General features: G+C 64.5%; 48 protein-coding genes (2 of these 48 only partly in view). 27 read left to right on the top strand and 21 right to left on the bottom strand.

The window, feature by feature from the left end; genetic code table 11:
• Positions 1–1193, bottom strand: the 5' portion of a protein-coding gene (locus tag KSS93_RS24115; RefSeq protein WP_217886287.1) for an ISL3 family transposase. It extends 13 nt beyond the left edge of the window; only the first 1193 of its 1206 coding nucleotides appear in the window; the start codon lies at positions 1191–1193; its stop codon lies beyond the left edge, outside the window.
• A gap of 338 nt (positions 1194–1531) precedes the next feature.
• Here KSS93_RS24115 and KSS93_RS24120 point away from each other — a divergent pair, with 338 nt between their 5' ends.
• Genes KSS93_RS24120 through KSS93_RS24130 form a run of 3 tightly spaced genes read left to right on the top strand, consistent with a single transcriptional unit; the run spans position 1532 to position 5297 of the window.
• Positions 1532–2743: a DUF6384 family protein gene (locus KSS93_RS24120; RefSeq protein ID WP_217886288.1), complete on the top strand. Its 1212-nt coding sequence runs from the start codon at positions 1532–1534 to the stop codon at positions 2741–2743.
• Positions 2744–2747: 4 nt separating this feature from the next.
• Positions 2748–4112, top strand: coding sequence for a coiled-coil domain-containing protein (locus KSS93_RS24125; RefSeq protein WP_217886289.1), 1365 nt, complete (start codon positions 2748–2750; stop codon positions 4110–4112).
• A 42-nt stretch (positions 4113–4154) separates the two neighbouring features.
• On the top strand, positions 4155–5297 hold the full coding sequence (locus KSS93_RS24130; protein WP_217886290.1) for a merozoite surface protein 3b: 1143 nt from the start codon (positions 4155–4157) through the stop codon (positions 5295–5297).
• Between the two features lie 84 nt (positions 5298–5381).
• Here KSS93_RS24130 and KSS93_RS24135 read toward each other — a convergent pair whose 3' ends face one another.
• The 5 genes from KSS93_RS24135 to zwf form a co-directional block, all read right to left on the bottom strand.
• Entirely contained in the window at positions 5382–6110 is a 729-nt protein-coding gene (locus KSS93_RS24135) for a monalysin family beta-barrel pore-forming toxin (RefSeq protein WP_217886291.1), read from the bottom strand.
• 24 nt (positions 6111–6134) lie between these two features.
• Complete coding sequence (locus KSS93_RS24140; RefSeq protein ID WP_217886292.1) at positions 6135–6812, bottom strand: monalysin family beta-barrel pore-forming toxin; 678 nt, start codon at positions 6810–6812, stop codon at positions 6135–6137.
• 139 nt (positions 6813–6951) lie between these two features.
• Positions 6952–7626 (bottom strand): bifunctional 4-hydroxy-2-oxoglutarate aldolase/2-dehydro-3-deoxy-phosphogluconate aldolase, encoded by a 675-nt coding sequence (locus tag KSS93_RS24145; RefSeq protein WP_217886293.1) that lies wholly within the window; start codon positions 7624–7626, stop codon positions 6952–6954.
• A 17-nt stretch (positions 7627–7643) separates the two neighbouring features.
• The gene (pgl, locus tag KSS93_RS24150) at positions 7644–8357 is read right to left on the bottom strand and encodes a 6-phosphogluconolactonase (RefSeq protein WP_217886294.1); all 714 of its coding nucleotides are present in this window, start codon (positions 8355–8357) and stop codon (positions 7644–7646) included.
• Positions 8344–9813 (bottom strand): glucose-6-phosphate dehydrogenase, encoded by a 1470-nt coding sequence (gene zwf / locus KSS93_RS24155; protein ID WP_217886295.1) that lies wholly within the window; start codon positions 9811–9813, stop codon positions 8344–8346. Before zwf ends, pgl begins: the two co-directional genes overlap by 14 nt.
• A gap of 238 nt (positions 9814–10051) precedes the next feature.
• Here zwf and hexR point away from each other — a divergent pair, with 238 nt between their 5' ends.
• On the top strand, positions 10052–10915 hold the full coding sequence (gene hexR, locus KSS93_RS24160) for a MurR/RpiR family transcriptional regulator (RefSeq protein WP_217843642.1): 864 nt from the start codon (positions 10052–10054) through the stop codon (positions 10913–10915).
• On the opposite strand, the gene KSS93_RS24165 is transcribed toward hexR, so the two are convergent.
• From KSS93_RS24165 to edd, 11 genes are all read right to left on the bottom strand, one after another.
• Positions 10908–11762 carry a D-hexose-6-phosphate mutarotase gene (locus KSS93_RS24165; protein ID WP_217886296.1) on the bottom strand — a complete coding sequence of 285 codons (855 nt, stop codon included), beginning with the start codon at positions 11760–11762 and terminating at the stop codon, positions 10908–10910. The genes hexR and KSS93_RS24165 overlap by 8 nt on opposite strands.
• Before the next feature lie 118 nt (positions 11763–11880).
• Positions 11881–13224, bottom strand: coding sequence for a carbohydrate porin (locus KSS93_RS24170; protein ID WP_217886297.1), 1344 nt, complete (start codon positions 13222–13224; stop codon positions 11881–11883).
• 253 nt (positions 13225–13477) lie between these two features.
• Positions 13478–14629: an ABC transporter ATP-binding protein gene (locus KSS93_RS24175; protein WP_217886298.1), complete on the bottom strand. Its 1152-nt coding sequence runs from the start codon at positions 14627–14629 to the stop codon at positions 13478–13480.
• Between the two features lie 3 nt (positions 14630–14632).
• Positions 14633–15478: a carbohydrate ABC transporter permease gene (locus KSS93_RS24180; RefSeq protein ID WP_217886299.1), complete on the bottom strand. Its 846-nt coding sequence runs from the start codon at positions 15476–15478 to the stop codon at positions 14633–14635.
• A complete protein-coding gene (locus KSS93_RS24185) occupies positions 15471–16379 on the bottom strand; it encodes a carbohydrate ABC transporter permease (protein ID WP_217886300.1) in 909 nt (302 codons plus the stop codon). The genes KSS93_RS24180 and KSS93_RS24185 overlap by 8 nt, the downstream gene beginning before the upstream one ends.
• 78 nt (positions 16380–16457) lie before the next feature.
• Entirely contained in the window at positions 16458–17744 is a 1287-nt protein-coding gene (locus tag KSS93_RS24190) for an ABC transporter substrate-binding protein (RefSeq protein WP_217886301.1), read from the bottom strand.
• A gap of 116 nt (positions 17745–17860) precedes the next feature.
• Positions 17861–19078 (bottom strand): D-mannose isomerase, encoded by a 1218-nt coding sequence (locus KSS93_RS24195; protein ID WP_217886302.1) that lies wholly within the window; start codon positions 19076–19078, stop codon positions 17861–17863.
• Between the two features lie 119 nt (positions 19079–19197).
• Entirely contained in the window at positions 19198–20652 is a 1455-nt protein-coding gene (locus tag KSS93_RS24200) for an ATP-binding protein (protein ID WP_217886303.1), read from the bottom strand.
• A complete protein-coding gene (locus KSS93_RS24205) occupies positions 20636–21358 on the bottom strand; it encodes a response regulator (RefSeq protein WP_217886304.1) in 723 nt (240 codons plus the stop codon). Before KSS93_RS24205 ends, KSS93_RS24200 begins: the two co-directional genes overlap by 17 nt.
• 99 nt (positions 21359–21457) lie before the next feature.
• Positions 21458–22417, bottom strand: a complete 960-nt coding sequence (locus tag KSS93_RS24210) for a glucokinase (RefSeq protein ID WP_217886305.1) — start codon at positions 22415–22417, stop codon at positions 21458–21460.
• Entirely contained in the window at positions 22414–24240 is a 1827-nt protein-coding gene (gene edd / locus KSS93_RS24215; protein WP_217886306.1) for a phosphogluconate dehydratase, read from the bottom strand. Before edd ends, KSS93_RS24210 begins: the two co-directional genes overlap by 4 nt.
• Positions 24241–24500: 260 nt before the next feature.
• Between edd and gap the strand changes: the two genes are divergently transcribed.
• The 7 genes from gap (at position 24501) to KSS93_RS24250 (ending at position 32575) form a co-directional block, all read left to right on the top strand.
• Positions 24501–25502 (top strand): type I glyceraldehyde-3-phosphate dehydrogenase, encoded by a 1002-nt coding sequence (gene gap / locus KSS93_RS24220; RefSeq protein WP_217886307.1) that lies wholly within the window; start codon positions 24501–24503, stop codon positions 25500–25502.
• A 175-nt stretch (positions 25503–25677) separates the two neighbouring features.
• Complete coding sequence (locus KSS93_RS24225; protein WP_217886308.1) at positions 25678–26190, top strand: RNA polymerase sigma factor; 513 nt, start codon at positions 25678–25680, stop codon at positions 26188–26190.
• A gap of 60 nt (positions 26191–26250) precedes the next feature.
• Complete coding sequence (locus tag KSS93_RS24230; protein ID WP_437182068.1) at positions 26251–27246, top strand: FecR family protein; 996 nt, start codon at positions 26251–26253, stop codon at positions 27244–27246.
• A gap of 131 nt (positions 27247–27377) precedes the next feature.
• Complete coding sequence (locus KSS93_RS24235; protein ID WP_217886310.1) at positions 27378–29963, top strand: TonB-dependent receptor; 2586 nt, start codon at positions 27378–27380, stop codon at positions 29961–29963.
• Positions 29964–30123: 160 nt separating this feature from the next.
• A complete protein-coding gene (locus tag KSS93_RS24240; RefSeq protein WP_217886311.1) occupies positions 30124–30717 on the top strand; it encodes a biliverdin-producing heme oxygenase in 594 nt (197 codons plus the stop codon).
• Positions 30718–30766: 49 nt separating this feature from the next.
• Positions 30767–31174 carry a YbaN family protein gene (locus KSS93_RS24245; RefSeq protein WP_217840110.1) on the top strand — a complete coding sequence of 136 codons (408 nt, stop codon included), beginning with the start codon at positions 30767–30769 and terminating at the stop codon, positions 31172–31174.
• 54 nt (positions 31175–31228) lie between these two features.
• Positions 31229–32575: a CoA transferase gene (locus tag KSS93_RS24250; RefSeq protein WP_217886312.1), complete on the top strand. Its 1347-nt coding sequence runs from the start codon at positions 31229–31231 to the stop codon at positions 32573–32575.
• A 299-nt stretch (positions 32576–32874) separates the two neighbouring features.
• Here the strand turns inward: KSS93_RS24250 and arcD (KSS93_RS24255) are convergent, their stop codons facing one another.
• On the bottom strand, positions 32875–34302 hold the full coding sequence (gene arcD, locus KSS93_RS24255; protein WP_217886313.1) for an arginine-ornithine antiporter: 1428 nt from the start codon (positions 34300–34302) through the stop codon (positions 32875–32877).
• 426 nt (positions 34303–34728) lie between these two features.
• Between arcD (KSS93_RS24255) and arcD (KSS93_RS24260) the strand changes: the two genes are divergently transcribed.
• From arcD (KSS93_RS24260) to KSS93_RS24325, 14 genes are all read left to right on the top strand, one after another.
• Positions 34729–36156, top strand: coding sequence for an arginine-ornithine antiporter (gene arcD / locus KSS93_RS24260; RefSeq protein ID WP_217886314.1), 1428 nt, complete (start codon positions 34729–34731; stop codon positions 36154–36156).
• Between the two features lie 32 nt (positions 36157–36188).
• Positions 36189–37442 carry an arginine deiminase gene (gene arcA / locus KSS93_RS24265; RefSeq protein WP_217840114.1) on the top strand — a complete coding sequence of 418 codons (1254 nt, stop codon included), beginning with the start codon at positions 36189–36191 and terminating at the stop codon, positions 37440–37442.
• 69 nt (positions 37443–37511) lie between these two features.
• Entirely contained in the window at positions 37512–38522 is a 1011-nt protein-coding gene (locus tag KSS93_RS24270; protein WP_217840115.1) for an ornithine carbamoyltransferase, read from the top strand.
• A gap of 167 nt (positions 38523–38689) precedes the next feature.
• Complete coding sequence (arcC, locus tag KSS93_RS24275) at positions 38690–39619, top strand: carbamate kinase (protein ID WP_217886315.1); 930 nt, start codon at positions 38690–38692, stop codon at positions 39617–39619.
• Between the two features lie 55 nt (positions 39620–39674).
• Positions 39675–40043: a DUF5064 family protein gene (locus KSS93_RS24280; protein ID WP_217840117.1), complete on the top strand. Its 369-nt coding sequence runs from the start codon at positions 39675–39677 to the stop codon at positions 40041–40043.
• 162 nt (positions 40044–40205) lie between these two features.
• Positions 40206–41717, top strand: coding sequence for a transcriptional regulator GcsR (gcsR, locus tag KSS93_RS24285; RefSeq protein WP_217886316.1), 1512 nt, complete (start codon positions 40206–40208; stop codon positions 41715–41717).
• A 344-nt stretch (positions 41718–42061) separates the two neighbouring features.
• Positions 42062–43420, top strand: a complete 1359-nt coding sequence (locus KSS93_RS24290) for an 8-oxoguanine deaminase (RefSeq protein ID WP_217886317.1) — start codon at positions 42062–42064, stop codon at positions 43418–43420.
• 97 nt (positions 43421–43517) lie between these two features.
• A complete protein-coding gene (locus KSS93_RS24295; protein ID WP_217886318.1) occupies positions 43518–45032 on the top strand; it encodes a nucleobase:cation symporter-2 family protein in 1515 nt (504 codons plus the stop codon).
• Positions 45033–45333: 301 nt separating this feature from the next.
• Positions 45334–46539 carry a sodium/glutamate symporter gene (gene gltS, locus KSS93_RS24300; RefSeq protein ID WP_217886319.1) on the top strand — a complete coding sequence of 402 codons (1206 nt, stop codon included), beginning with the start codon at positions 45334–45336 and terminating at the stop codon, positions 46537–46539.
• Positions 46540–46848: 309 nt separating this feature from the next.
• Positions 46849–47232 (top strand): glycine cleavage system protein GcvH, encoded by a 384-nt coding sequence (gene gcvH / locus KSS93_RS24305; RefSeq protein WP_217886320.1) that lies wholly within the window; start codon positions 46849–46851, stop codon positions 47230–47232.
• Positions 47233–47243: 11 nt separating this feature from the next.
• A complete protein-coding gene (gene gcvP / locus KSS93_RS24310) occupies positions 47244–50093 on the top strand; it encodes an aminomethyl-transferring glycine dehydrogenase (protein ID WP_217886321.1) in 2850 nt (949 codons plus the stop codon).
• Between the two features lie 62 nt (positions 50094–50155).
• Positions 50156–51532, top strand: a complete 1377-nt coding sequence (locus tag KSS93_RS24315) for an L-serine ammonia-lyase (RefSeq protein ID WP_217886322.1) — start codon at positions 50156–50158, stop codon at positions 51530–51532.
• A gap of 26 nt (positions 51533–51558) precedes the next feature.
• Positions 51559–52680, top strand: a complete 1122-nt coding sequence (gene gcvT / locus KSS93_RS24320; protein WP_217886323.1) for a glycine cleavage system aminomethyltransferase GcvT — start codon at positions 51559–51561, stop codon at positions 52678–52680.
• 345 nt (positions 52681–53025) lie between these two features.
• Positions 53026–53235, top strand: a complete 210-nt coding sequence (locus KSS93_RS24325) for a cold-shock protein (protein ID WP_217840126.1) — start codon at positions 53026–53028, stop codon at positions 53233–53235.
• Between the two features lie 50 nt (positions 53236–53285).
• Here KSS93_RS24325 and KSS93_RS24330 read toward each other — a convergent pair whose 3' ends face one another.
• Positions 53286–54491, bottom strand: coding sequence for an ISL3 family transposase (locus KSS93_RS24330; protein WP_217886287.1), 1206 nt, complete (start codon positions 54489–54491; stop codon positions 53286–53288).
• Positions 54492–54634: 143 nt separating this feature from the next.
• Between KSS93_RS24330 and KSS93_RS24335 the strand changes: the two genes are divergently transcribed.
• Positions 54635–55123: an RDD family protein gene (locus KSS93_RS24335; protein WP_217886324.1), complete on the top strand. Its 489-nt coding sequence runs from the start codon at positions 54635–54637 to the stop codon at positions 55121–55123.
• Between the two features lie 85 nt (positions 55124–55208).
• Here KSS93_RS24335 and lptG read toward each other — a convergent pair whose 3' ends face one another.
• Together lptG and lptF are read right to left on the bottom strand one after the other, a co-directional pair.
• Positions 55209–56270, bottom strand: a complete 1062-nt coding sequence (gene lptG / locus KSS93_RS24340) for an LPS export ABC transporter permease LptG (protein WP_217886325.1) — start codon at positions 56268–56270, stop codon at positions 55209–55211.
• Positions 56263–57378, bottom strand: coding sequence for an LPS export ABC transporter permease LptF (lptF, locus tag KSS93_RS24345; protein ID WP_217886326.1), 1116 nt, complete (start codon positions 57376–57378; stop codon positions 56263–56265). Before lptF ends, lptG begins: the two co-directional genes overlap by 8 nt.
• A 288-nt stretch (positions 57379–57666) precedes the next feature.
• On the opposite strand from lptF, the gene KSS93_RS24350 reads away from it, so the two are divergent.
• Positions 57667–57671, top strand: the beginning of a protein-coding gene (locus KSS93_RS24350; RefSeq protein ID WP_217886327.1) for a leucyl aminopeptidase. The gene runs 1489 nt beyond the window's last position; the window shows 5 of its 1494 coding nt (coding positions 1–5); the start codon lies at positions 57667–57669; the stop codon falls past the right edge of the window.

The following is a 57671-nucleotide window of genomic DNA, read 5'->3' on the forward strand; positions in this document are numbered from 1 at the left end:
GGAAAGTCATTCTTGATCTTCATGAAAAAGAACTCGCTGTCCCGGTAGCCGTAAGCCATCCGCTTGATCACCTTGATCCGGTTGTTGATACCTTCCAACTGACCCGTGTGCATCGGCCACCGCACCCTACTCAGGATGCCGCGCCAGTATCCCTTCAGGCGTTTAGCGAACTGCTTCAATGCCGGTATCGCGCTTTCATCAGCTAGGCGTAGCCACTGCTTCCAGGCTGATCGCCAGCCCCAGGCGGTGGTGGGTGACCACAGGGCTTTGAGCTCTGCCTTCATCAGATAAACCGTCATCAGCGATTGGTTAGCTGCTAGCAGATCCTGCAGATGTACCTGCTGATCTTCTCGCTTGAGATTTTCTGGATTACGCAGCAGGAGCCACCGCGCTTGCTTGATCACCTTGCGGGCGGGTTTGTCATGGCGCAAGCGGTTGGCCTCATCGACCCGCACCCGGTCAATTACCTCTCGCCCATACTTAGCGACCACATGAAACAGGTCATAGACCACGCGTGCCTGCGGGCAATGTTGGCGTACCTCCAGGTCAAATGCGGTGTTCATGTCCATTGCCACTGCTTCGATCCGTGCACAGCCCTCCGGCCCCAGCTCTTCAAAAAAGGGTCTGACAGCAGCTCGGCTACGCCCCTCGCCAATCCACAGCACCCGGCGGGTATCAGCATCCAGAACCACGCTGGCATAGCGATGCCCTTTGAACAGAGCGAACTCATCCATCACCAAGCGCCTGGGCTGGGCCTTCGGTAGATTTTCCAGTGCGTGTTGTAGCGCCCGTCGCTCCAGTAAGCGCACGCTGTCCCAATGCAAACCAAACAGCTCGGCGACGTGCAGGGTGGGCAGTCTTTGGCAAGACTGGATCACCGCCTCGGCCAAGCGCTTGGTCATCCGCGAATAGCGATCAAGCCAACGGACTGACTCCATTCGCTTGCCGCATGCCCTGCACCCGACGCGCCGCAGTTCAACATTCAACCGCACTGCACGGCCAAGAATGGGTAGGTCACGGATTGAGCGCTGGCAGTATTCGTGGATGGTGGTGCTGGACTGATGACAGCCGCTGCAAGTGGGGAATCGGGTGGGCTGCGGAATCAGGTCGATCAGCAGGTCATCGCCATCAGGCCTGATCGCAGTGACAGAAAAGCCCTCCCAGAAGGGCAGAAACGTATTAATATCGTGCACAAGAACGCCGGTTTGTAGATGTGTTTGCTCGCACGAACATCATCCATCAAACCGGCGTTCTTGTTTCTGTCTTTCCCGGGATTCCGTGAAGAACCTTTTTTATTGCCTGCACGGGCCACATCGCCGGCAAGCCGGCTCCTGCCGAGTGCACCGCCTGTAGGGGCCCGCAGCGATGGGTTGCAGGGCAACGCTTTTATTTTTGCCCAGCCCTGAGTCGAGCCATCATTTCGCCTGCAAGTCTGGATATACTGCCCCACCCCCTTCCTCACTCATGCAAGGACCCCCATGAGCCATCGCCCGGAGCGCGAGCCGCGCCGCCACACTGTGGAACTCCACCGATGAGTGTCTCGCTCAGCGAACAGATGGGGGCCATGGCCCTGGTCGACCAGCTTCGCCACCGCGACATGGAAATCCAGGAGCACCTTGACCTGCCCCGGCGCCGCGCCGAGGTGGCCGAGCGTATCCGCACCTATTACCAGAACAACGGCATCGCCTTCGACGACACAGTCATCGATGAAGGCGTACGCCAGTTCTTCTCGCGCCGGCTGGTGTTCGAAGCCCCCGCCCTGAGCCGCCGGCAACGCCTGCTGGCGCGCCTGTTCCTGGGCCGCGCCAAGTTGCTGAACTATGCCGTCGCCACCCTGATGACCCTGCTCATGGCGCTGTATGCCTACTGGCAGCTGGAAACCCGGGTGGATGAAAGAGCCGAACAGGTGGTGGTCAACAGCCAGGCCCTGCAGGGCGAAATCGCCGCGCAGCGCCAGCGCCTGGAACAGACCAAACTGCGCCTGAAGCGCCAGCCGAACGCCATGGCTGCAGACCTGCTGGCCAAGGCCGAGCGCCTGTTACCCGGCACTCAACCACCAGTTTCGCTGAACCCGGCCGCCTTCCCTGACCGCAAGGCTTTCAGGGCTCAGGTGAGCAAAGCCCAGGCCGACATCAAAGGCACGCGCCAGAACGTAAACAGCGTGCGCAAACGGCTGAACCGCATCGACCACCTGTATGCCAGCCTCGACCGCCAGCAACAGCTGCTAGCGCGCCTGAAGGGCATGCCGCTGGACGCGGCCGATCGCAAGCAACTGACCGGCTGGATCAACAATGCCGGCACGCAGATCAACGCACTGCAACTGGAAACCGCAGACAACGCCCTCGAAGGCGTGAAGGACTACCTGGACTATGCCGCCGCCCCCCTGGCCCTAAAGCTGGTCGACCGCCCAGGCATCAAGTCCGGCGTGGAACGCTGCTACGAAGCCAGCGGCTGCAGCGAGAACAGCACCCGCGGCAAAAGCTGGTACCTGATCGTCGAGGCCCTGGACGCCGCCGGCAAGCCAGCCTATGTGCCGGTCACCAGCGTGGAGGACAACCAGACCCGCTGGGCCAGGCAGTTCGGCGTGCGAGTCAGCCGGGACGAGTACCTGCGGGTGCGCCAGGACAAGCTCGAAGACGGCCATGTCAGCCAGCGTCATATCGGCGAGAAAGCCGCCAACAGCCTGAAGCTGCGCTTCACCCAGCGCACCAGTGCCGACCCCGACATGATCCTGCAATGGTAACGCCATGACCCCGACCGCCCTCGTGAACGCGCTCGAAAACAACTCGCGCCAGGCCGAACAACAGCTGCGCGAAGCCGAGCAGGCACTGTGCGTCGAGTCCGAGCAGCAAACCCGGCTCGAGCACCTGATCAGCTCGAAACTGACCGAAATCGCCAGCCTGCAGCTCAAACTCGACCCCTCCCGCCACCAGCAGGCCCAGGCATTGCTGGAGCAACGCGAACTCGCCAGGGCCCGGCTCGGCGAAGAACTTCAGGCCGCAGAGCAGCTCATCGCCGCCCGCCTGCAAAGGCGCCAGCAGCTGCACCAGGCCATCGACCGCCAGGCCGCCCAGGCGCGCGACCTGCTTGAGCAGGACCCGTCCTACCGCCAGTTGCTCGAACAGCTCGAAGCAACCCAGCAGGCCGAGCTGCAAGCCCATGCCGGTTACGATGAGATCCGCGAAGAGTGCGCCAGCAAGCTGCAAGGCTATACAGGCAACCCGCTGTACCGCTTTCTCAAGGCGCGCCGCTATGGCACCGATGAATACTGCGGCGCCCGGCTGGCGCGGGCGATGGACAGCTACCTCGCGCAATGGGTGGACTTTCGCAGCAACTACGCCAACGAGCAGATCCTGCTGGCCATGCAGGCACGCAACGAGACCCAGCGCCACGCGCTCGGCGAAGCACTGGCGCAATTGCAGGCGCAACACCAGCAGCGCCTGGACGGCGTCGGCTCAAGCGCCGAGGTGCAGGCGCTGAAAGATGAACAATCGGGCCTGGACGGCCTGCTGGCCGAGTCCAAGGCCCATGCCAGTTCGCTGAATGCGCAACTGAGCGCCTTCGCACAGCAGCGTGACCCATACCTGCAGCAGATTCGTCAGGGCATCGCCGACCAGCTCAGGGCCCGCCCGCTGGCCGAGCTGATCGTCGAGGCGGCCAAGACCCCCTCCCCCCATGACGATGTGCTGGTGAGCGACCTGCAACTGCTGCATGCGCGGCTGCGGGAGCTTCAGCAGCGCATGCAGGGCGTGCAACTCGAGGCATCAGACAAACGCCGCCTGTACGACCGCGCCAAGACCATCGAGTACGCCCTGCGAGACGCCCACTACAAAGACCCGAGCCACGAGTACGAACTGCGCCACCCCATCGAGCAGATCCTCGACGACTACATGGGCGGCGTGCTTGACCAGCAGGCCGTGCAGCGCCTGCTCGAGGAAGGCCGCCAGTTCGTGCCGCTGCACCGGCGCGGCGACCCCAGAAACCACCAGTGGGGTACCCGCTCCAGCCACTCCTCAGGTGGTTTCTCCGGCTCCGGCAGCATCGGCGGCGGTGGTTTCAGAACCTCCGGCAGTTCAGGCGGCGGGGGCTTTCGTACCACTGACAGCTTCTGACCCGCACATCCAGACCAGACAGCCACTCATGCAAGGACTCCCATGAGCCAATACCTCGAACGCGCCCTCGAAGGCCTGCGCAAACTCGGCATCTCTTTCGGCAAGCCGGCCCAACCGGCCCCGGTATTGATGCTGCTGGACAAGGTCGCCCACTACGACAACCAGCGCATCACCGGTATCGCTGCAGTGCTGCAACAGGCGACCCTGTTCAACCAGACCGTGCGTGAGCAGATCGCCGGCATGGACATCTCCGACCGCTACATGAACATCACCGACAGCTTCACCTCGATCCGCGAGGATGCTGCCGCCATGGCCACGTGGATGGACGACGGCCGCCTGGACACCCTCGAACGCCTGAAAATGGCCTGGATGCACATGATGCGCGGCTCGATCCCCAGCCGCTTCGAAGATATCCGCAAGCACTACCTCGAGGTGTGCGCCGCCGCCAGCGACCAGATCAGCCGCGAGAGCCTGATCCTGGAGTCGTACATGGACTTCCGCCTGGCGATGAAAACCGCCGAAGTGGATGCGCAGGAAGTGTTGACCCTTGCTGGCCGGGCGCTGCAGGAGCGCACCCAGGCACTGGATGCGGCCAACGCCAGCGTGGCGGCAGCCGAAAGTGAAGAACCGGCCCGCCGCGCGGCGCTGGAACTGACCCGCGACGAGGCGGTGCGTGCGCTGCAGAACGAAGACAAGAGCTACCAGATCGTCAAGGATATCGCCGACGACCTGCGGGTCGGCTACAACACCGCCGAGATGGTGTTCGCCCGCATCAGCCAGGTGCACGTGGTCAAGGAGCGCCAGTACCAGCGCATGGTGTCGTTCTTCGCCACCAACGAGGTAGTGCTCACCAGCCTGGCCGTGTCGTTCACCGCCAACCAGGGCATGGCCGAGGCTACCCACACCCTCAACGCCACCACCGACGGCATCAACAAGGGCCTCGAAGCCTTGGGCGAGCTGGGCAACCAGCAGCTCGGCGCCGCCATGAAAGCCAGCTACGGCTCGACCCTGCGGGTTGAATCGGTGCGTGCCCTGGCCCAGGCTACCCTGGACTTCCAGAGCGACATGAAAGGCCTGACCGCCACCTACCGCGCCGAGTCGACCAAGGCGGCGCAGGAGATCTCCGACGCCGTAGAGGACGCCAAGCGCGCGTTCTCCGCGCTGCTCAGCAAAGCTTCGCAGTAACCGGCAAGGGGCTGCATTGCAGCCCCTGCCTTTTCATCTTCAAGCAGGCACCGCGTCCCTTCACAGGGCCACGCCGACAGGCCTTCAATAGCGGGAACCCGGAAGGTTGTAGGCCTTCCAGTCCAATGCCCAGCGGCCACTGTTTTGGTTAACGTCATACCCTTTCATCAAAGCCGCGATCTGAATTTCATCCCACCCCAGCGGGGCGATGGAATGCTTGCCTGCGACCGCCACCGTGGATTCGGTGGCCACCGAAGTCAGGAAGTACAAGTCTTCCCGGTCCTTGACCTGCCTGTACTTGGCGTACTTGAAGAAGTCCGAATAGTTGCCAGCCGACGTCACGCAATGAGCATATACGTAATGCATCTGGTAAATATTGAATACACCCGGCCCTTCCATCTCGACCTTGCGGGTGTTGACCGTGGAGCCATGGATTCCTTCACTGGTGCTGCTGGTCAACTTGCCACCCACCGCACTCAGCAAAAAACCGGCACCTAAACCCACTTCCATCTCCAGCGTCGAGGTGAATGTCGAGCTGTAGCCTTCCGTTACTGCCACTTCCTGTATGTGTTTGACACTGCTGGGGACGCGCACGGTATTCAGGTGGGAAAGGTATGCCATTATCGGGGTAGTGTAGGTCCCCCAATCCTGCGGCCCCAGGCGCATGTCGCCATAAACAGTTTTATCGTATATCCAGCAACCCGCATTGACCGCCCCGTCACTGCCGAACAGATAGTTCTCGATTTCATAAGATCCGCGCTTGTGCGGGAAGTTACCAATATCCTTGATCATGGCCTCGTCGATAAAGCTCATCGCAACAGACTCCTGCGTTATTCGTCATTTATATCGATTGAAAGGGATAGCTGCCACAGACTGGTCAAACTCGAGTGAGCCCAGCTTTCCTGCGGCAAGTACCGCCTGCCTGACCGCTTGCCAGCCAGGTGCCTCAACGGCCTGACTCTCGTCCACGACGACCAGCCGATCCGTACTCACCGACGACACCAACAACCACTGGCCCGTCACTTCGCTGAATACGCGGCCCAACTTGGCGTTGCTTGGCTTGCCATCCACCAGGCAATGGGCATAGGCAATATTGACCTGGTAAACCAGGTACGCCTTGTCATCGTTCAGGTAAACGTCACGCGCCTGTTCGACCGGCTTGCCCCATAAAATATCGGCAGGCAAGTCGGTCACGATGCGGGACAGTGTATTGACCCGATTGATGCCCGGGCGCACCTTGAAAGGCACCCCGAGGCCTGCAAGAAAGTCCCGGTTCAAACCGCACTGATAGTGCTGCGAATGGACATAAGGCCCCGAGCTCTGTTTCTGCACCCGTGCGCAATAAGAAAGGTAGGCATAGACCGGGCGGGTAAAGCACTCCACGACAACCCCGTCTATCTTTATGTCGCCAATGACCGTTTGCCCCGCTACCCAACTTCCCGCTTGCACGCCCTGCTCACCGTACAAATAGCGCTCTATTTCATAAGAGCCTTTAAGTTCTTCATGGCTGCTCACTGGGCAACCTCCTTCTGACTGAGCGAGGCACCAACTTAAAATTCGTGCGCTCGGCAGATCAGCAGGAAGACTTTCTTGCAGGCAAAAAAAGGGGCGCCGACCAAGCGCCCCATAACCGTGTAGCACACAACGAAATTGTTCAGTCCAGCAGGGCCATCGCCTCGGCGCTGCAGGCCTCGATACGCGCCCAGTCACCGTTCTTGATCCAGCTGCTGTCGAGCATCCAGGTGCCGCCCACGCACATCACGTTGGGCAGGGCCATATAGTTGCGCACGTTGGCCGGGTTGACCCCGCCGGTGGGGCAGAAGCGGATGTCGCCGAACGGGCCGGCGAAGGCCTTGATCGCTGACACCCCGCCGCTGATCTCGGCCGGGAACAGCTTGAAGCGCCGGTAACCGAGGGCGTAGCCCATCATGATCTCCGACGGCGTGCTGATGCCTGGCAGCAGCGGGATGTCGCTGTCCACGCCGGCTTCGAGGATGTCCTGGGTGATGCCCGGGGTTACCACGAACTGCGCACCAGCAGCCTCGACCTTGGCGAACATGCTGCGGTCAAGCACCGTGCCGGCACCGACGCACAGCTGCGGGCGCTGCTCGCGCAGCACCTGGATGGCCTTCAGGCCGTGCTGCGAGCGCAGGGTGACTTCCAGAGTGCGAATGCCGCCAGCGGCCAGGGCATCGGCCAGCGGCAGGATGTCTTCCTCACGGGCGATGGTGATGACCGGCAGGATGCGCGCCTTTTTGCATATGGCGTCGATGCGGTCGGCCTTTTCGGCCATCGAGAGCAAAGGCTGTGGGCGTTCGAGGGTGGTCATGACAGTGGATCCTTGGCTCATGGGCACCAGTAGATGCTCAGGGGGTCGTGAAGAAAGGCGCGAATCGGCATTTCGGTAAGGTCGTTGCCCGCCAGCGCGGCGCGCAGGGTAGCGAGTTTGCCCGCCCCTTGCACCGACAATACGGTCAGCCCGGCAGTGGCCAGCAGTGCACGGGTCATCGACAGGCGCTGGCGCGGCACGCTCGGCGCCAGCAACGGCAGGCAGCGGCGCTTGCCGGAGGGGTTCAGGCCTTCAAGCAGGTTGGGGCTGGCCGGGAACAGCGACGCGGTATGGCCATCGTCACCCATGCCCAGTACCAGCACATCGATTGGCGGCAGCGCGGCGAGTGCTTCGTCGGCCTGTTCGGCGGCGATGCCCAGGCTTGCAGCGCTGTGGTACAGGCCGATGAAACGGGCCTTGGCCGCCTCGCCCTTGAACAGGTGGCGGGCCAGCAGGCCTGCGTTGCTGTCGGGGTGCTCCACCGGCACCCAGCGCTCGTCGGCCAGGCTCACGGTGACCTTCGACCAGTCCAGCGCCTCGCTGGCCAGCTTCTCGAGAAACGGCACCGGGCTGCGCCCGCCGGACAGCACCACGCAGGCCTGGCCCTTGCTGGCGATGGCCTGGCGCAGACGCCCGGCCACATCAGCGGCCAATGTGGCCGCAAGGGTTGGCCCGTCGGCCAGCGGGTGCACCGTCACGCTTGCCGGCAATTGCAGTTCAGATATCGCCATACCAGGCCCTCCCGTCTCGTGTAATCAGTGCAATCGAGCTCATCGGCCCCCAGGAGCCGGCGGCATAGGGCTTGGGCGCCTCGCCGCTGTTCTTCCAGCCGGCGATCAGCTGGTCGCACCAGGTCCAGGCGTACTCGATCTCGTCCTTGCGCACGAACAGGTTCTGGTTGCCACGCATCACCTCGAGCAACAGGCGTTCGTAGGCATCCGGAATCCGCGCGCTGCGCCAGGTGTCGGAAAAATTCAGCTGCAACGGGCCGCTGCGCAGTTGCATGCCCTTGTCCAGGCCCTGCTCCTTGGTCATCACCCGCAGCGAGATGCCTTCGTCCGGTTGCAGGCGAATGATCAGCTTGTTGCCGATCTGCAGGCGCTGTTCCGGGGCGAAGATGTAGTGCGGCGTCTCTTTGAAGTGGATGACGATCTGCGAAAGCTTTTGCGGCATGCGCTTGCCGGTGCGCAGGTAGAACGGCACCCCCGACCAGCGCCAGTTACGAATGTCGGCGCGCAGGGCAACGAAGGTTTCGGTGTCGCTCTGGGCGTTGGCGTTGTCTTCTTCCAGGTAGCCGGGCACCGGCTTGCCGTCGCTGTAGCCGGCGATGTACTGGCCGCGCACCACGCGGGTGCCCAGGCCCTCGCCGGTGATCGGTGCCAGTGCCTTGAGCACCTTGACCTTCTCGTCGCGGATGCTGTCGGCCGACAGGTCGCTGGGCGGGTCCATGGCGATCAGGCACAGCAGCTGCAGCAGGTGGTTCTGGATCATGTCGCGCAGCTGGCCGGCCTTGTCGAAGTAACCCCAGCGGCCCTCGATGCCGACCTTCTCGGCCACGGTGATCTCCACATGGGAGATGGAGTTCTGGTTCCACTGGGTTTCGAACAGGCTGTTGGCGAAACGCAGCGCGATCAGGTTCTGTACCGTTTCTTTGCCCAGGTAATGGTCGATGCGGTACACCCGGTTTTCGGGGAAAAACCGCGCCACCGCATCATTCACCCGGCGCGACGACTCCAGGTCGTGGCCGATGGGCTTTTCCAGCACCACCCGGGTGCGTGGCGCAAGGCCGGCCTTGTCGAGGTTTTCGCAGATGGCGCCGTACACCGCTGCGGCGGTGGCGAAATAGGCGATCAACGGCAGCCCGGCGGGGGCGTGTTCGGCCAGGGTCTGATAGCCCTCGGGCTGGACGAAGTCCAGGTGCAGGTAGTCAAGACGGGCGAAGAAGCGCCCGAGGGTGGCCGGGTCGATCTCGGCCTCGGGCACGTGGCGGCGCAGGTGCGCCTCGATGTTCTGCAGGTGCTCCTGGGCACTGCCAGGCTCCCGGGCCAGGGCCAGCAGGCGGGTGTCCGCGTGCAGCAAATTGGCGCGGTCAAGCTGGTAGAGCGCGGGGAACAGCTTGCGCAACGCCAGGTCGCCAAGGGCGCCAAACAGGGCAAAGGTGCAAGGTTCTACACTGATCGCAGCCATGATGTTGGTTCTTTTATTAAAGTTGAGCTAGGAATACCGGTTTCAACCCGGTTTTACAAGGGTCAATGTAGTAAAAACAACAACATTAGCCCCAACTGATACAGACAAGTGGTGTGACAACCTCAGCGACAGTACGATAGACAACTTTGCAAAAAGCCTGCAGCCCAGCCTGCCGTCTGTCTGCCCGGGCCGGCCCTGCAAGCCGCCCCTTCAAAACAAGGACCCCACCATGGACCGCGTGCGCAACCTCCTGGAACAGATCCAGGGCCGCCTGGACGAGCTTAACAAGGCCGAGCGCAAGGTCGCCGAGGTCATCCTGCTGAACCCGCAGCAAGCCACCCGCTTCAGCATCGCCGCCCTGGCCCAGGCGGCCAAGGTCAGCGAACCGACCGTCAACCGTTTTTGCCGCTCGTTCGGCGTAAGCGGTTACCCCGAGCTCAAGCTGCAACTGGCGCAGAGCCTGGCCAGCGGCGCCGCCTATGTAAGCCGCGCCGTGGAAGCCGATGACGATCCGGCCGCCTACACGCAAAAAATCTTCGGCAGCGCCATCGCCTCGCTGGACAGCGCCTGCCAGGCATTGGACCCGCAGCAGGTCAGCCGCGCCGTGGACATGATGATCCAGGCCCGGCAGATCCACTTCTTCGGCCTGGGCGCGTCGGCCCCGGTGGCGCTGGATGCCCAGCACAAGTTCTTCCGCTTCAACCTGGCCGTATCGGCCCATGCCGATGTGCTCATGCAGCGCATGCTGGCCTCGGTGGCCCACACCGGCGACTTGTTCGTGATCATCTCCTACACCGGGCGCACCCGCGAACTGGTCGAGGTGGCGCGCCTGGCGCGCGAGAACGGCGCCTCGGTACTGGGCCTGACCGCCGCCGGCTCGCCACTGGCCCAGGCCTGCAGCCTGAGCCTGCACATTCCGCTGCCCGAAGACACCGACATCTACATGCCGATGACCTCGCGGATCATCCAGCTCACCGTGCTCGACGTGCTGGCCACCGGCATGACCCTGCGCCGCGGCTCGGACTTTCAGCCGCACCTGCGCAAGATCAAGGAAAGCCTCAACGCCAGCCGCTACCCCATCGAAGACGACGACCTCAACTGAGCCGGTGCGCCTGCAAACGCAGGTGCGCCCGCTCGCCCGGCGCCAGGCTCAGCCCGGCGTCACTGCCGCTGGCCGCCTCCACGCAGACGAACCCCTGGCACTCGCGCCCGGTCACACCCATCAGCGGGCGGTTGCCGGGGTGCCAGACCACGGTGTCGTCGCTGTCGCCGGTGTCGATGCACAGCTCGCGCTGCCAGGCCGGGTCCTGCAACTGCACCTTCGGCGTACCCGGGTACACCTTCTGGCAGCCGCCACGCAGCTTCAGCGCACCGTCTTCGCGGCACACCTGGCGGTTGAGACGGTCGTAACCTTCGATATCCTCAAGCCCGGACAGCGCTACCTTTGACACGTCACTGATACGCCAGTAGGCCAGCAGTGCATGGCTAAGCTGGCAGGGCTCGCTGTCCTGGTGCTCGGTGGACAGGCTCAGCTCCATGCTGGCGCCCAGCCGGGCGTGCAGGTCGACCTGCCAGTCGCACAAATCCAGCCGCCACTTGAGCGTAACGCCCTCCTCGTCCTCGCTGCTTTGCACCAGCTTCCAGTCCAGCAGCCGTGCCCAGCCGTGGGCCGGCCACAGGTCTTCGCTGGGGTGGCGGCCATACCACGGCCAGCACACCGGCACACCGCCACGGATCGCGCCCACCTGCGGCCACTGCTCGGCGCACCACAGCCAGGGCTTTTCACCGGCCGGCTGAAAATGCAGCAACTGCCCGCCCTGGCGGCTGAACACGGCCTGGCAGCGCGGGTGGTCGATGACCAGGACATCGCGCTGCTGGTAACGCTCCCACTCGAACGTCGGCCGTGGCCGGTGCGTGGTGAAGAAGCGATGTAGCGGATGTTCAGGCATGGTTCCAGGCTCTTTGTTGTTCGAGATAGCGCTGTCTCGGCCGGTACCCGCTAACCACTGCAGACCAGTGGCTAGCGGAAGGCCGAAAATGGATGGCGTAAATTTACAACAATTTTTCTCAGAATGACGACTGAATCTTCAAGCCTGCGACCAGCGCGTTATCCACATCGTCCACACCACCGGGGCTCTTGATGTACTGAAGGTTCGGCCGTACGGTCAGCCAGTTGGTGACGTGGAAGCCGTAGTAGAGCTCGGCGTTGTACTCGGTGCGCTGCAGCGGCACGAAGCCCGGGTTGTCGTAGTCGTTGATGCCGCTGACCGCGTTGAGCTGCTCGGCGCGCTTTTTCACATCGTCGTTGACGTGAATGCGGGCGATGCCGAAGCCGATATCATCCTTGGGCCGCGCATCGAAGGCGCCTTTGTACACCATGCCCACCTGCTGGTAGTTGTCGACCACGTTGGTGGCCTTGTCGTGCACGGTGAAGTTGGCGAACAGGCTCAGGCCGCGGCTGGCGTCACCACTGTGAGCGGTGACCTGCTGCTGCGCCACCACCCACCAGCCGTGCTTGCTGGAGTGCGACTTGAAGCCCGTGCCGGTCAGCCCCTGGGGGTTGCCGTTGACGTCGTCGTAGATATCGTCGGCCTTGGCGGTGCTGTAGTAGTAGCCCAGGCGGTACTCGCCCGGCAGCCCGTTGACCTGCGGCGACCAGACCATCTCCACCGGCAGGATGGCGCCCTTGGTGCCGCTGCCACTGAGCTTGAAGCCGTTGCCGGTTTCAAGGTTGGACGGGTTCTGCTCAAACGCCCCCACCTGCACGAAGAACTCGGGGGTGATGTTGTACTTGACCCGCAACGCCCACTGGCTCACCGGCCAGTTGTACCAGATGCCGCCCACCCAGTTGCCCACCTGCGAGCCGCAGAACGCCAGGTTCTGGAAGTCGCAGGGGAAGCTGTTGAAGTCCTCGCCCGGGCCGTAGCGGCCGACCTTCACGTCCAGCGCGCCGTCGAAGTACTTCTGCTTGACCCACATCTGCGTCAGGCGCCAGGTCTGGCCGCGGCCCCACACCTCCTGCACCGAGCTGAACTGCCCGGCGCGCGGGTCGCTGATGCGGTCGTTGGACAGGTTGCGCCCGCTGCGCTCGGTGATCGCCAGCTTGAACTCGGCGTCATGCCAGCCAAAGATCTTCTGCAGGTCCAGGTGCGCGCCCAGGGCGAACTGGTCGCTGTAGCGGGCGGTCTTGTCGTCGTTGTAGCCGCCGTGCAGGTTGCCCGCCACTTCACCGACGTAGTCGAGGGTGAAGTCGTAGCCCTTGTCCAGCAGCTCGGTGCGGGTGCCGCCCCAGTCGCCGGTCATCCACTTGGACTGCGACGAAAAAGCCTCGGCAGCCTGTGCGCCACTGCTGCCGACGATGGCCAGCAAGGCCAGCGAGCCCAGGGCCCTGATGCGATTGCGCTGTTCCATTCCTTTGCGTCCTCTTTTCTTGTTATTTAACAGAACGATTTGACCAACATGCCTTTACAGGCGGCTTTCTGACGTTACACATGCCCTCTACAGGAACCACTGACCTGTGCTGCCTTTACTGGCCCCATCGCCGGCAAGCCGGCTCCTACAGGTACGGCACAGGCCTAAGGCTCATGCCGCCCCTGTGGGAGCGGGCTTGCCCGCGAACACCGGCGTAGCCGGTGCCATCCACCGCATCGCCTGGTGCGTTCGCTCAGCGGCCTTTGAAACGGGCCACGTTATCCTTGCTCGGTGCATTGGCAGACAGGTCCAGCCGTTCGCCGCTGGCGGCGTCGAACAGCAGCACCCGCGCCGGGTCGAACTGCAAGTCCAGGCTGTCGCCCACCCGGCACGCCACATCCGGTGCCAGGCGGCAGCAGACCTTGGTCTGGTTGAGGGTGACGAACACCAACAGGTCCGGGCCGGTGGGCTCGGTCACCTGCACCTCGGCGCGGATGCCCGGCAGGCCGTTGCCTTGGGCGCCGCCCAGGGTGATCTGCTCGGGGCGCACGCCCAGGATCAGCTCGCGGCCTTCCAGCCCCTCGCCAGCCACCCCAAGCGGCAGCTCGCAACGGGCCTGGCCGCTGTCCAGCAATGCCAGCACACGGCCGTCCTGGCGGGCCAGGCGCACCGGGATGAAGTTCATCGGCGGCGAACCGATGAAGCTGGCGACGAACAGGTTGGCCGGGTCGTTGTAGATCTGCTGCGGGGTGCCGAACTGCTGGATGATGCCGTCCTTCATCACCGCCACCTTGTCGCCCAGGGTCATGGCCTCGATCTGGTCGTGGGTGACGTACACCGTGGTGGTTTTCAGGCGCTGGTGCATCAGCTTGATCTCGGTGCGCATTTCCACCCGCAGCTTGGCGTCGAGGTTCGACAGCGGCTCGTCGAACAGGTAGATCTTCGGCCGGCGCGCCAATGCCCGGCCCATGGCCACCCGCTGCTGCTGGCCGCCCGACAGCTGGCCTGGCTTGCGCGCCAGCAAGTGCTCGATCTGCAGCAGCTTGGCCACCCGTGCCACTTCTTCGTCGATGGCGGCCTGGGGCAGCTTGCGGATTTTCAGGCCGAAGGCGATGTTGTCGCGCACGTTCATGGTCGGGTACAGCGCGTAGGACTGGAACACCATGGCGATGTCCCGGTCCTTGGGGCTCATGCCGCTGACGTCCTGCTCGTCGATCAGGATCGCCCCGCCGCTGATGCTCTCAAGGCCGGCAATGCAGTTCATCAGGGTCGATTTGCCGCAACCCGAAGGGCCGACCAGAATCAGGAACTCACCGTCCTTGATCGCCAGCTGGATATCCTTGAGCGTGTCCGGCAGCCCGGTGCCGTAGGTCTTGTGCACATTACGCAGTTCGAGTGTTGCCATGACTTACCCCTTGACCGCGCCGGCCGTCAGCCCGCGCACGAAATACTTGCCCGCAATCACGTACACCAACAGCGTCGGCAGCCCGGCGATCATCGCCGCGGCCATGTCGACGTTGTATTCCTTGGCCCCGGTGCTGGTGTTGACCAGGTTGTTCAGGGCCACGGTGATCGGTTGCGAGTCGCCGCTGGAGAACACCACCCCGAACAAGAAGTCGTTCCAGATCTGGGTGAACTGCCAGATCAGGCAGACCATGATGATCGGCGTCGACATCGGCAAAATGATTCGCCCGAAGATGGTGAAGAACCCGGCGCCGTCCAGGCGCGCAGCCTTGACCAGCGCGTCGGGGATACTCACGTAGTAGTTGCGGAAAAACAGCGTGGTGAAGGCCAGCCCGTACACCACGTGTACCAGCACCAAGCCGGTGTTGGTGCTGGCCAGGCCCAGCTTGCCGAGGGTGAACGAGGCCGGCAGCAGCACGGTCTGGAACGGCAAAAAGCAGCCGAACAGCAGCAACCCGAAGAACAGCTGCGAACCACGGAAGCGCCACATCGACAGCACGTAGCCGTTGAGCGCACCGATGGCGGTACTGATCAGCACCGCCGGCACGGTGATCAGCACCGAGTTGACGAAGTAGCCGCTGACCGTGGCCCAGGCCTTGCTCCAGCCGATGGCGGTGAACTCGGTGGGCCAGCTCAACAGGTTGCCGGTGCCGATGTCTTCCGGGCTCTTGAAGCTGGTCAGCAGCATCACCACCAGCGGCACCAGGTACAGCAGCACCGCCAGCAGCAACACCGCGTGGATGGCGATGCGGCTGAGGTTCAGCGCCGGCTTGTCATAAAGGCTAGTCATGGCGTTTGCCCCGCAGCTCGGAATACAGGTAAGGGACCAGAATCGCCAGGATTGCGCCGAGCATCAGGATCGCGCTGGCCGAGCCCATGCCCATCTGCCCGCGGCTGAAGGTGAACGAGTACATGAACATCGCTGGCAGGTCGGAGGAATACCCCGGGCCGCCTGCAGTCATCGCCGCCACCAGGTCGAAGCTCTTGATGGCGATGTGCGACAGGATCATCAGCGAGCTGAAGAACACCGGGCGCAGGCTGGGCAGCACCACGGTCCAGTAGATGCGCGGAAGGCTCGCGCCATCCAGTTGCGCGGCGCGGATGATCGACTGGTCGACCCCGCGCAGCCCGGCGAGGAACATCGCCATGATGAACCCCGAGGCCTGCCACACGGCAGCGATCACCAGGCAGTAGACGACGCGGTCGGGGTCGATCAGCCAGTCCAGGCGAAAGCCCTCCCAGCCCCAGTCACGCAGCAGCTTGTCCAGGCCCATGCCCGGGTTGAGCAGCCACTTCCAGGCGGTACCGGTGACGATCATCGACAGCGCCATGGGGTACAGGTAGATGGTGCGGATGAAGCCCTCGCGGCGGATGCGCTGGTCCAGCAGCACCGCCAGCAGCACGCCGATGGCCAGGCTGATGCCGATGAACAGGCCGCCGAACAGCAGCAGGTTCTTGCTGGCCACCCACCAGCGGTCGTTGTCGAACAACCGCGCGTATTGCGCAAGCCCGGCCCACTTGTAGGTGGGCAGGAAGGTGGAGGTGGTGAACGAGAGGACGAAGGTCCACAGGATGTAGCCGTAAAAGCCTACCAGAACGATGAACATGCTCGGCGCCAGTACCAGTTTCGGTAGCCAGCGCTGCAGCGCGTCCAGGGGGGAGGCCCGCAGGGGGGCGGTTGCTGTGATCATGGTCATATACCAGGAGAGAGGGCCAACACATCACCTGTGGGAGCGGGTTCACCCGCTCCCACAGGGGCTCGCCAGCGACTACTTGGCGGCGTTGATCGCTGCGGCGAGCTTCTTGGCGGCATCGGCAGGCTCTGCCTTGGGGTCGTTGATGTAGTTGGTCACCACATCGAAGAACGCCCCCTGCACCGCCAGGCTGGTGGCCATGTTGTGCGCCATGCTTGGCTGCAGACCACCGTTTTTGGCGTCTGCCAGGAAGTCCTTGGCCGCCGTCTGGGCGCAGGCGTCGAAGCCGTACTTGCCCATGTCGGCAAGCATGTCGTTGCGCACCGGGATCGAGCCCTTGTTGGTGCTGAACACCTTCTGGAAGTCCTCACCCAGCACCTTGCGGGCGATGTCCTGCTGGCCGGCGGCGGTGCCTTGGTCTTTTTGCTTGAACACCACCAGCGAGTCGATGTTGTACAAAAAGCCCTTTTCGGTGCCCGGGAACGGCACGCACTGGTAGTCCTTGCCGGCGGTTTTCCTGGCCAGGGTCCATTCGCTCTTGGCCCAGTCGCCCATGATCTGCATGCCGGCCTTGCCGTTGATGACCTTGGCCGCTTCCAGGTTCCAGTCCTGGCCCTTGCCGTCCGGGTCCATGTAGGTGGCGACCTTCTTCAGCTCGGTCAAAGCCTTGACCATCTCGGGGCCGGTCAGGGCCTTTTCATCGAGGTCGACCAGGGCCTTCTTGTAGCCCTCGGTACCCATCACCGACAGCACCACGCTTTCGAACACGGTGCTGTCCTGCCACGGCTGGCCGCCATGGGCCAGCGGGATGAAGCCTGCGGCCTTGAGCTTGTCGGCGGCGGCGTAGAACTCTTCGAGGGTGGTCGGCGCCTGGGCGATGCCGGCCTTCTTGAATACCTCTGGGTTGATCCACAGCCAGTTGATGCGGTGGATGTTCACCGGCACGGCCACGTAGTCGCCCTCGTACTTGACGGTGTCGGCGACTTTCTTGTCCAGCAGGCTGTCCCATTTTTCCTGCTTGGCCACGTCCTTGAGCACGTCGGGGTCGAGCAGGCCGGTGGCCGCCCAGTCCTGAATGTCCGGCCCCTTGATCTGCGCGACCGCTGGCGGGTTGCCGGCCACCGCGCGGCTTTTCAGTACGGTCATGGCGGTGGCGCCACCGCCGCCGGCCACGGCACCGTCCTTCCAGGTGAAACCGTCTTTCTCGACCTGGGCCTTGAGCACATCCACCGCAGCCTTTTCGCCACCGGACGTCCACCAATGGACCACTTCCACGCTGCCTTTGGAATCGGCGGCATGGGCGCTGAGCGAGCACAGGGAGGCGAGGGAAATTGCGGCGGCCAGACGAAGCGTCGAATGCATGGGAGTACCTTTCTTGTTGTTATGCGTGGCAAGACTGTCGCTTGCATTGCACTGGAGTTTAAGTACGCCGCGCAGCCCGTCAGGTAACGAACGGATGCGCGAATGTCATCACTTGGTTACAAAGCCAGGGCGCTGGCCAAACTGGGCGCCAGCGGCAGACGTGGCAGCAACAGGGCCTGCAGGGCGTGATAGAGGTCCGGCTTGCCGCCCCAGATGCGTGCGCCGGGCAGGTTGTCGGGGTCGAGCTCGTGGTGCCAACTGCCGTGGCTGCGGTCGATGAAATGCTCGGCAATGAAGCCCCAGAAACAGCGATACCAGTGCTCGTACTGGGCGTCGCCGGTACGTTGCAACAGGGCTGCGGCGGTGGCGCTGGCCTCGGCATGCACCCAGTGCAGGCGCTCGCGCACCACGGGGCGGTTTTGCCAGTCGAGGGTGTACACCAGCCCCGGCGCACCGTCGGCGTGCCAGGCGTGTCGGCAGGCGCTGTCGAACAGCCCGCACGCGCCAATCAGCAAGGCGTCTGGCGCTGGCAGCCCGGCGCGCTTCAACGCAGCCTCCAGGTGCAGCAGCAAGCGGGCCCACTCGTAAGCATGGCCGGGGGTGGTGCCGTAGGGGCGGAAACCGTCAGCGGGGTTGTCGCGGTTGTAATCGGGCAAAGGCTGCCAATGCGCATCGAAATGCTCGGTCACGCGGTAACCGTCGCCAGCCGCCTGCACCAGGATCAAGCGCTGCACCATGCGCAACGCGCGCTGCAACCAGCGGGTGTCGCCGGTGACATCGGCCAGGGCCAGGAATGCCTCGACACCGTGCATGTTGCTGTTGGCACCCCGGTAAGCCTCGGCCTGCTGCCAGTCGCGGCTGAACGACTCCAACAAGGCGCCCTCCTCTTCGCTCCAAAAACGCCGTTCGATCACCTCGCAGGCCTCGCGCAGCAGCGCCTGCGCCTCGACCACCCCGGCGACCACCGCCGAGCTTGCCGCCAGGGCAACGAAGGCATGCAGGTAGGCCGCCTTGTCAGCGCCGCCATGGCCTTCGGCGTGGGCGAACCAGCCGCCATGCTGCGCATCACGCAGAGGGCTCTGCAGGGCGGCGACACCGTGCTCCACCAGCCCCTTGCAACCGGGCACACCTTGCAGGTGAGCCAGGGCAAAGCTGTGGGTCATGCGGGCGGTGTTCATGGTTTCGGCGAGTGCGCCACGGGGCAGGCGGCCGGCGTCGTCGAGGTTGCCGAAGCCTTGTGGCAGGCGCGCGGCGCGGGCGAAGTCGAGCAGGCGCAGGGCTTCACCTGTAAGCCAGGCGTGGTGCGTGGGGGAATCGAGCCAGCGGTGGGTCATGGGCGTGGTCGTCCTTGTTGTTGTCAGGCGATTCTAGCCAGCCGTCCTGGCTGGGATGTCACGAAGGCCGGCGGGAATGTCACCGGGTGGTGACAATCAGGGCTTGCCCCGCGATGGCGTCAATCGGTACTGCGCGGCAGGTACAGGGTTACCCGCAACCCGCCTTCACGCAGGTTGAGCAAACTCACCTCGCCGCCATGGCTATGGGCGATGTTGCGCGCGATGCCCAGCCCCAACCCATACCCCTGCTGCTGCCCGGCCAGGCGAAAATGCGGTTCGAACACCTGCTCCAGGCGCTGCTCCGGCACCCCGGGGCCTTGGTCGTCCACTTGCAGCACAAAGCTCTCGGCGCTGTCAATGATGCGCAGGTGCGCCCGCTCGCCGTACTTGATGGCGTTGTCGATCAGGTTGCCGATGCAGCGGCGCAGGGCCAGCGACTTGCCCGGGTAGGGCGCCAGCGCGCAGCCCTCGAGGGTGATGCGGCCATCACCCAGGTAAGGCTCGGCAAGCATCTCCAGCACTTGGTTGAGGTCGATCGGCTCGATGTTCTCGTGGATGTCGGTGTCTTTCACGCACTGCAGCGCGCCCTTGACCAGCAGCTCCAGCTCGTCGAGGTCGCGGGTGAATTTGCCCTGCAGCGCCTCGTCTTCCAGCAGTTCGACCCGCAGGCGCAGGCGTGTGATGGGGGTGCGCAGGTCGTGGGACACCGCACTGAACAACTGGGCGCGTTCGGTGAGGTAGCGGCTGATGCGCTCGCGCATGCTGTTGAACGCCCGGCCTACCTCCACCACTTCGCTGCCGCCGCCTTCGGTCAACGGCGCCACATCAGCGCCCAGCGACATGTCCCGCGCCGCACGTGCCAGGCGCTTGAGCGGCCGGCTCTGCCAGTGCACCAAAAGGCCGATGAACACCAGCAGCATGGCGGTGGTCAGGGCGATGAAGCCGATCTGCTGGCGCGGCAGGCGCTCGGCCTCAAGGCTGGTGTAGGGCTCGGGCAGCAGCGAGGCGATGTACAGCCACTCGCCCTCGCCCAGGCGGATCTGCGTCACCAGCACCGGCGGGTTCAGCGGCTCAAGGGTCAGCGAATAGTGCGCCCACGAACGCGGCAGCTCATCAAGCTTCAGGCCGCTGTTGAAAATGCGCAAATCGTCGGGGCTGACGAACTCCACCGAAATGTCCATCTGCGCGCCCAGGCGCTCGTGCAGCACCTGCTGGAACACATCGATCACCGCCTGCTTGCGCGGGGTGATGGGCAGCACCGGCATGTCCAGCGGTTTGACGTTGAGCGAGACGAAAAAGCGCGTGCCGCCCATGCTGCGCAGCTGGTCCAGCACCATTGGCCGATAGGCCACCGGCAACGAGCGAAAGTAGCTGACGCTGGCACTCATCGAATGGGCCAGGCTGCCGGCGCTGGCACGCAGGCCCTGCAACTGGCTGGCGCGCAGCTGCGCCACCCAGATCACGCTCGACAAGCCCTGGGCCAGCACCACCACCAGCAAGGTGAGCAGCAGCATGCGCCCCAGCAACGAGCGCGGCAGCAGGCGCCAGCGGCGCTCGCTAGGCAGGGCAGACATGGGCCGCCAGCAGGTAGCCGCTGCCGCGTACGGTGCGGATCAGCCGCGGCGGCTTGTCGGTGTCGCGCAGGCGCTGGCGCAGGCGGCTGACCGCCATGTCGACGATGCGGTCCAGGGGCATCGGCTCGCGCCCACGGGTGGCGTTGCCGATGGTGTCGCGGTCGAGAATCTGTTGCGGGTTGTCGAGGAACAGCTTGAGCAGGGCAAAGTCGGCGCCAGACAAGATCACCTCCTCGCCGTCGCGGTGGAACAGGCGGTGGCTGACCGTGTCGAGGCGCCAGTCGTCGAAGGCCAGCACGGCGCTGGCCGGTATCGCCTGGCCAAAGTCGGCGCGGCGCAGCAGGGCCTTGATCCGCGCCTGCAGTTCGCGCGGGCTGAAGGGTTTGCCCAGGTAGTCATCAGCGCCCAGCTCCAGGCCGATGACCCGGTCGGCCTCGTCGGAGCTTGCGGTGAGCATGATGATCGGCACCTGGGCCAGGCGCGGGTGCTGGCGCACCCAGCGGCACAGGCTGAAGCCGTCCTCGTCGGGCAGCATCACATCGAGGATCACCAGGTCGTAGCTGCCGGCGTCCAGCGCCCGGCGAAAGCCCTGGCCGTCGGGTTCGGCATGTACCTGCAAGCCTGCGCGGCTGAGGTAGGTTTGCAGCAGTTCGCGGATGTCCTGGTCGTCGTCGACCATCAGGATCGATTTGCCGGCAGTGCTCACAATGGTCCGTCCTCTGGTAAACGCAGGTCTTTGTGCCTGCTGTTGAGGGCTGCTTTGCAGCCCTTGCGCCGCGAAAGGGCCGCAAAGCGGCCCCAAAATTCAATGATCCAACGCCTGCTGCAGCGCCACCCCGGCCCCCAGCAACCCGGAAAACTCGGCCGTCACCAGCCACACCGGCACGCCGGCGAAGTAGCCGCTCATGCAGCCCTTGTCGGCGAAGCTTGCCGCAAAACCACTGCGCAGGAACAGCTCGGCAAAACGCGGGATCACCCCGCCGACGATGTATACACCGCCACGGGCGCCAAGGGTGAGCACGTTGTTGCCCGCCACCCGGCCGAGGAAGCGGCAGAACTGCTCGACCACGGCCAACGCCCGGGGCTCGTTGGCCAGGGCCGCATCGGTGATCTGCGCCGGGGTCTTGTGCTTGGGGGTATCACCATCCAGTGCGCAGATGGCCTGGTAAAGCCGCACCAGCCCGCCACCGCTGAGCACGGTCTCGGCGCTGACATGGCCGATCTGACGGTGAATTTCCTGATGGATCGCCGCCTCGCGGGCGTTGCCCACCGGCAGGTCGACATGCCCGCCCTCCCCCGGCAATGCCATCCAGTGCTGCTCGCCCAGGCGCAGCAGGCTGCCGACGCCCAGGCCAGTACCCGGGCCGATCACCAGCGCCGGGCGTGCAGGGTCGGCCTTGCCGGGGCAGACCTCACGGTACTCGCCGTCCTGCAGGCGGGTCATGCCCAGGGCCATGGCGGTGAAGTCGTTGACCAGCAGCAGGCGCTCCACCTGCAGCGCCTGGCAGAACGCCGTGCGGCTGAGGCGCCAGTGGTTGTTGGTGAAGCGGAATTCGTCGCCGTCCACAGGCCCGGCCACCGCCAGGCACACCGCTGCCAGCCCGCCACGGGCGATGTGCTGGTCAGCCAGATAAGCCTCGATGGCCTGCTCGGGGCTGGTGTAGTCGGCGGTGGCGAACACCTGTACCGCCTCCAGCCGGTTGTCCCGCCACAGGGCGAAACGTGCGTTGGTACCGCCGATGTCACCCACCAGCAAAGCCTTCATTCAAGGGTCTCCAGCGCCGAGGTGAAGGCGCTCGCGCCCTTCTCCGCCGGGCTGAACGCCATACGCATGAAGCCGAACAGCTCGCGCCCGCAGCCCAGGTCGTTGCCTTTGGGGGCTTCGGGCAGGTCACGGCTGGCCAGTTCCTCGGCCGACACCATCACCCGCAGCGTGCCTTCGACACCATCGACCCGCACCATATCACCATCGCGCACCCGCGCCAGCGGGCCGCCGTCGAACGCCTCGGGGCACACGTGGATGGCCGCCGGGATCTTGCCCGAGGCGCCAGACATGCGCCCGTCAGTGACCAGCGCCACCTTGAAGCCGCGGTCCTGCAGCACACCGAGGAACGGCGTGAGCTTGTGCAACTCGGGCATGCCGTTGCAGCGCGGGCCCTGGAAGCGCACCACGGCGACGAAATCGCACTCAAGCTCGCCAGCCTTGAACGCGTCGGCCAGCGACTGCTGGTCATGGAACACCCGGGCCGGGGCCTCCACCACCTGGTGCTCGGGGGCCACGGCAGAAACCTTCATCACCCCGCGGCCCAGGTTGCCCTCCATCACCCGCAGCCCGCCTTCGGCGGAGAACGGCCGCGCCACCGGGCGCAAGATGCTTTCGTCGAGGCTCTGCGTCGGGCCTTCGCGCCACACCAGCTGGCCGTCCTCAAGGAACGGCTCCTGGGTATAACGGCGCAGGCCGTGGCCGGCCACGGTATTGACGTCCTCGTGCAGCAACCCGGCATCGAGCAGTTCGCGGATCAGAAAAGCCATGCCGCCGGAGGCCTGGAAGTGGTTGATGTCGGCCTTGCCGTTTGGGTACACGTGCGACAGCGTCGGCACTACTTCGGAAAGGTCGGCCATGTCCTGCCAGGTGAGCTGAATGCCCGCAGCCTGGGCGATGGCCGGGATGTGCAGGGTGTGGTTGGTCGAGCCACCGGTGGAGTGCAGGGCGACGATGGAGTTGACCAGCGCCTTTTCGTCGACGATCTCGCCGATCGGCATGAAGTTGCCGCTGGCCTTGGTCATGCGCGTGACCTGGCGCGCGGCCTCGGCGGTGAGCGCATCGCGCAGCGGGGTGTAGGGGTTGACGAACGAGGCGCCTGGCAGGTGCAAACCCATCACTTCCATCACCAGCTGGTTGGTGTTGGCAGTGCCGTAGAAAGTGCAGGTGCCGGGGCTGTGGTAGCTCTTCATCTCCGATTCGAGCAGCTGCTCGCGGGTGGCCTTGCCCTCGGCGTAGCGCTGGCGCACGTCGGCCTTTTCTTTGTTGGAGATGCCCGAAACCATCGGCCCGCCGGGTACGAAAATGGTCGGCAGGTGGCCAAAGCGCAGTGCGCCCATCATCAGCCCCGGGACGATCTTGTCGCAGATGCCCAGCATCAGGGCCGCGTCGAACATGTTGTGCGACAGCGCCACCGCCGTGGACATGGCGATCACTTCGCGGCTGGCGATGGCCAGCTCCATGCCCGGCTCGCCTTGGGTGACGCCATCGCACATGGCCGGCACGCCGCCGGCGAACTGGCCCACCGAGCCGACCTCGCGCAGGGCCTGTTTGATCTGTTCGGGGAAGTGCTGGTACGGCTGGTGCGCCGAGAGCATGTCGTTGTAGGCCGAGACGATGGCCACGTTGGCCGCGTTCATCAGGCGCAGGGTCTGCTTGTCGTCGCCACCGCAGCCGGCCACGCCGTGGGCGAAGTTGGCGCATTGCAGGCTGGCGCGCATGGGGCCGTCACTGGCCGCGCCGCGGATCAGCTCAAGGTAGCGTTCACGGGTGCGGCGGCTACGGGCGATCAGCCGTTCGGTGACCTCAAGGATGCGCGGGTGCATGTATCGACTCCAGGCTAATAGGGGCGGCTTCACCGGGCATTGTCCCTCCAAACGATTGCGGCCTAGGCTCTGGTAAGGCACTGCTGGCGCAAGCGTGGAGCGGCTTCCCGACCACTCGTTGTAGATTTAACAAAATACTGCCACTAAAAAGGCTTGTTTTCTATCTGCCAGTGAATAATCTTGTAATTCCAATAACAAAACCGTTTCAGTGAAGCTGCTCTTTTTGCCACAGGCTTCACCCGACTGCCAGAGGTAACGCCATGACCCTTCGCATCGCCATCAACGGATTCGGCCGCATCGGGCGCAATGTCCTGCGCGCACTCTACACCCACGGTTATCGCCAGGACCTGCAGGTCGTCGCCATCAACGACCTGGGCGACAGCGCGATGAACGCCCACCTGCTCAAGTACGACAGCGTCCACGGCATTTTCGATGCAACGGTTGAGGCCGACCACGAAAGCCTCACCGTCAACGGTGACCGGATTGCGGTCAGCGCCATCCGCAACCCGGCAGAGCTGCCCTGGAAAGCCCTGGCCATCGACGTGGTGTTCGAATGCACCGGCCTGTTCACCGAGCGCGCCAAGGCTGCCGCGCACATCACCGCCGGCGCCGGCAAGGTGATCGTCAGCGCCCCGGCCAAAGGCGCCGACGCCACCGTGGTGTACGGGGTCAACCACGACGTGCTGCGCGCCTCGCACCAGGTCATCTCCAACGCCTCGTGCACCACCAACTGCCTGGCCCCGGTGGCCCAGGTGCTGCACCGCGAGTTCGGCATCGAGCAGGGCCTGATGACCACCATCCACGCCTACACCAACGACCAGGTGCTCACCGACGTCTACCACGGCGACCCCTACCGCGCCCGCTCGGCCACCCAGTCGATGATCCCGAGCAAGACCGGCGCCGCCGAAGCCGTGGGCCTGGTACTGCCGGAGCTGGCCGGCAAGCTCACCGGCATGGCGGTGCGGGTGCCGGTGATCAACGTGTCGCTGGTGGACCTCACGGTGAACCTCAAGCGCGAGGCCACGGCAGAGGAGGTCAACCAGGTGTTCCTCGAAGCCAGCCGCCACTCCCGCGTGCTGGGTTACAACACCCTGCCGCTGGTGTCGTGCGACTTCAACCACAACCCGCTGTCGTCGATTTTCGACGCCAGCCACACCCGCGCCAACGGGCGCATGCTCAAGGTGCTGGCCTGGTACGACAACGAATGGGGCTTCTCCAACCGCATGCTGGACAACTGCCTGGCGTTGTTCAGGGCCAAGTGACCTGCAGGCCTTTCACGATCCCTGTAGGAGCGGCCTTGCCGGGGCGCCGGACCGGCAAGGCCGCTCCTACACAGGCCGCATTCTCCCCTCTTTACCCATTCGTGACATTTTTACCCTTGACCCGCCACATGGATGATAAGCATTATCATTCACCCTCAAGCGGCCAGGTCCCCCCGTGAGTCAGTCCCGGTTCAATTCAGTCTTCCTCAACCAGCGCATCAGCCTGCTGCGCACGCTGCAGCGCATGGTCGGCAACCCGAGCACCGCCGAGGACCTGCTTCAGGAAACCTACCTGCGGGTCACCCGTGCGCTGGGCGAGCGGCCCATCGAGCACCTGGAGCCCTTCGTGTTCCAGACCGCCCGCAACCTTGCCCTGGACCACCTGCGCGCCCGCCGGGTGCAGGCGCGCATGCTGCTGGAAGACGTGCCCGAGCAAGTGCTGCACAACGTCGCCGCCCCGGTGGGCAGCAGCGAGGACGCAGCCCAGGCCGAACAGTTGCTCAAGCACCTGAGCATCAGCCTCGGCCAGCTTACCGAGCGCCAGCAGCAGATTTTCATCCAGAGCCGCCTGCACGGCGCCAGCTACCTGGAAATCGCCGAAAAACTGAAGGTTTCGGCCAGCACGGTACAAAAGGAATTGAAATTGATCATGGCCATCTGCATGGGCGTGGCCGACCGTCACCAGTGACGCGACCGCTCGCCGCGCCCGCACGCAAAGGCCTTGCCATGCGCCGGGCCTGCACGGATCATGCGCAACACAAGCTGCCCCCTAGGACCCACCGTGACCGACCAGCCCTCCGATTGCCCGACACCCGCCGAGCCTGACGCCCGCGCCCGTGCCCGCAGCGAGGCGATGGACTGGCTGATCCGCCTGCAGTGCGCCAGCGCCGAAGACACCGAAGCCTTCGAGCACTGGCTCGGCGCCGAGCCGGAAAACGCCGAAGCCTACGTGGAGGCCGAGGCGCTGTGGAACGGCACCCCGCTGCGCCAGGCCGCAGGCGTGTTGCACAAGCAACGCAAGCGCTCCCTCGGCGGGCGCCTGCGCAGCCACTGGAAGCCCCTGGCCACGGCCGCCGTGCTGCTGGTGGGCTTGTTCAGCTTCGGCAACCTGCCGGTACGCCTGCAGGCCGACCACCTCACCGTGGTCGGCGAGCGTCAGCGCCTGCAACTGGACAACGGCGCCAAGGTGCTGCTGAACACCAACTCGGCCTTTGCCAGCGAGGTGCGCGACGGCCACCCGGTAGCCCGGCTACTGCAGGGCGAGGCGTACTTCGAGGTGGCCGGCCAGGGCCAGCCGCCGCTTGAGGTGCAAGCCGGCCCGCTGCGCGCCAGCGTGCGCGACACCGACTTTGCCGTGCGTTACCTGGACGGCGAGGCGCAGTTGCGGGTACAGCGCGGCGATGTCGACCTGCAGGGCAGCGCCGACCAGCGCATTCGCCTGAGCGCAGGCGAGAGCATCAGCGTCGGCCCGGCCGGCTTCGGCCCACGCCAGCGCCCCGACATGCGCCAGGACCTGGCCTGGGTCGATGGCCGGCTGATCTTCGAGAACTGCCCGCTTAGCCAGGTACTGGCCGAAGTGCGGCGCTACTACCCCGGCTGGATCATCAGCCACAACGCCGAACTCGAACAGGTGGCGGTGACCGGCAACTACCGCCTCGACCAGCCGCTGGAAACCCTGCGCGCCCTGGCCCACATCACTTCGGCACAACTGCACGAATACCCCGCGCTGGTCATTCTCAACTGACCACAAAGTTTTTTTACGCGATCACCACAGCCTGCCCGTCTCGTTATAGCCAATACGATTGATTCTCGTTCGAAACCCTCGAAACCGGGAACAGCCAACGCCTATAACTTGCGCGACAGGGAGCGCTTTCGATGTTTTCAGGTCCTACCCGCCCGTCCACTTCACCCCGCCGTCGTGGCCAGCTGTCCCTGCTGACCCTGGCGCTGCTCGCCAGCGGTGCCTGCGGCCTGCCGGCCATGGCCGCAGAGCCGGCCCAGGCCAGCAGCCCGCGCATGGGCGACTACCGCTTCGCCATCGCCCAGCAGCCGTTGGTGGCAGCCATCAACGCCTTCAGCCAGGTCACCGGCTGGCAGGTAGGGTTCAGCGCCGAGCTGGCCGAAGGCGTCGCCTCGCCGGGTGTACAGGGCTCGCTGGCACCGGAAGCTGCCCTGCAGCGCCTGCTGCAAGGCACCGGCCTTGGCTACCGCAAGATCGGCAATGGCAACGTGGTACTGGAGCGCCAGGCGGTCGGCAATGCCATCGCCCTGCAGCAGATGACCGTCAGCGCCACCCGCAGTGCCCAGGATGTGAGCCAGGTGCCGAGCACGGTCAGCGTGCAGACCCGCGAGCAACTGGACCGGCAGAACGTCAACGACATCAAGCAGCTGGTGCGCTACGAGCCGGGTGTTTCGGTGGGCGGCGTGGGCCAGCGCAGCGGCCTGAACGGCTACAACATCCGCGGCATCGATGGTGAGCGCATCCTCACCCAGGTCGACGGCGTGTCGATTCCCGACAGCTTCTTCTACGGGCCGTTTGCCCAGACCCAACGCAACTACGTCGACTCCGAGGTGGTCAAGCGCGTCGAAATCCTGCGCGGCCCGGCCTCGGTGCTGTACGGCAGCAACGCCATCGGCGGCGCGGTCAGCTACTTCACCCTCGACCCCGAAGACATCATCAAGCCCGGCAAGGACGTTGGCGCACGCCTGAAGACCGGCTACAGCTCGGCCGACGAAAGCTGGCTGACCTCCGCCACCGTGGCCGGGCGCCATGGCGACTTCGACGGTTTGCTGCACCTGAGCCAGCGCAATGGCCACGAGACCGAGTCCTACGGCGAACACGGCGGCACCGGCCTCAATCGCACCCAGGCCAACCCCGAGGATGTGCGCACCACCAATGTGCTGGCCAAGCTTGGCTGGAGCTATGCCGACGACGCCCGCCTGGGCCTGACCTACGAGCGCTACAAGGATGATCGCGACCAGAACCTGCTGAGTGTGGTCGGAGGACCGTTCGGCAATGGCGTGGGTGCAGGCATGTACAAGGCCCGCAGTGGCAACGACACGGTCACCCGCGAACGCTTCGGCATCAACCACGAGTTCGGCCTCGAATCCTTGGTCGCCGACCACGTGAAGTGGAGCCTCAACTACCAGATCGCCAAGACCGACCAATACACCGAGGACGTCTACTCGCCGTTCGTGCGTACCGTGCTGCGCACCCGCGACACCACCTACAAGGATCGCCAGTGGGTGCTCGACGCCCAGTTCGACAAGGCGTTCAGCATCGGCAGCACCGATCACCTGCTGACCTACGGCACCACTGTCAAGCATGAGAAGGTCACCGGCACCCGCAGCGGTACCGGCACCTGCCTGGCGATCGGCATGGGTTGCCCGAGCGTGGGTGCAAACCGCCCCACCGACGGCCAGGCACTGGTCAGCGACTTCCCCGACCCGACCATAGACACTTACAGCCTGTTCGTGCAGGACGAGATCCGCTGGAACAACTGGACCTTCCTTCCAGGCGCCCGCTACGACTACACAAAGCTCGACCCGAAATTCACCGATGCCTTCCTGCGCGGCGCGGCGGCCAACGGCGGCAACCTGGACGATATCGACGAGTCATCGAAAACCTGGCACCGCGTTTCGCCCAAGCTCGGCGTAACCTATGCCTTCAACGACAACTACACCTGGTACGGCCAGTACGCCGAGGGCTTCCGCACGCCTACCGCCAAATCCATGTACGGCCGCTTCGAGAACTCGACCGTTGGCTACAGCGTCAAGCCCAACCCAGGCCTGGAACCGGAGAAGAGCAAGAGCTATGAAACCGGCCTGCGTGGCAACTTCGAAAGTGGCAGCTTCGACGTGGCCGTGTTCTACAACAAGTACCGCGACTTCATCAACGAAGACGCCGTGCAGTCGGCCGACCTGACCTCGACCTTCCAGGCCAACAACATCAAGCGCGCCACCATCAAGGGGGCCGAGTTCAAGGGCCGTCTGAACCTCGACCACTTCGGTGCGCCGCAGGGCCTGTATACCCAAGGCTCGCTGGCCTACGCCCATGGGCGCAACGACGACAACGGCCAGCCGCTGAACAGCGTCAACCCGCTGACCGCCGTGCTCGGCCTTGGCTACGAGCAAGCGAACTACGGCGGCCTGTTGAGCTGGACGCTGGTCAAGCGCAAGAATCGCGTCGACGACACCACATTCTTCGCCCCGGACGGCACCAGCACCCAGTTCAAGACCCCCGGCTACGGCGTACTCGACCTGACCGGTTTCTACAAGGTGACCGACGACATCACCGTCAACGCCGGCCTGTACAACCTGACCGACAAGAAGTACTGGCAGTGGGATGACGTGCGCGGCTACGACGCTATCGGTGAGGCTGGCGCCACCCAACCGGCCAACCTCGACCGCCTGACCATGCCGGGGCGCAACTTCGCCATCAACCTGGTGTGGGATATCTGACCCCTACAGTTTGAAACCATCGCGGGGCAAGCCCGCTCCCACGCCTCCGTGGGAAGCGGGCTTGCCCCGCGATCTTTTACCGGCACACGTGTTTTTTTACTGCCCAGCGCCCCCTTCTTCGTCTTGTCACTAGACGCCCTCATTACTCAAGGACCGCCCAATGACCGATCGCCCAGCCCTGCGCTCCCAGCGCCTAAACCAGGTGACCCACGCCCCGCACACCGAGCTGGACGCCCTGGTCAAGTCGCACAAGCCGTTCGACAGCCGCGAAAGCTTCGCCCGCTTCGTGGTTGCCCAGTACCTGTTCCAGTCCGAGTTGCAGGCGCTGTACACCGACCCGCAACTGATCGCCATCGTCCCCGACCTGGCCCAGCGCTGCCGCGCCGAACAGGCGCGCCTGGACCTGGCCGACCTCGACACCGAAGTGCCTGCACCAGTGGCCGGCGCACTGCAAAACCCAAGCCTGGGTGAAGCCATGGGCTGGATCTTCGTCTCCGAAGGCTCCAAACTGGGCGCCGCCTTTTTGATCAAGCGTGCCGTGGCCCTGGAGCTGTCCGAAAACTTCGGCGCCCGCCACCTCGGCGAGCCGGCCGGTGGCCGTGCCGAAGGCTGGAAGCAGTTCACCCGCATTCTCGACAGCCTGCAGCTGTCGGCCGAAGAAGACGCCGCCGCCGAACGCGGCGCGGTCGCCGCCTTCGAGCGCTTCACCGAACTGCTCAAAGCGGCCTACGCGGCCGATGCCGCACTGGCCTGACACGCTTTACCCGGCCGCCTGCGGGCGGCCGCACCGTTGCAGTGAGATCATGACCCGAATCGCCCGCTCCAAACTTGCCCGCCTGCTCTACGCGATCCTGGCCTATGTCAGCCTGGGCATTGGCCTGGTGGCCATCGTCATACCGGGGCTGCCGACCACCGAGTTCATCCTGCTGGCTGCCTGGGCCGCCACCCGCAGCTCGCCGCGGCTGTCGGCGTGGCTGGAGAACCACCGCTTGTTCGGGCCGATTCTGTACAACTGGCGCAACGGCAAGGTGATCCAGCGCCGGGCAAAAGTCAGCGCCACGCTCAGCATGCTGCTGTGCGCAGGGCTGATGCTGACCTTCCTCGAGCACCACTGGCCGGTGTTTCTGGCCATCGGCGGCATGGCCCTGGGTAACCTGTGGATCTGGTCGCGCCCCGAGCGGCCGACCGCGCCGGGTTCCGTCGCGCAATAATTTGCACCTGTGCCGCAGATGTACTGAAATGGGATCCACGAAGGAGGATCCTGCATGCAGCCGTTGCTCGACACCATCGCCCACTCCCTGAACCTCACCCCCACTCCCGTACGCTGGCATGGCATTGGCGCCCTGCCCTCGGCGTTCGCCGTCACCGAACTTGCCGCCGCCAGCGTTGGCGCCTGCGGCCTGGCCCTGGCCGAGCTGCTGGCAGGGCAACTGGACCGCTGCCCGCTGGTGCAGACAGACCGCCGCCTGGCTTCGTTCTGGTTCGCCGGCAGCCTGCGCCCCCAGGGCTGGGAGCCGCCACCATTGTGGGATGCCATTGCCGGTGATTATCAAGCCCGCGACGGCTGGATCCGCCTGCACACCAACGCCGCGCACCACCGCGCTGCAGCCTTGCAGGTGCTGGCCTGCGAGGCCAGCCGCGACAGCGTCGCAAGGCAAGTGGCGCAGTGGGATGCCGATACCCTGGAAAGCGCCGTGGTGGCCGCCGGCGGCTGCGCCGCGCGCATGCGTAGCTGGCTTGACTGGTGCGACCACCCGCAAGGCCAGGCGGTGAATGCCGAGCCGCTGGTGCTGCGCGAAACGTTCAACGCCCCGCCACTGGCCTGGCAGGGCAGCGAAACCCGGCCGCTGGCCGGCACCAAGGTACTCGACCTCACGCGCATTCTTGCCGGGCCCATCGCCACTCGCCTGCTGGCGGCTTTCGGCGCCGAGGTGCTGCGCATCGACCCACCGGGTTGGGACGAGCCGTCGGTAGCCGCCGAGGTAACCCTGGGCAAGCGCTGCGCGCGCCTGGACCTGCGCAGCGACCAGGGTCAGGCGACCTTCCGCCAGTTGCTCAGCGAGGCCGATGTACTGGTGCACGGTTACCGCGCCGACGCCCTGGAACGCCTGGGGCTTGGTAGCGAAGTACGCCGCCAGCTCAACCCCGGGCTGGTCGATGTCAGCCTGAACGCCTACGGCTGGAGCGGCCCCTGGCAGCACCGGCGCGGCTTCGACAGCCTGGTGCAGATGAGCAGCGGCATCGCCCATGCCGGCAAGCGCTGGCAGCAGGCCGAAAAGCCCGTGCCGCTGCCGGTGCAGGCGCTGGACCATGCCACCGGCTACCTGATGGCGGCCGAGGCGATACGCGGGTTGGGTGAGCGGCTGCGCAGCGGGCAGGCTTGCCGCTCAAGGTTTTCCTTGGCGCGTACGGCGAAACTGCTGATCGAACGGGGGACGGTCGAAGAAGACTTGCCGTTGGCGGCAGAGTCGACGCAGGACATTGCCGCGTTCACCGAGCACACGCCCTGGGGCGCGGCGCGGCGGCTCAAGGGGCCGTTGCAGGTGGGTGAGGCGGTGATGGGCTGGGAGCGGGGTGCTTGCGAATTAGGCTCGGCTTCAGCCCGCTGGTGAAGCTACCGGCGCTCATAGAAAAAACTACAACTCATTGATTTAACACGGCCCCTGTGGGAAGCGGCCTTGCCGGGGCGCCGTCCGGTCGAGATGGGGCGCGAAGCGGCCCCAAGGCATCGGCCTCATGCAAAATTGCCGGGGCTGCTGCGCAGCCCATCTCGACCGGACGGCGCCCCGGCAAGGCCGCTTCCCACAGGGGCCGCGGTGCATCTGCGAGACCAGTTCTCTGCACGACAGCGCAGCCCGAAGGGCTGGGTGATCTCCTAAAGGTACCGCGCCCCTTGCCGGCGACAGGGCCGTCACAGGCTCAACACCCCGCTATACAGCGCATAGGCCGCCACGCCTGCACCTGCCAGCACCCCGGCGAAGATCAGCTTCTCCCACCCGGTGAACAGCCGCTGCCCCTGCTCATGCTTGGCCCGGGCGAACAGCACCACCCCCGGCGCATACAACAGCGCCGACAGCAGTACGTACTTGAGCCCGCCGGCATACAGCAGCCAGATCGCATAAAGCAGCGCCACCTCCGCCACCAGCAGGTCCTTGCGCCGCAGCCCGGGCTGGCCGTCATAGCTTTCGCCGCGCAGCGCCAGCAGCACCGCGTAGGCTGCCGACCAGAAGTACGGCACCAGGATCATCGACGACGCCAGGTAGATCAGGCTGGTGTAGGTCCCCGCCGAGAACAGCGTGATCAGCAAGAAACCCTGAATCATCACGTTGGTCAACCACAGCGCATTGGCCGGCACGTGGTTGGCGTTCTCCCTGGTCAGAAAACGCGGCATGGTGCGATCGCGTGCGGTGGCGAAGAGAATCTCGGCGCACAGCAAGGCCCATGACAGCAACGCGCCGAGCAGCGACACCGCAAGCCCGATACTGATCAGCAACGCCCCCCAGGGCCCGACGATATGTTCCAGCACCGAGGCCAGCGACGGGTTCTGCAGGCCAGCCAGTTCCGGCTGGGTCATCACCCCCAGCGACAGCACGTTGACCAGCACCAGCAACGCCAGCACCCCGAGAAACCCCACCACCGTGGCCTTGCCCACGTCCGAGCGGTGCAGCGCCCGGCCCGAGTAAACGCTGGCGCCCTCGATGCCGATGAACACGAACACGGTCACCAGCATCATGTTGCGCACCTGCTCCAGCACGCTGCCGAACTTGGGGTTGCTCAGGCCCCAGATGTCCCGGGTGAAGATGTCGGCGCGAAAGGCAAAGGCGGCGATGACGATGAACATCAGCAGCGGCACCACCTTGGCCACGGTGGTCACCTGGTTGATGAACGCCGCCTCCTTGATGCCGCGCAGCACCAGAAAGTGCACAGCCCACAGCAGCAGCGAGGCGCAGCCGATGGCCAGCGGCGTGTTGCCCTCACCGAAGGCGGGGAAGTAAAAGCCCAGGGTGCTGAACAGCAACACGAAGTAACCGACGTTGCCCAGCCAGGCGCTGATCCAGTAGCCCCAGGCCGACGAGAAACCCATGTAGTCGCCAAAGCCTGCCTTGGCGTAGGCGTACACCCCCGAATCCAGCTCGGGCTTGCGGTTGGCCAGGGTCTGGAACACGAACGCCAGCGCCAGCATGCCCACCGCGGTGATGCCCCAGCCGATCAGCACCGCGCCCACATCGGCCCGAGCGGCCATGTTCTGCGGCAGCGAGAAAATGCCGCCACCGATCATCGAACCGACCACCAGGGCGATCAACGCACCAAGGCGCAGCTTCTGTCCGGGTTCGCTCATCGCGCCTCCATTGGCTGGTGTGTATTGCCGGCAACAACATATAAATGTAACAGCGTGCTTATATCAGGCAAGGTAATCAAAGCTATAGCACTCATAACGGGAATGTCTATGAAGACCAACTAACACATTGGGTTTATACGCAACTTCTGTTGGCGTTGTGGCAGGCGCCAAGGTTTTTTGTGAAAAATTTGCCAAACAGCTAAAAGCGACTAGCTTGAAAGTTCGCAGGCGACACGGAGCGTTTGCTCTAAAAAGGCATGGAGGTGCCAGCGCAAAGGGCCTGCAGCACAGCTGTCGGTATCCTCCAGGAGCCACGCGAAGGATTTTTCCTCACCTTCACGTGGGCATGAACTGATCCAAATCAGCGAATGGCAAAGGCGTCAGATTTATCCTGATGTCAACTTTCTCCTGGCATGGAGTCGATAAATGTCTGATTCTCCCGGAAAACTCAAACTGGGTGCGCTTGTTGCACTTGTCGTGGGTTCGATGATTGGCGGCGGTATCTTTTCACTGCCGCAGAACATGGCCGCCAGTGCAGGCGTGGGGGCGGTGCTGATCGGCTGGGCCATCACCGCGGTGGGCATGCTCACCCTGGCGTTCGTGTTCCAGACCCTGGCCAACCGCAAGCCTGACCTCGACGGCGGGGTGTACGCCTACGCCAAGGCCGGCTTTGGCGACTACATGGGCTTCTCGTCGGCCTGGGGCTACTGGATCAGCGCCTGGCTGGGCAACGTCGGCTACTTCGTGCTGCTGTTCAGCACCCTGGGCTACTTCTTCCCGGTGTTCGGCGAGGGCAATACGCCGGCGGCAGTGATCGGCGCCTCGGTGCTGCTGTGGGCAGTGCACTTTCTGGTGCTGCGCGGCATCAAGGAGGCGGCGTTCATCAACCTGGTGACCACCGTGGCCAAGGTGGTGCCGCTGGCACTGTTCGCGCTGATCTGCCTGTTCGCCTTCAAGCTCGACATCTTCACCGCCGATGTCTGGGCGCTGGGGACGCCGGAGCTGGGCAGCGTGATGAACCAGGTGCGCAACATGATGCTGGTCACCGTGTGGGTGTTCATCGGCATCGAGGGCGCGAGCATCTTCTCGTCACGGGCGGAAAAACGCTCCGACGTGGGCAAGGCCACGGTCATCGGCTTCGTCACCGTGCTGCTGTTCCTGGTGCTGGTCAACGTGCTGTCGCTGGGCATCATGACCCAGCCGGAGCTGGCCAAGCTGCAGAACCCGTCGATGGCTGCGGTGCTCGAGCATGTGGTCGGCCACTGGGGCGCGGTGCTGATCAGCGTCGGCCTGATCATCTCGCTGCTGGGGGCGCTGCTGTCGTGGGTGCTGCTGTGCGCCGAGATCATGTTCGCCGCAGCCAAGGACCACACCATGCCGGAGTTCCTGCGCCGCGAGAACGCCAACCATGTGCCGGCCAACGCCCTGTGGCTGACCAACGCCATGGTGCAGGTGTTCCTGGTGATCACCCTGTTCAGCAACAGCACCTACCTGTCGCTGATCTACCTCGCCACCTCGATGATCCTGGTGCCCTACCTGTGGTCGGCGGCCTACGCCTTCCTGCTGGCCTGGCGCAGCGAAACCTATGAACAGGCCCTGGCCGAGCGCAAGAAGGACCTGATCATCGGCGGCATCGCCCTGTTGTACGCAATCTGGCTGCTGTACGCCGGTGGCGTGAAATACCTGCTGCTCTCGGCCCTGCTGTATGCCCCTGGCGCGATCCTGTTCGCCAAGGCCAAGCGCGAGGTGGGCCAACCGATCTTCACCAACGTGGAAAAACTGATCTTCGCAGCCGTGGTCGTCGGTGCCCTGGTGGCAGCCTTTGGCCTGTACGACGGCTTCCTGACCCTCTGACCCCACGTTTCGCCTTACTGGAGGAATAGACCATGACCACTGAAAAACAGAAATACGGCGTCCACTCCGAAGCCGGCAAACTGCGCAAAGTGATGGTGTGCGCCCCAGGCCTCGCGCACAAGCGCCTGACCCCGAGCAACTGCGACGAGCTGCTGTTCGACGACGTGATCTGGGTTGACCAGGCCAAGCGCGACCACTTCGACTTCGTCACCAAGATGCGCGAGCGCGGCGTGGATGTGCTGGAAATGCACAACCTGCTGACCGACATCGTGCAGAACAAGGAAGCCCTGGCCTGGATCCTCGACCGCAAGATCACCCCCGACACCGTCGGCGTGGGCCTGACCAACGAGGTGCGCAGCTGGCTCGAGGGCCTCGAACCGCGTCACCTGGCCGAGTTCCTGATTGGCGGCGTGGCCGGCCAGGACCTGCCGCAGAGCGAAGGCGCCGAAGTGGTCAAGATGTACAACGACTACCTGGGCCACTCAAGCTTCATCCTGCCGCCGCTGCCCAACACCCAGTTCACCCGCGACACCACCTGCTGGATCTACGGCGGCGTCACGCTCAACCCGATGTACTGGCCGGCGCGCCGCCAGGAAACCCTGCTGGCAACCGCCATCTACAAGTTCCACCCGCAGTTCACCAACGCCGACTTCCAGGTGTGGTACGGCGACCCGGACAAGGAGCACGGCAACGCCACCCTCGAAGGCGGTGACGTGATGCCGATCGGCAACGGCATCGTGCTGATCGGCATGGGCGAGCGCAGCTCGCGCCAGGCCATCGGCCAACTGGCGCAGAACCTGTTCGCCAAGGGCGCGGTGAAGGAAGTGATCGTCGCCGGCCTGCCCAAATCCCGCGCGGCGATGCACCTGGACACCGTGTTCAGCTTCTGCGACCGCGACCTGGTGACGGTCTTCCCCGAGGTGGTGAAAGAGATCGTGCCGTTCATCATCCGCCCGGACGAAAGCAAGCCCTACGGCATGGACGTGCGCCGCATCAACAAGTCGTTCATCGAGGTGGTGGGCGAGCAACTGGGGGTCAAGCTGCGGGTGGTCGAGACCGGCGGCAACAGCTTTGCCGCCGAGCGCGAACAGTGGGATGACGGCAACAACGTGGTGGCCCTGGAGCCTGGCGTGGTTATCGGCTACGACCGCAACACCTACACCAACACCCTGCTGCGCAAGGCCGGGATCGAGGTCATCACCATCAGCGCCGGCGAACTGGGCCGGGGCCGTGGCGGCGGCCACTGCATGACCTGCCCGATCGTGCGCGACCCCATCGATTACTAACGACCATTGCACCCGGCCACGCCCACGAGGCGCTGGCCGGGCACATCACCGAACTCAAGGAGAACCGTCATGGCGTTCAACATCCACAACCGCAACCTGCTCAGCCTCGAACACCACAGCACCCGCGAGCTGAAGTACCTGCTGGACCTGTCCCGCGACCTCAAGCGCGCCAAGTACACCGGCACCGAGCAGCAGCACCTGAAGGGCAACAACATCGCCCTGATTTTCGAAAAAACCTCCACCCGCACCCGCTGCGCCTTCGAAGTGGCCGCCTACGACCAGGGCGCCAACGTCACCTACATCGACCCCAACTCCTCGCAGATCGGCCACAAGGAAAGCATGAAGGACACCGCCCGCGTGCTCGGGCGCATGTACGACGCCATCGAGTACCGTGGCTTCAAGCAGGAGATCGTCGAGGAGCTGGCCAAGTTCGCCGGGGTGCCGGTGTTCAACGGCCTGACCGACGAGTACCACCCGACCCAGATGATCGCCGACGTGCTGACCATGCGCGAGCACAGCGACAAGCCGCTGCACGACATCAGCTACGCCTACCTGGGCGATGCGCGCAACAACATGGGCAACTCGCTGCTGCTGATCGGCGCCAAGCTGGGCATGGACGTGCGCATCGCCGCGCCCAAGGACCTGTGGCCCCATGACGACCTGGTGCAACGCTGCCAGAAGTACGCCGAAGAAAGCGGCGCACGCATCACCCTGACCGACGACGCCAAGGCCGCGGTCAAGGGCGTTGATTTCATTCACACCGACGTGTGGGTGTCGATGGGCGAGCCGATCGAAGCCTGGGGCGAGCGCATCAAGCTGCTCAAGCCCTACCAGGTGAACAAGGAGCTGATGAAGGCCAGCGGCAACCCGCGGACCAAGTTCATGCATTGCCTGCCGGCGTTCCACAACTCCGAGACCAAGGTCGGCAAGCAGATCGCCGAACAGTACCCAGACCTGGCCAACGGCATCGAGGTGACCGACGACGTGTTCGAGTCGCCGGCCTGCATCGCCTTCGAGCAGGCGGAAAACCGCATGCACACGATCAAGGCGATCTTGGTGTCGACGCTGGCTGATCTGTAACGCCTCGCCCGCTCCCCGGAAGGCTGCACCGTCCCTGTGGGAGCGGGCTTGCCCGCGAATGCGTCAGCCGCATCAGCGATGCTGCCTGATCTGGCCTCTTCGCGGGCAAGCCCGCTCCCACAGGGGTCTTGCCCGCCCCTTGAACACTTTTCTGAAGGACATTCCCCATGCGTATCGTTGTTGCTTTGGGCGGCAACGCCCTGCTGCGCCGCGGCGAGCCGATGACTGCCGGCAACCAGCGCGCCAATATCCGCACCGCCACCGAACAGATCGCCAAGATCCACCCTGGCAACGAGCTGGTCATCGCCCACGGCAACGGCCCGCAGGTCGGCCTGCTGTCGCTCCAGGGCATGGCCTACAAGCCCGACGAAGCCTACCCGCTGGACGTGCTGGGCGCCGAGACCGAAGGCATGATCGGCTACATGATCGAGCAGGAGCTGGGTAACCTGCTGGACTTCGAGGTGCCCTTCGCCACCCTGCTGACCCAGGTGGAAGTGGACGCCAACGACCCTGCGTTCAAAGACCCGACCAAGTTCATCGGCCCGGTGTACAGCAAAGAGGAAGCCGAACGCCTGGCCAAGGAGAAAGGCTGGGTGGTCAAGCCTGACGGCGACAAGTACCGCCGCGTGGTGGCCAGCCCGAAACCCAAGCGCATCTTCGAAATCCGCCCGATCAAGTGGCTGCTGGAAAAAAGCAGCATCGTGATCTGCGCAGGTGGCGGCGGCATCCCGACCCTGTACGACGAGAACCGCAAGCTCAAGGGCATCGAGGCGGTGATCGACAAAGATTTGTGCTCGGCGCTGCTGGCCGAGCAACTGGAAGCCGACCTTCTGATAATCGCCACCGATGTCGATGCTGCCTACATTGACTGGGGCAAGCCCACGCAAAAAGCCATTGCCCAGGCCCACCCCGACGAGCTCGAACGCCTGGGCTTTGCCGCCGGCTCCATGGGGCCGAAGGTGCAGGCCGCCTGCGACTTCGCCCGGCACACCGGCAAGGTGGCGGTGATCAGCTCGCTGGAAAACATCGAGGAGATCGTCAAGGGCACCGCCGGCACCCGGGTGTCCACCGCCAAGCCGGGTATCAGCTACCGTTGAATGCAGTTGGCCGGTGCCAGGCACCGGCCGTTTTCAACCTTCCGGAGGAACCACCATGGCCCAGTACCAACCCGGTCATGTACACATCGAGCGCACCGCGCTGAACAGCAACGACCACAGCTACGACCTGAACATCGAGTACGAAGCCACGTCGGACCCCAGGGAAGGCCGCGGTATCCAGTTCCGCATGCACGGCAGCATCGAGGGCAAGAACGTCGACGAAAAGTTCTTCCTGGCCAAGGACCAGGTGCTGCCGAGCTTTCTGATGCTGCTGAGCCGCAAGGCCCAGTCTTACCTGCCGGCACCGAAGAAGTTCGAAAACCTCGGTTCGCCGCACAAGCTGTACGACTACATGTTCGAGGACATTCGCCAGAAGCTGGATGTGAAGTCCGGCGACCCGATCAAGCCGGAACACCTGGAGTGAAGACTTCGCGGGCAAGCCCGCTCCCACAGGTACTCCACCGAATCTGAAACGGTGGGGAGCCTGTGGGAGCGGGCTTGCCCGCGAAGAAGCCACCACTGATCTTGGGCCTGACAGCGGACTCGAGGCATACTGCCGAACTCCATTGCCTTCTGTTCGAACTCCATGCGCATCCACGTAAGCTTCATCGACCGCGTCGGCATAACCCAGGAAGTCCTGGCCCTGCTCGGTGCCCGCAACCTCAACCTCGATGCCGTGGAGATGGTCCCGCCTAACGTCTACATCGACGCCCCCACCCTCAGCCCCGCCGTGCTCGAAGAGCTCCACGACGCGCTGTTCGAGGTGCACGGCGTGCAGTCGGTGGAGGTGGTCGACATCCTCCCCGGGCAGCGCCGCCATCTGCAGCTCGACGCCCTGCTGGCGGCCATGAGCGACCCGGTGCTGGCAGTGGACAGCGCCGGCAAGGTGCTGCTGGCCAACCCCGCGCTGATTGCCCTGTGCGGGCGCGAGTCGGCCGGGCGCTCGGTGGGCGAGCTGTTCGGCGACCCCGGTCTGTTGCAGGCGCTGCAAGACAACAACTTCCACCTGCCCATGCGCGAAATGCAGCTCAACGGCCAGAGCCTGCTGCTGGACGCCACCCCCATCACCCACGCCGGCGGCCTGCTCACCCTGTACCCGCCCAACCGCATGGGCGAGCGCCTGTCGGCCCTGCACCACGACCACGCCGAGGGCTTCGACGCCCTGCTCGGCGACTCCCCGGCCATTCGCACCCTCAAGGCCCGCGCCCTGCGTGTGGCAGCACTGGATGCACCGCTGCTGGTGCACGGCGAAACCGGCACCGGCAAAGAGCTGGTGGCCCGCGCCTGCCATGCCATCAGCAGCCGCCAGGGGGCGCCGTTCCTGGCCCTGAACTGCGCCGCGCTGCCCGAGAGCCTGGCCGAGAGCGAGCTGTTCGGCTACGCCCCCGGGGCCTTCACCGGCGCGCAACGGGGCGGCAAACCGGGGCTGATGGAGCTGGCCAACCAGGGCACGGTGTTTCTCGACGAAATCGGCGAGATGTCGCCCTACCTGCAAGCCAAGCTGCTGCGATTTCTCAGTGACGGCAGCTTCCGCCGGGTGGGCGGCGACCGTGAGGTAAAGGTGGATGTGCGCATCATCAGCGCCACCCACCGCGACCTCGAGCGCATGGTCGCCGAGGGCACCTTCCGCGAAGACCTGTTCTACCGCCTGAACGTGCTCAACCTGCAAGTGCCGCCGCTGCGCGACCGTGGCCAGGACATCCTGATGCTGGCGCACTACTTCATGCAGCAGGCCTGCACGCAGATCCAGCGCCCGGCCTGCCGGCTGACCCCGGCCACCCACTCGGCGCTGCTGGCCAACCCCTGGCCGGGCAACGTGCGCCAGCTGCAGAACGTGATCTTCCGCGCTGCGGCCATTTGCGAGGGCAACCTGGTGGATATCGGCGATCTGGACATTGCCGGCACCTCGGTGGCGCGCGGGCAGGATGGCGAGGTGGCCAGCCTGGAGCAGGCGGTGGGGGATTTCGAGCGCGAGCTGCTGCAGCGGCTGTATGCCAGCTACCCGTCCACCCGCCAACTGGCCGGCAGGTTGCAAACCTCGCACACCGCCATCGCCCAGCGCCTGCGCAAGTACGGGATTGGTGCCAAGGGCTTGTAGGAACGGCCGGGGCGCCGCTCCTACAGGTAGCGCATCAGACTGCCCGGATGTGACGGCCTGTTGTATACAAAACAGGAAAATCCTGATTACATAAAGCCCTCGCCTACGACATCGGCACTCGCCGCTGCGTATTGCGACAGGCTCAAGCCATGCAATGCCCACATCTGCTCGCCCCGGCGCGAGCCCCTCTGCAAGTCATATCCCGCGATCGCCCATCCCGCTGTACGCCCCCCTTCGGCCGGCCCCGCCCGCCGCACCACTGATCGCACCCGCTGCCCACGCACGCGCCCGGCGCCTGCACGACATCGAGCTCACAATCAGCCCCCTGGGGGCGAGGAACACCCATGCCCAAGACTCTCCTGGTCAAGAACGCCGAACTGCTGGTGACGATGGACGGCGAACGCCGTGAAATCCGCCAGGGCGGCCTGTACATCGAAGACAACATCATCAAGCAGGTCGGCCCCAGCGACAGCCTGCCGCAACACGCCGACGTGGTGCTGGACATGGCCGGCAAGGTGGTCATCCCGGGCCTGGTCAACACCCACCACCACATGTACCAGAGCCTCACCCGCGTGGTGCCGGCAGCCCAGGACGGCGAGCTGTTCAACTGGCTGACCAACCTGTACCCGATCTGGGCGCGGCTGACCCCGGAAATGATCGCGGTATCGACCCAGACCGCCATGGCCGAGCTGATCCTGTCCGGCTGCACCACCTCCAGCGACCACCTGTACATCTACCCCAACGGCTGCAAGCTCGACGACAGCATCCACGCCGCCGGGGAAATCGGCATGCGCTTCCATGCCGCCCGCGGCAGCATGAGCGTTGGCCAGAGCCAGGGCGGCCTGCCGCCGGACTCGGTAGTCGAGAAAGAGAGCGACATTCTCAAAGAGTCGCAACGCCTGATCGAGGACTACCACGACGCCAGCCACGGCTCGATGCTGCGTGTGGTGGTGGCGCCCTGCTCGCCGTTTTCGGTCAGCCGCGACCTGATGCGCGAAGCCGCGGTGCTGGCCCGACAGTACGGTGTGTCGCTGCACACCCACCTGGCCGAAAACGTCAACGACATTGCCTACAGCCGCGAGAAGTTCGGCATGACCCCGGCCGAGTACGCCGAAGACCTGGGCTGGGTCGGCCACGACGTATGGCACGCCCACTGCGTGCAGCTCGACCAGCATGGCATCGAGCTTTTCGCCCGCACCGGCACCGGCGTCGCCCACTGCCCGTGCTCGAACATGCGCCTGGCCTCGGGCATCGCCCCGGTACGCAAGATGCGCGACCACGGCGTGCCGGTAGGCCTGGGCGTGGACGGCTCGGCCTCCAACGACGGCGCCAGCATGATCGGCGAAGTGCGCCAGGCCCTGCTGCTGCAGCGGGTCGGCTTCGGCCCCGATGCCATGACCGCCCGCGAGGCCCTGGAGATTGCCACCCTTGGCGGCGCCAAGGTGCTCAACCGCAACGACATCGGCGCCCTGGCACCGGGCATGGTGGCCGACTTCGTCGCCTTTGACCTGGGCCATGTGGCCTATGCCGGCGGCCTGCATGACCCGCTGGCGGCTCTGGTGTTCTGCACCCCGACCCAGGTTCACACCAGCGTGATCAACGGCCGGGTGGTGGTGCAGGACGGGCGCATCACCACCGTCGACCTGCCGCGCGTGCTCGAGCGCCACAACCAGTTGGCCTTCCAACTGGTCAGCGGTAACTGATTCACCCGGGCCGCTGCCTGGCGGCGGCCCGTTTCACCGAGTGCGACTGAGACCGTGCTGTTAGACGCATCAAAACAACAAAAGCGAGCTACTCACCATGACTTCTCCCGCAGCATCGCGTCCGGAGGACGAGAACCTCGGCGCTGGCGCCAACCTGGCCTACGGCCTGCAACATGTACTGACCATGTACGGCGGCATGATCGCCGTGCCCCTGATCATCGGCCAGGCGGTGGGCCTGCCGGCTGCCGACGTCGGCCTGCTGATCGCCGCCTCGCTGTTTGCCGGAGGCCTGGCCACCCTGCTGCAGACCCTCGGCCTGCCCTGGTTCGGCTGCCGCCTGCCGCTGGTGCAGGGGGTGTCCTTCGCCAGTGTGGCGACCATGGTGGCGATCATCGGCGATGACGGCAGGCTCGGCCTGTCGGTGGTGTTCGGCGCGGTGATCGTCTCGTCGCTGGTCGGCTTGCTGATCACCCCGCTGTTCTCGCGCATCATCACGTTCTTTCCGCCGCTGGTGACCGGCATCGTCATCACCACCATCGGCCTGACCCTGATGCCGGTGTGCGCCCGCTGGGCCATGGGCGGCAACAGCCAGGCTGCAGACTTTGGCAGCACCGCCAACATTCTGCTGGCGGCCTTCACCCTGGCCTGCGTGCTGCTGTTGAGCAAGCTGGGCAGCGCCAGCCTGTCGCGCTTGTCGATTTTGCTGGCGATCGTGATCGGCACCCTGGTGGCGACGGCGTTCGGCATGGCCGACTTTTCGACAACGATGGACGGCCCGCTGGTGGCGTTCCCCAGCGTGCTGCCGTTCGGGCCGCCGGAATTCCAGCTGGCGGCCATCCTGTCGATGCTGATCGTGATCGTGGTGACCATGGTGGAAACCTCGGCGGACATCCTGGCGGTGGGTGAAATCATCGGTACTGAAGTCGACTCCAAGCGCCTGGGCAACGGCCTGCGCGCCGACATGGTATCCAGTGCCCTGGCCCCGCTGTTCGGCTCGTTCACCCAAAGTGCCTTCGCGCAGAACGTCGGCCTGGTGGCAGTCACCGGGGTGAAGAGCCGCTACGTGGTGGCCAGCGCCGGCCTGATTCTGGTGACCCTGGGCTTGCTGCCGGTGATGGGCCGGCTGATCGCCGCCGTGCCCAGCGCGGTGCTCGGTGGGGCCGGCGTGGTGCTGTTCGGCACGGTCACCGCCAGCGGCATCCGTACCCTGTCGCAGGTGGATTATCGCAACAACATGAACCTGATCATCGTCGCCACCTCGATCGGCTTCGGCATGATCCCCATCGCCGCCCCGGCCTTCTACCACCACTTCCCGGCCTGGGTGCAGACGGTGTTCCACTCCGGCATCAGCTCGGCGGCGATCATGGCGATTCTGCTCAACCTGCTGTTCAACCACCTGCGTGCCGGCAACTCCGAGCAGCAATCGGTGTTTGCCGCAGCCAGCGAGCGCACTTTGCGTTACCGGGATATCGCCGGGCTCAATGAAGGGGACTTCTTCCGCGACGGCAAGCTGTTCGACAGTGCCGGCAATGAAGTGCCGATTGTCGAGCATGATGAGGGGCATCAACCCATCGCGCCTCGCAGCGAGAAGCGTCTCGAGACATCAAGCTAGGCCCATGACAGGCGCTGCCCGGCGAAAGCCTTGCAGCGCCTGTGCAGCCGAGCGTCGCACCTGCGGCGCTTGATCTCGCAGCCCCCGCAACATGTCCTCGCATCGCTATTACCCAGCCAACAGAAAAGCCCTGCCGGCCCGGCACTTTCAGATTTTTCTGAATCGTCCAGTCGGCAAGTCCCCCCCTAGAATGCCCCCGCGTTTCTTCACCCTCCCCAGGCGGGAGGCCGGGCCTTGCGCCTTCGCTTACACAGGCCGGGCACGCATGTGCCCGTCTGCGGATACAACAAAGAGCCCCCTGATGCTTGAACTTGATTTCTACGGGACCCTGGTCGCTGCCTCCCTGGTACTTCTGCTGGGCCGCAGCCTGGTTGCACGCGTTGGTTTCCTGCGCGCCTACAACATCCCCGAACCCGTCGCCGGCGGGCTTCTGGTCGCGCTGGTACTGCTGGCGCTGCGCAGCTTCGATATTCGTGTGCAATTCGATACCTCGCTGCAAACCCCGCTCATGCTGGCGTTCTTCGCCACCATCGGCCTCAGCGCAGACCTCACCAGCCTGAAAAAAGGCGGGCGCGTGGTGGTGATTTTCCTGTTGGTGGTCACAGGCTTGCTGCTGGTGCAGAACGCCATGGGCATCGGCCTGGCCACGGCACTGGGGCTGGACCCGCTGATGGGCCTGCTGGCAGGCTCGATTACCCTGTCTGGCGGCCACGGCACCGGGGCCGCGTGGAGCGCGACCTTCAGCGAGAAATTCGGCCTGGCGTCGGCCTCGGAACTGGCCCTGGCCTCGGCAACCTTCGGCCTGGTACTCGGCGGGCTGATCGGTGGGCCTGTTGCCCGCCTGCTGATCAAGCGCGTCCAGGTGCCCGGCTGTGATCAGCCGGCGCCGCAACTGCCAAAGGGCTTCGAGCAGCCGAACACCGAACGGCTGATCACCTCGTTCTCGCTGGTCGAGACCCTGGCCCTGATTGCCGTCAGCCTGCTGCTGGGCACGCTGCTCAACGGCATGCTCAAGGGCACTGCGCTGGAGCTGCCGACGTTCGTCTGCGTATTGTTCGTCGGCGTGATGCTGCGTAACGGCCTGGCCGCGTTTGGTGCGTACCACGTGTTCGAACGGGAAGTCTCGGTGCTCGGCAACGTCAGCCTGTCACTGTTCCTGGCCATTGCGCTGATGTCGCTCAAGCTGTGGGACCTGGCCGCGCTGGCCCTGCCGTTCTTCATCCTGCTGGCCGCACAGACGCTGGTGATGGCCCTGTTCGCCATCTTCGTGACCTTCCGGGTGATGGGCCGCAACTACGACGCGGCGGTACTGGCCGCCGGGCACTGCGGCTTCGGGCTCGGCGCCACGCCGACCGCCATCGCCAACATGCAGGCCGTGACCCAGCGCTTCGGGCCTTCGCAGATGGCCTTTCTGGTGGTGCCGATGGTTGGTGCGTTCTTCATCGACATCATCAATGCCATCGTGATCAAGCTGTATCTGGCGCTGCCGTTGTTCGTGGCCCTGTAACGGCCAACCGGCGCTCCTGTTGACCTGCAGCGGGGGCGCCATGCCGCCGTATCGAAATCGATACATCGTATCGAATTCGATACACAGCGATTTGCAAGCGCCTGCGCAAGGGTTTGATCCCGCTTTGTTTTTCCATTGCGTCGCAAGCGTAACGATTTCATTCCAAAAGAACGAAGGAATTGTTACACGCAAATCTCAAATAATTGATTTATAAGAACTTTTTAATAATGGCCACATTATTGCTTAGGGAATCCCAACCCAAGAGCGCGGACCCACCGCGCCCAACGCCCTGCTTCCCGAGGATTTCCCATGAGCGAGTTGCGTTTCACCGAAGATCACGAATGGCTGCGCGTCGAAGCCGACGGCAGCGTCACCGTGGGCATCACCGCCTACGCCCAGAACGCCCTTGGCGATGTGGTCTACGTGCAACTGCCGGAGCTGCAGCCCTACAGCAAGGGCGATGAAGCCTCCACCGTCGAATCGGTAAAAGCCGCCAGCGGCGTGTACATGCCCCTGAGCGGTGAAGTGGTCGCAGTCAACGATGGCCTGAACGATAGCCCTGAGCTGGTCAACGACGACCCGCTGGGTGAAGGCTGGTTCTTCCGCTTCAAGCCTGCCGACATGAGCGAAGTCGCCGCCCTGCTCGACCAGGACGCCTACGACCGCCTGATCAAAGCCAACGACGACGCCTGAGGAGTGCAACCATGACCATCAACCTCGGCACCGCCAATGAATTCATCGCCCGCCATATCGGCCCACGCGCAGCCGACGAGCAGGCCATGCTCGCCACCCTCGGCTTCGACTCGCTGGAGGCCATGACCGCCGCGGTCATCCCCGACAGCATCAAGGGCACCAGCGTGCTTGGCAGCGAAGACGGCCAGAGCGAGGCCGACGCCCTCGCCGCGCTCAAAGCCATCGCCGGCAACAACCAGCTGTTCAAGAGCTACATCGGCCAGGGCTACTACAACACCCACACCCCGGCGCCGATCTTGCGCAACCTGCTGGAAAACCCGGCCTGGTACACCGCCTACACCCCGTACCAGCCAGAAATTTCCCAGGGCCGCCTGGAAGCGCTGCTGAACTTCCAGACCCTGATCAGCGACCTCACCGGCTTGCCGATTGCCAACGCATCCTTGCTGGACGAAGCCACCGCCGCTGCCGAGGCCATGACCTTCTGCAAGCGCCTGTCGAAGAACAAGGCCAGCCACGCCTTCTTCGCCTCCCGGCACTGCCACCCGCAAACCCTCGATGTGCTGCGCACCCGCGCCGAACCGCTGGGCATTGAAGTGGTGGTGGGTGACGAACGCGAGCTGAGCGACACCAGCGCCTTCTTCGGCGCCCTGCTGCAGTACCCGGCCAGCAACGGTGACGTGTTCGACTACCGCGAGCTGGTGCAGCGCCTGCATGCAGCAGGCGCCCTGGTGGCCGTGGCCGCCGACCTGCTGGCCCTGACCCTGCTGACCCCGCCGGGCGAGTTCGATGCCGACGTGGCCATCGGCAGCGCCCAGCGCTTTGGCGTGCCACTGGGCTTCGGTGGCCCGCACGCGGCCTACTTCGCCACCCGCGATGCATTCAAGCGCGACATGCCCGGCCGTCTGGTGGGGGTGTCGATCGACCGCTTCGGCAAGAGCGCCCTGCGCCTGGCCATGCAAACCCGCGAGCAGCACATCCGCCGCGAGAAGGCCACCAGCAACATCTGCACCGCCCAGGTGCTGCTGGCCAACATCGCCAGCATGTACGCCGTGTACCACGGCCCGGCCGGCCTCAAGCGCATCGCCGAGCGCACCCACGCGCTGACCGCGATTCTGGCAGCAGGCCTTGAGCAGGTCGGCGTGAGCGTGGTCACCTGCGCGTTCTTCGACACCCTGACCCTGGCCACCGGCGCTGCCACCGCAGCACTGCACGACAAGGCCCGCGCCCAGGGCATCAACCTGCGCCAGGTCGACGCCGAACACCTGGGCCTGTCGCTGGACGAAACCAGCAGCCAGGCCGATGTCGAGGCGCTGTGGGCACTGTTCACCGAGCAGGCCCCGGGCTTTGCCGCCATCGCCGCCGCCGTGCAGGTGCGCCTGCCTGCCGCATTGCTGCGCCAGTCGGCAATCCTCGAGCACCCGGTGTTCAACCGCTACCACAGCGAAACCGAGCTGATGCGCTACCTGCGCCGCCTGGCCGACAAGGACCTGGCGCTGGACCGGACCATGATCCCGCTGGGCTCGTGCACCATGAAGCTCAACGCCGCCAGCGAGATGATCCCGGTGACCTGGGCCGAGTTCGGCAACCTGCACCCGTTCGCCCCGGCCGCACAGAGCCAGGGCTACCTGCAGATGACCACCGAGCTGGAGGCCATGCTCTGCGCCGCCACCGGCTACGACGCGGTGTCGCTGCAACCCAACGCCGGCTCCCAAGGCGAGTACGCAGGCCTGCTGGCGATCCGCGCCTACCACCGCAGCCGTGGCAACAGCCACCGTGATATCTGCCTGATCCCGTCCTCGGCCCACGGCACCAACCCGGCCACCGCGCACATGGCCGGCATGCGCGTGGTGGTGACCGCCTGTGACGCCCGCGGCAACGTCGACATCGACGACCTGCGTGCCAAGGCCATCGAGCACCGCGAGCGCCTGGCGGCGATCATGATCACCTACCCGTCCACCCACGGCGTGTTCGAGGAAGCCATCGGCGAGATCTGCGCGATCATCCACGACAACGGCGGCCAGGTGTACATCGACGGCGCCAACATGAACGCCATGGTCGGCCTTTGCGCCCCGGGCAAGTTCGGCGGCGACGTGTCGCACCTGAACCTGCACAAGACCTTCTGCATCCCCCACGGCGGTGGCGGCCCGGGCGTCGGCCCGATCGGCGTCAAGGCGCACCTGGCGCCGTTCCTGCCGGGCCACGCGCAGCTTGAGAACACCGCCGGCGCCGTGTGCGCGGCGCCGTTCGGCAGCGCAAGCATTCTGCCGATCACCTGGATGTACATTCGCATGATGGGTGGTGCGGGCCTGAAACGCGCCTCGCAGATGGCGATCCTCAACGCCAACTACATCGCCCGCCGCCTGGAAGAGCACTATCCTGTGCTGTACACCGGTGGCAACGGCCTGGTGGCCCACGAGTGCATCCTCGACCTGCGCCCGCTCAAGGACACCAGCGGCATCAGCGTCGACGACGTCGCCAAGCGCCTGATCGACTTTGGCTTCCACGCCCCGACCATGTCGTTCCCGGTGGCCGGCACGCTGATGATCGAACCGACCGAGAGCGAGTCCAAAGAGGAACTGGACCGTTTCTGCGCCGCCATGATCCAGATCCGCGAGGAAATCCGCGCAGTGGAGAACGGCAGCCTGGACAAGGACGACAACCCGCTGAAAAACGCCCCGCACACCGCGGCGGAGCTGGCCGGCGAATGGACCCATGGCTACAGCCGCGAGCAGGCGGTGTACCCGCTGCCGAGCCTGGTCGAAGGCAAGTACTGGCCGCCGGTCGGGCGTGTCGACAACGTGTTCGGCGACCGCAACCTGGTGTGCGCTTGCCCGTCGATCGAGAGCTATCAGGACAACTGATAGCCTTCGGGCCCGCTCCCACAGGGCACACCATCCGCCCACAAATCTGGCAGGAGGTCAGCATGTCCCTGAGCGTCTTCGACCTGTTCAAGATCGGCATCGGCCCCTCCAGCTCGCACACGGTCGGGCCGATGCGCGCCGCCGCCCGCTTCGCCGAAGGCCTGCGCCGTGATGGCCTGCTGGCTAACACCGCCAGCGTCAAGGCCGAGCTGTACGGCTCGCTGGGCGCCACCGGCAAGGGCCACGGTAGCGACAAGGCGGTGCTGCTGGGCCTTGAAGGCGAACACCCCGACGTCATCAACACCGACAGCATCCCCGCGCGCCTGCAGGCCATCCGCGACAGCGGCCGCATCAACTTGCTGGGCAAGCACAGCATTGCGTTCATCGAAAAACAGCACCTGGCAATGATTCGCAAACCGCTGGACTACCACGCCAACGGCATGATCTTCCGCGCTTTCGACGCCGCCGGCCTGCAGATTCGCAGCCGCGAGTACTACTCGGTGGGCGGCGGCTTTGTGGTGGACGAAGAGGCAGCCGGCCACGACCGTATCGTCGAGGACAGCACCGTACTGGCCTACCCGTTCACCACCGCCAAGCAACTGCTCGCTCATTGCACCGCGCAAAACCTGGCAGTCAGCCAGGTGATGCTGGCCAACGAAGCCGCCTGGCGGCCAGAGGCCGAAACCCGCGCCGGGCTGCTGCGCATCTGGCAGGTGATGCAGGACTGCGTCGAAGCCGGTTGCCAGCATGAGGGCATATTGCCGGGCGGGCTCAAGGTCAAGCGCCGCGCGCCCGCGTTGTACCGCCAGCTCAGCCGCCACCCCGAGGCCAGCCTGCGCGATGCCTTGTCGGTGCTTGACTGGGTCAACCTCTACGCCCTGGCGGTGAACGAGGAAAACGCCCACGGCGGGCGAGTGGTGACCGCGCCCACCAACGGTGCGGCCGGCATCGTCCCGGCGGTGCTGCACTACTACATGCGCTTCGTGCCGGGTGCCAACGAGGACGGGGTGGTGCGCTTTCTGCTCACCGCTGCGGCCATCGGCATTCTTTACAAAGAGAACGCCTCGATCAGCGGCGCCGAAGTGGGCTGCCAGGGCGAGGTCGGCGTGGCCTGCTCGATGGCCGCCGGGGCCCTGTGCGAGGTGATGGGTGGCAGCGTGCAGCAGGTGGAAAACGCCGCCGAAATCGGCATGGAACACAACCTGGGCCTGACCTGCGACCCCATCGGCGGGCTGGTCCAGGTGCCGTGTATCGAGCGCAACGCCATGGGCTCGGTGAAAGCGATCAATGCGGTGCGCATGGCCTTGCGCGGCGACGGGCAGCACTTCGTGTCCCTCGACAAGGTCATCCGCACCATGCGCCAGACCGGCGCCGACATGAAAAGCAAATACAAGGAGACCGCCCGCGGCGGTCTGGCCGTCAACATCATCGAATGCTGACCCGAACAAAAACCAAGGAGTCCCCGATGTCCGAAACACTGCAAAAGACCCCGCTGCACGCCCTGCACCTGGAACTGGGCGCGCGCATGGTGCCGTTCGCAGGCTTTGACATGCCCGTGCAGTACCCGCTGGGCGTGCTCAAGGAGCACCTGCACACCCGCGAGCAAGCCGGCCTGTTCGATGTGTCGCACATGGGTCAGATCATCCTGCGCGGCAGCGACGCCGCCGCTGCACTGGAAACCCTGGTGCCGGTAGACATCATCGACCTGCCGGTGGGCATGCAGCGCTATGCCATGTTCACCAATGAACAAGGCGGCATCCTCGACGACCTGATGGTCGCCAACCTGGGCGACGACACCCTGTTCCTGGTGGTCAACGCCGCCTGCAAGGAGCAGGACCTGGCCCACCTGCGCCAGCACATCGGCAATCGCTGCGAGATTCAACCGTTGTTCGCGGAACGCGCCCTGCTGGCCCTGCAAGGCCCGGCGGCAGTGAAGGTGCTGGAGCGCCTGGCCCCGGAAGTGGCCGGCATGACCTTCATGCAGTTCCGCCCGCTGCAACTGCTGGGTGAAGACTGCTTCGTCAGCCGCTCGGGCTACACCGGTGAAGATGGCTACGAAATATCGGTACCGGCCAAGGCCGCCGAAGCCCTGGCCCGCCGCCTGTTGGCCGAACCCGAAGTGCAGCCCATCGGGCTGGGCGCCCGCGACTCGCTGCGCCTGGAGGCCGGCCTGTGCCTGTACGGCCACGACATGAACACCGACACCACGCCGATCGAAGCCAGCCTGCTGTGGGCGATTTCCAAGGTGCGACGTGCCGATGGTGCCCGTGCCGGTGGCTTCCCCGGTGCCGAGCAGGTATTCGCCCAGCAAGCCGGCGGTGTAACACGCAAGCGCGTGGGCCTGCTGCCACTGGAGCGCACCCCGGTACGCGAAGGCGCCGAAATTGTCGACAGTAACGGCAAGACCGTGGGTGCAGTGTGCAGTGGCGGCTTTGGCCCGACCCTCGGTGCACCTGTAGCAATGGGTTATATCGATAGTGAACATGCCGCGCTGGAAACTTCGCTTTTTGCCGTGGTGCGCGGCAAGCAAGTTGCCCTTAAAGTCAGCAAAATGCCTTTCGTGGCGCAACGTTACTATCGCGGCTGAGTGCGTGAGGCAGGCCGGTTTGCATATTCGTTTTCGAACCTGCCTCATAACTTTTGCACAGGGCGCCAGGCCAGGCAGCATGCCGTTTTCGGCAAAATTTCAGGGGGTTGAAAAAAGCCCGTTTTTACTGCGCTGCAAGGGCTTGTGTTTCGCTCGGCAGTTGGCGTAGAGTCATTGCACTGTGTTTGCATGGGTCGCAATAGCTCGTGACCTGGGCCAGTAGCTGCAATTTGCTACAACCCGTTCGACGCCGCTTACTTCCTGCAAAACAGCCCAGTAATCTTTCACTTTTATATCGATGTGAAAGAACTGTCATCACAATCAAGCTTCATAGGAAATAAGACAATGGCTGAGCGTCAGAACGGTACCGTCAAGTGGTTCAATGACGAAAAAGGTTACGGCTTCATCACCCCAGAGAGCGGTCCAGACCTGTTCGTACACTTCCGCGCCATCGAAGGCAACGGCTTCAAGAGCCTGAAAGAAGGCCAGAAGGTCACCTTCGAAGCCGTCCAAGGCCAGAAAGGCCTGCAGGCAGACAAGGTTCAACCTGTCTAAGCCATGCGACAAAAAGCCCCTGCCAAGTGCAGGGGCTTTTTTTTGGTTCTTCACGGATTGCCGGGAAAGTCATTCTTGATCTTCATGAAAAAGAACTCGCTGTCCCGGTAGCCGTAAGCCATCCGCTTGATCACCTTGATCCGGTTGTTGATACCTTCCAACTGACCCGTGTGCATCGGCCACCGCACCCTACTCAGGATGCCGCGCCAGTATCCCTTCAGGCGTTTAGCGAACTGCTTCAATGCCGGTATCGCGCTTTCATCAGCTAGGCGTAGCCACTGCTTCCAGGCTGATCGCCAGCCCCAGGCGGTGGTGGGTGACCACAGGGCTTTGAGCTCTGCCTTCATCAGATAAACCGTCATCAGCGATTGGTTAGCTGCTAGCAGATCCTGCAGATGTACCTGCTGATCTTCTCGCTTGAGATTTTCTGGATTACGCAGCAGGAGCCACCGCGCTTGCTTGATCACCTTGCGGGCGGGTTTGTCATGGCGCAAGCGGTTGGCCTCATCGACCCGCACCCGGTCAATTACCTCTCGCCCATACTTAGCGACCACATGAAACAGGTCATAGACCACGCGTGCCTGCGGGCAATGTTGGCGTACCTCCAGGTCAAATGCGGTGTTCATGTCCATTGCCACTGCTTCGATCCGTGCACAGCCCTCCGGCCCCAGCTCTTCAAAAAAGGGTCTGACAGCAGCTCGGCTACGCCCCTCGCCAATCCACAGCACCCGGCGGGTATCAGCATCCAGAACCACGCTGGCATAGCGATGCCCTTTGAACAGAGCGAACTCATCCATCACCAAGCGCCTGGGCTGGGCCTTCGGTAGATTTTCCAGTGCGTGTTGTAGCGCCCGTCGCTCCAGTAAGCGCACGCTGTCCCAATGCAAACCAAACAGCTCGGCGACGTGCAGGGTGGGCAGTCTTTGGCAAGACTGGATCACCGCCTCGGCCAAGCGCTTGGTCATCCGCGAATAGCGATCAAGCCAACGGACTGACTCCATTCGCTTGCCGCATGCCCTGCACCCGACGCGCCGCAGTTCAACATTCAACCGCACTGCACGGCCAAGAATGGGTAGGTCACGGATTGAGCGCTGGCAGTATTCGTGGATGGTGGTGCTGGACTGATGACAGCCGCTGCAAGTGGGGAATCGGGTGGGCTGCGGAATCAGGTCGATCAGCAGGTCATCGCCATCAGGCCTGATCGCAGTGACAGAAAAGCCCTCCCAGAAGGGCAGAAACGTATTAATATCGTGCACAAGAACGCCGGTTTGTAGATGTGTTTGCTCGCACGAACATCATCCATCAAACCGGCGTTCTTGTTTCTGTCTTTCCCGGGATTCCGTGAAGAACCTTTTTTTTGCCCGTAGAATGGCGGCTTCGTCATTCGGAGCTGTCCCGCATGTCCAAGCCTTTGCTCACACCCCAGGGGGACTTTCCACCGGTCGGCCTGGGCCGCCGCCTGGCGGCGATGTTCTATGACTTTTTGCTGTGCACGGCACTGCTGATCGTGACCGGCGGCGTGTACAAGATGATCCAGATCGCCATCGTCGGCGAAGAGCGCCTGCGCCAGCTGAGCGATGCCGGCGCCCTGGACCAGGACCCGTTGTTCGCCACCCTCATGCTGTTCGTGCTGTTCGGTTTTTTTGCCAAGTTCTGGACCCACGGTGGCCAGACCCTGGGCATGCAGGTGTGGGGGGTGCGGGTGCAGAACGCCGATGGCAGCGCCATCAGCCTGTGGCAGGCACTGCTGCGCTTCGTGGTGTCGATTGCCTCGTGGCTGTGCCTGGGGCTGGGCTTCATCTGGGCGCTGTTCGACAAGCGCAAGCGCAGCTGGCACGACATGTATTCCGAGACGCAGTTGGTGCGGTTGCCCAAGCGCAAGAAGTGACCGAACACGTAACAGCGTGGGAGCGGGCCCCCACAACGCCCACAAAAAAGCCGACCCTGGGGTCGGCTTTTTGCGGTTCAGGCCATCAACCGGCCCGGCGCAACAACCACACACCGGCCAGCGCACAGATGCCGGCCGGTAGCAGCACCGCCAGCAGCGGCGGGAAGCCGAACACCTGGCTCGAAGGGCCAAGCAGGTCGCCGGCGATGCGGAACACGAAGCCCACCAGCACGCCGGTGAACACACGCTGGCCAAGGGTGACCGAACGCAGCGGGCCGAAGATGAACGAGATCGCCATCAGCACCAGCGCGGCAGTTACGGCCGGTTGCAGCACCTTGGTCCAGAATGCCAGCCAGTAGCGGGCATTGTTCAGGCCCTGGTCGGCCAGGTAGTGGATGTAGTCCCACAGCCCGGTGATCGACAGCGACTCTGGCGCCAGCACCACGGTATTGAGCAGCTCGGGGGTGACCGATACATCCCAGGGTTCTTCTGCCGCCTTGACCACCTCGGTGTGGTCACCGCGGAAGTGGGTGGTGGCAACGTCGCTCAGCACCCACTGGTTGTCGCGGTACTGGGCCTTGCGGGCGAAGCTGGAGGAAGCGATCTGGCGCTTGTCGTCGAAACGGTAGCGGGTCACGCCCAGCAGCAGGCCGTTGGGCTGCACCGAGTTGATGTGCACGAACTCCTCGCCCTGGCGGTGCCACATGCCGCGCTTGGAGCTTTGCGCCTCGCCGCCGCCCTGGGCCAGCGAGCGGTCGGCCTGGGCCTTGTTCTCGGTGACGGGGGCTACGTATTCGCCAATCAGCAGGCCCACCAGCATCAGCACCAGCATGGGCTTCATCACCGCCCAGACGATACGCCCGATGGACACGCCGGCAGCGCGCATGATGGTCAGCTCGCTGCTGCTGGCCAGGCTGCCCAGGCCGATCAGACAGCCGATCAGCGCGGCCATCGGCAGCATGTCGTACAGCCGCCGCGGCGCAGTGAGCGCCACATAGATACCGGCGTCGAGCACGCTGTAGGTGCTGCTCAGGTCGCCCATCTCGTCGATGAAGGCGAACAGCGAAGCCAGGCCGAGGATGATGCCCAGCACGGCGAGAATGGCCAGCAGCACGCTCTGGCCGATGTAACGGTCAAGCTTAGCCATGGGCCACCTCCGCACGGCGCGCGGCACGCTTGAGGCGCATCGGCTCCCAGTACATCAGGGCCAGGCCGATCAGCAGGAACAGGGCGTGAACCCACCACATGCCCAGGGCGATGGGCAGCTTGCCCTTCTCCAGGGCGCCGCGCACGGAAATCAGCATCGTCAGGTAAGCCATGTACAGAAGAATCGCCGGCAGCAGCTTGAGGAAGCGGCCCTGGCGCGGGTTGACCCGCGACAGCGGTACCGCCAGCAGGGTCACGATGAACACCAGCAGCGGCAGCGACAAGCGCCACTGCAACTCGGCACGTTCGCGCACACCGTCCTGGCCGAACAGCTGCGAGGTGGGGATGGCCTCGCGCTCGGTCACTTCTTCGCTGACCTCGGGCTTGGGCAGCAGCACGCCATAGGTGTCGTACTTGATGGCGCGGTAGTCGGCCTGGCCAGGGTTACCGTCATAGCGGTAGCCGTTTTCCAGTACCAGGTAGCGGTTGCCGTCGGCCTGGACTTCCTGGTGGCCCTTCTCGGCCACCAGCACCGACGGGGCGCGGTCCTTGGTCTTGTCCTGGTTGAAGCGCTTCTCGGAAATGAACACCCCGGCCAGGTTGACCCGGTCGTCCGAGAGCTGCTCGGTGTAGGTGACTCGCGACCCGTCGCGCAGGGTCTGGAAGCGCCCCGGCACCAAGGTGTCGAACTCGGTCAGCGCATCCTGCTGGGCGATGATCTTCTGCACCTGGGCAACCCCTTGCGGGGCCAGGCTCAGGCTCAGCCAGGCCACCAGCAGGGCGACCAGCGCCGCCGGCGCCAGGGTCATGGCCAGCAGGCGCTGCTGGCTCATGCCGGTGGCCGAGAGCACGGTCATCTCGCTTTCGAGATAAAGCCGGCCATAGGCGAGCAAAATGCCGAGGAACAGGCCCAGCGGCAAAATCAGTTGCAGGAAGCCCGGCAGGCGAAAGCCCATGATCAGGAACAGTACACCCGGATCGAGCACGCCTTGGGCCGCCTGGGCCAGGTATTTGATGAAGCGCCCGCTCATGATGATTACCAGCAGCACGGCGCTGACGGCACTCAAGGTCACGAGGACCTCGCGGGACAGATAACGGAAGACGATCAAACCAGACACTCCTGGGTTGTCAGGGGCACACAGCCATACGAACGATTCGAAAAGCCAGGACCAATGCCGGTTCGCCAAGGCGAACCTCCATGGAAAGTGCGCGCATTATCCTGTGATTGACCGCGCCTGTCACTTGGCCACGCATGACGCTGCATGTCGGGGTTGTCATCTTGGATCCCGCAGGCTCAAACTGGCAGCTTTTCCGCGGGCCGCAAAGGCGGCCGAGCCGGTATTCCGAGCGCCTGCAACAGACAGCGCCAACCCACAGATCATTCGGGGAACCCTGACATGGA

This window comes from Pseudomonas xanthosomatis, assembly GCF_019139835.1.
GTDB classification, from domain to species: Bacteria; Pseudomonadota; Gammaproteobacteria; order Pseudomonadales; family Pseudomonadaceae; genus Aquipseudomonas; species Aquipseudomonas fakonensis.

What these genes read in the sequence shown, in the direction of transcription:
- KSS93_RS24165 (WP_217886296.1), bottom strand. Translation starts at nt 11,762, where the DNA reads ATGCCTGAACATCCGCTACATCGCTTCTTCACCACGCACCGGCCACGG.
- KSS93_RS24295 (WP_217886318.1), top strand. Translation starts at nt 43,518, where the DNA reads ATGACTTCTCCCGCAGCATCGCGTCCGGAGGACGAGAACCTCGGCGCT.
- KSS93_RS24190 (WP_217886301.1), bottom strand. Translation starts at nt 17,744, where the DNA reads ATGCATTCGACGCTTCGTCTGGCCGCCGCAATTTCCCTCGCCTCCCTG.
- KSS93_RS24245 (WP_217840110.1), top strand. Translation starts at nt 30,767, where the DNA reads ATGACCCGAATCGCCCGCTCCAAACTTGCCCGCCTGCTCTACGCGATC.
- KSS93_RS24250 (WP_217886312.1), top strand. Translation starts at nt 31,229, where the DNA reads ATGCAGCCGTTGCTCGACACCATCGCCCACTCCCTGAACCTCACCCCC.
- gcvT (WP_217886323.1), top strand. Translation starts at nt 51,559, where the DNA reads ATGTCCGAAACACTGCAAAAGACCCCGCTGCACGCCCTGCACCTGGAA.
- KSS93_RS24120 (WP_217886288.1), top strand. Translation starts at nt 1,532, where the DNA reads ATGAGTGTCTCGCTCAGCGAACAGATGGGGGCCATGGCCCTGGTCGAC.
- KSS93_RS24335 (WP_217886324.1), top strand. Translation starts at nt 54,635, where the DNA reads ATGTCCAAGCCTTTGCTCACACCCCAGGGGGACTTTCCACCGGTCGGC.
- KSS93_RS24240 (WP_217886311.1), top strand. Translation starts at nt 30,124, where the DNA reads ATGACCGATCGCCCAGCCCTGCGCTCCCAGCGCCTAAACCAGGTGACC.
- KSS93_RS24290 (WP_217886317.1), top strand. Translation starts at nt 42,062, where the DNA reads ATGCCCAAGACTCTCCTGGTCAAGAACGCCGAACTGCTGGTGACGATG.
- KSS93_RS24180 (WP_217886299.1), bottom strand. Translation starts at nt 15,478, where the DNA reads ATGACTAGCCTTTATGACAAGCCGGCGCTGAACCTCAGCCGCATCGCC.
- gcvH (WP_217886320.1), top strand. Translation starts at nt 46,849, where the DNA reads ATGAGCGAGTTGCGTTTCACCGAAGATCACGAATGGCTGCGCGTCGAA.
- KSS93_RS24270 (WP_217840115.1), top strand. Translation starts at nt 37,512, where the DNA reads ATGGCGTTCAACATCCACAACCGCAACCTGCTCAGCCTCGAACACCAC.
- gcsR (WP_217886316.1), top strand. Translation starts at nt 40,206, where the DNA reads ATGCGCATCCACGTAAGCTTCATCGACCGCGTCGGCATAACCCAGGAA.
- arcC (WP_217886315.1), top strand. Translation starts at nt 38,690, where the DNA reads ATGCGTATCGTTGTTGCTTTGGGCGGCAACGCCCTGCTGCGCCGCGGC.
- arcD (WP_217886313.1), bottom strand. Translation starts at nt 34,302, where the DNA reads ATGAGCGAACCCGGACAGAAGCTGCGCCTTGGTGCGTTGATCGCCCTG.
- KSS93_RS24130 (WP_217886290.1), top strand. Translation starts at nt 4,155, where the DNA reads ATGAGCCAATACCTCGAACGCGCCCTCGAAGGCCTGCGCAAACTCGGC.
- KSS93_RS24280 (WP_217840117.1), top strand. Translation starts at nt 39,675, where the DNA reads ATGGCCCAGTACCAACCCGGTCATGTACACATCGAGCGCACCGCGCTG.
- gap (WP_217886307.1), top strand. Translation starts at nt 24,501, where the DNA reads ATGACCCTTCGCATCGCCATCAACGGATTCGGCCGCATCGGGCGCAAT.
- lptG (WP_217886325.1), bottom strand. Translation starts at nt 56,270, where the DNA reads ATGGCTAAGCTTGACCGTTACATCGGCCAGAGCGTGCTGCTGGCCATT.
- KSS93_RS24135 (WP_217886291.1), bottom strand. Translation starts at nt 6,110, where the DNA reads ATGAGCTTTATCGACGAGGCCATGATCAAGGATATTGGTAACTTCCCG.
- zwf (WP_217886295.1), bottom strand. Translation starts at nt 9,813, where the DNA reads ATGGCTGCGATCAGTGTAGAACCTTGCACCTTTGCCCTGTTTGGCGCC.
- KSS93_RS24210 (WP_217886305.1), bottom strand. Translation starts at nt 22,417, where the DNA reads ATGAAGGCTTTGCTGGTGGGTGACATCGGCGGTACCAACGCACGTTTC.
- KSS93_RS24125 (WP_217886289.1), top strand. Translation starts at nt 2,748, where the DNA reads ATGACCCCGACCGCCCTCGTGAACGCGCTCGAAAACAACTCGCGCCAG.
- KSS93_RS24175 (WP_217886298.1), bottom strand. Translation starts at nt 14,629, where the DNA reads ATGGCAACACTCGAACTGCGTAATGTGCACAAGACCTACGGCACCGGG.
- KSS93_RS24185 (WP_217886300.1), bottom strand. Translation starts at nt 16,379, where the DNA reads ATGATCACAGCAACCGCCCCCCTGCGGGCCTCCCCCCTGGACGCGCTG.
- KSS93_RS24145 (WP_217886293.1), bottom strand. Translation starts at nt 7,626, where the DNA reads ATGACCACCCTCGAACGCCCACAGCCTTTGCTCTCGATGGCCGAAAAG.
- gltS (WP_217886319.1), top strand. Translation starts at nt 45,334, where the DNA reads ATGCTTGAACTTGATTTCTACGGGACCCTGGTCGCTGCCTCCCTGGTA.
- arcD (WP_217886314.1), top strand. Translation starts at nt 34,729, where the DNA reads ATGTCTGATTCTCCCGGAAAACTCAAACTGGGTGCGCTTGTTGCACTT.
- KSS93_RS24200 (WP_217886303.1), bottom strand. Translation starts at nt 20,652, where the DNA reads ATGTCTGCCCTGCCTAGCGAGCGCCGCTGGCGCCTGCTGCCGCGCTCG.
- KSS93_RS24325 (WP_217840126.1), top strand. Translation starts at nt 53,026, where the DNA reads ATGGCTGAGCGTCAGAACGGTACCGTCAAGTGGTTCAATGACGAAAAA.
- arcA (WP_217840114.1), top strand. Translation starts at nt 36,189, where the DNA reads ATGACCACTGAAAAACAGAAATACGGCGTCCACTCCGAAGCCGGCAAA.
- KSS93_RS24230 (WP_437182068.1), top strand. Translation starts at nt 26,251, where the DNA reads ATGCGCAACACAAGCTGCCCCCTAGGACCCACCGTGACCGACCAGCCC.
- KSS93_RS24235 (WP_217886310.1), top strand. Translation starts at nt 27,378, where the DNA reads ATGTTTTCAGGTCCTACCCGCCCGTCCACTTCACCCCGCCGTCGTGGC.
- edd (WP_217886306.1), bottom strand. Translation starts at nt 24,240, where the DNA reads ATGCACCCGCGCATCCTTGAGGTCACCGAACGGCTGATCGCCCGTAGC.
- pgl (WP_217886294.1), bottom strand. Translation starts at nt 8,357, where the DNA reads ATGGCGATATCTGAACTGCAATTGCCGGCAAGCGTGACGGTGCACCCG.
- gcvP (WP_217886321.1), top strand. Translation starts at nt 47,244, where the DNA reads ATGACCATCAACCTCGGCACCGCCAATGAATTCATCGCCCGCCATATC.
- KSS93_RS24170 (WP_217886297.1), bottom strand. Translation starts at nt 13,224, where the DNA reads ATGGAACAGCGCAATCGCATCAGGGCCCTGGGCTCGCTGGCCTTGCTG.
- KSS93_RS24315 (WP_217886322.1), top strand. Translation starts at nt 50,156, where the DNA reads ATGTCCCTGAGCGTCTTCGACCTGTTCAAGATCGGCATCGGCCCCTCC.
- KSS93_RS24195 (WP_217886302.1), bottom strand. Translation starts at nt 19,078, where the DNA reads ATGACCCACCGCTGGCTCGATTCCCCCACGCACCACGCCTGGCTTACA.